The organism is Streptomyces sp. NPDC086080 (genome assembly GCF_044540255.1).
In the GTDB taxonomy this organism is placed as follows: Bacteria; Actinomycetota; Actinomycetes; order Streptomycetales; family Streptomycetaceae; genus Streptomyces.
Window position 1 is genome coordinate 57672 of the sequence record NZ_JBITRU010000022.1, and the last position, 56046, is coordinate 113717.

General features: G+C 70.7%; 54 protein-coding genes and 1 pseudogene (2 of these 55 running past the window's edge). 20 read left to right on the top strand and 35 right to left on the bottom strand.

The genetic code is table 11. From position 1 onward, the window contains the following. Together ACIF9R_RS24305 and ACIF9R_RS24310 are read left to right on the top strand one after the other, a co-directional pair. Window positions 1–203: the end of an AIM24 family protein gene (locus tag ACIF9R_RS24305; RefSeq protein WP_399983725.1), read on the top strand. 598 nt of this gene lie to the left of the window's left edge; the window shows 203 of its 801 coding nt (coding positions 599–801); the start codon falls outside the window, past its left edge; it ends in the stop codon at window positions 201–203. A gap of 95 nt (window positions 204–298) precedes the next feature. Next, complete coding sequence (locus ACIF9R_RS24310) at window positions 299–775, top strand: MarR family winged helix-turn-helix transcriptional regulator (RefSeq protein ID WP_399983727.1); 477 nt, start codon at window positions 299–301, stop codon at window positions 773–775. 43 nt (window positions 776–818) lie between these two features. Here the strand turns inward: ACIF9R_RS24310 and ACIF9R_RS24315 are convergent, their stop codons facing one another. Both ACIF9R_RS24315 and ACIF9R_RS24320 read right to left on the bottom strand, forming a co-directional pair. Further along, the gene (locus ACIF9R_RS24315; RefSeq protein ID WP_399983730.1) at window positions 819–2294 is read right to left on the bottom strand and encodes a sensor histidine kinase; all 1476 of its coding nucleotides are present in this window, start codon (window positions 2292–2294) and stop codon (window positions 819–821) included. After that, entirely contained in the window at window positions 2291–2956 is a 666-nt protein-coding gene (locus ACIF9R_RS24320; RefSeq protein ID WP_399983732.1) for a response regulator transcription factor, read from the bottom strand. Before ACIF9R_RS24320 ends, ACIF9R_RS24315 begins: the two co-directional genes overlap by 4 nt. A gap of 116 nt (window positions 2957–3072) precedes the next feature. Here ACIF9R_RS24320 and ACIF9R_RS24325 point away from each other — a divergent pair, with 116 nt between their 5' ends. Both ACIF9R_RS24325 and ACIF9R_RS24330 read left to right on the top strand, forming a co-directional pair. Further along, a complete protein-coding gene (locus ACIF9R_RS24325; protein ID WP_399983735.1) occupies window positions 3073–3747 on the top strand; it encodes a PepSY domain-containing protein in 675 nt (224 codons plus the stop codon). A gap of 101 nt (window positions 3748–3848) precedes the next feature. Then, entirely contained in the window at window positions 3849–4022 is a 174-nt protein-coding gene (locus ACIF9R_RS24330; protein WP_399983738.1) for a hypothetical protein, read from the top strand. Between the two features lie 167 nt (window positions 4023–4189). Here the strand turns inward: ACIF9R_RS24330 and meaB are convergent, their stop codons facing one another. Together meaB and ACIF9R_RS24340 are read right to left on the bottom strand one after the other, a co-directional pair. Beyond that, complete coding sequence (gene meaB / locus ACIF9R_RS24335) at window positions 4190–5146, bottom strand: methylmalonyl Co-A mutase-associated GTPase MeaB (protein WP_399983741.1); 957 nt, start codon at window positions 5144–5146, stop codon at window positions 4190–4192. A gap of 51 nt (window positions 5147–5197) precedes the next feature. Next, the gene (locus ACIF9R_RS24340) at window positions 5198–6439 is read right to left on the bottom strand and encodes an acetyl-CoA C-acetyltransferase (RefSeq protein ID WP_399983744.1); all 1242 of its coding nucleotides are present in this window, start codon (window positions 6437–6439) and stop codon (window positions 5198–5200) included. A 146-nt stretch (window positions 6440–6585) separates the two neighbouring features. On the opposite strand from ACIF9R_RS24340, the gene mce reads away from it, so the two are divergent. The 7 genes from mce to ACIF9R_RS24375 all read left to right on the top strand — a co-directional run bounded on the left by mce (window position 6586) and on the right by ACIF9R_RS24375 (window position 16351). After that, complete coding sequence (gene mce / locus ACIF9R_RS24345) at window positions 6586–7026, top strand: methylmalonyl-CoA epimerase (RefSeq protein ID WP_399983747.1); 441 nt, start codon at window positions 6586–6588, stop codon at window positions 7024–7026. Window positions 7027–7253: 227 nt separating this feature from the next. Next, on the top strand, window positions 7254–11135 hold the full coding sequence (gene scy, locus ACIF9R_RS24350; protein WP_399983749.1) for a polarized growth protein Scy: 3882 nt from the start codon (window positions 7254–7256) through the stop codon (window positions 11133–11135). 183 nt (window positions 11136–11318) lie between these two features. Further along, window positions 11319–12257, top strand: coding sequence for a cellulose-binding protein (locus ACIF9R_RS24355; protein WP_399983751.1), 939 nt, complete (start codon window positions 11319–11321; stop codon window positions 12255–12257). Between the two features lie 73 nt (window positions 12258–12330). Next, the gene (locus ACIF9R_RS24360; protein WP_399983753.1) at window positions 12331–13284 is read left to right on the top strand and encodes an ABC transporter ATP-binding protein; all 954 of its coding nucleotides are present in this window, start codon (window positions 12331–12333) and stop codon (window positions 13282–13284) included. Window positions 13285–13286: 2 nt separating this feature from the next. Continuing rightward, window positions 13287–14060: an ABC transporter permease gene (locus ACIF9R_RS24365; protein WP_399983755.1), complete on the top strand. Its 774-nt coding sequence runs from the start codon at window positions 13287–13289 to the stop codon at window positions 14058–14060. A 120-nt stretch (window positions 14061–14180) separates the two neighbouring features. Then, window positions 14181–15461: an ABC transporter ATP-binding protein gene (locus ACIF9R_RS24370; protein WP_399983758.1), complete on the top strand. Its 1281-nt coding sequence runs from the start codon at window positions 14181–14183 to the stop codon at window positions 15459–15461. Continuing rightward, the gene (locus ACIF9R_RS24375; RefSeq protein ID WP_399983760.1) at window positions 15458–16351 is read left to right on the top strand and encodes an ABC transporter permease subunit; all 894 of its coding nucleotides are present in this window, start codon (window positions 15458–15460) and stop codon (window positions 16349–16351) included. Before ACIF9R_RS24370 ends, ACIF9R_RS24375 begins: the two co-directional genes overlap by 4 nt. A 15-nt stretch (window positions 16352–16366) precedes the next feature. On the opposite strand, the gene ACIF9R_RS24380 is transcribed toward ACIF9R_RS24375, so the two are convergent. After that, complete coding sequence (locus ACIF9R_RS24380) at window positions 16367–17593, bottom strand: RNA-guided endonuclease InsQ/TnpB family protein (RefSeq protein WP_399983762.1); 1227 nt, start codon at window positions 17591–17593, stop codon at window positions 16367–16369. Window positions 17594–17616: 23 nt separating this feature from the next. On the opposite strand from ACIF9R_RS24380, the gene tnpA reads away from it, so the two are divergent. The 3 genes and pseudogenes from tnpA to ACIF9R_RS24395 all read left to right on the top strand — a co-directional run bounded on the left by tnpA (window position 17617) and on the right by ACIF9R_RS24395 (window position 19712). Further along, on the top strand, window positions 17617–18045 hold the full coding sequence (gene tnpA / locus ACIF9R_RS24385; protein WP_399983764.1) for an IS200/IS605 family transposase: 429 nt from the start codon (window positions 17617–17619) through the stop codon (window positions 18043–18045). Between the two features lie 210 nt (window positions 18046–18255). Beyond that, a pseudogene (locus ACIF9R_RS24390) lies at window positions 18256–18408 on the top strand (transposase); the annotation flags it as partial. An 830-nt stretch (window positions 18409–19238) separates the two neighbouring features. Then, entirely contained in the window at window positions 19239–19712 is a 474-nt protein-coding gene (locus tag ACIF9R_RS24395; protein WP_399983961.1) for a transposase, read from the top strand. Between the two features lie 73 nt (window positions 19713–19785). Here ACIF9R_RS24395 and ACIF9R_RS24400 read toward each other — a convergent pair whose 3' ends face one another. After that, window positions 19786–20124 carry an ATP/GTP-binding protein gene (locus tag ACIF9R_RS24400; protein ID WP_399983766.1) on the bottom strand — a complete coding sequence of 113 codons (339 nt, stop codon included), beginning with the start codon at window positions 20122–20124 and terminating at the stop codon, window positions 19786–19788. A 241-nt stretch (window positions 20125–20365) separates the two neighbouring features. Here ACIF9R_RS24400 and ACIF9R_RS24405 point away from each other — a divergent pair, with 241 nt between their 5' ends. After that, window positions 20366–21400 carry an LLM class flavin-dependent oxidoreductase gene (locus ACIF9R_RS24405; protein WP_399983768.1) on the top strand — a complete coding sequence of 345 codons (1035 nt, stop codon included), beginning with the start codon at window positions 20366–20368 and terminating at the stop codon, window positions 21398–21400. Between the two features lie 82 nt (window positions 21401–21482). Here the strand turns inward: ACIF9R_RS24405 and ACIF9R_RS24410 are convergent, their stop codons facing one another. Further along, complete coding sequence (locus ACIF9R_RS24410) at window positions 21483–21875, bottom strand: SCO5389 family protein (protein WP_399983770.1); 393 nt, start codon at window positions 21873–21875, stop codon at window positions 21483–21485. A gap of 324 nt (window positions 21876–22199) precedes the next feature. Between ACIF9R_RS24410 and nucS the strand changes: the two genes are divergently transcribed. After that, window positions 22200–22871: an endonuclease NucS gene (gene nucS / locus ACIF9R_RS24415; protein ID WP_399983772.1), complete on the top strand. Its 672-nt coding sequence runs from the start codon at window positions 22200–22202 to the stop codon at window positions 22869–22871. Between the two features lie 73 nt (window positions 22872–22944). Here the strand turns inward: nucS and ACIF9R_RS24420 are convergent, their stop codons facing one another. The 3 genes from ACIF9R_RS24420 to ACIF9R_RS24430 form a co-directional block, all read right to left on the bottom strand. Continuing rightward, entirely contained in the window at window positions 22945–25509 is a 2565-nt protein-coding gene (locus ACIF9R_RS24420) for an ATP-binding protein (RefSeq protein WP_399983775.1), read from the bottom strand. Between the two features lie 300 nt (window positions 25510–25809). Further along, complete coding sequence (locus tag ACIF9R_RS24425; RefSeq protein ID WP_399983777.1) at window positions 25810–26133, bottom strand: STAS domain-containing protein; 324 nt, start codon at window positions 26131–26133, stop codon at window positions 25810–25812. Between the two features lie 155 nt (window positions 26134–26288). Continuing rightward, window positions 26289–27137, bottom strand: a complete 849-nt coding sequence (locus ACIF9R_RS24430) for a 3-hydroxyacyl-CoA dehydrogenase family protein (protein ID WP_399983781.1) — start codon at window positions 27135–27137, stop codon at window positions 26289–26291. A gap of 225 nt (window positions 27138–27362) precedes the next feature. Between ACIF9R_RS24430 and ACIF9R_RS24435 the strand changes: the two genes are divergently transcribed. Continuing rightward, on the top strand, window positions 27363–27935 hold the full coding sequence (locus ACIF9R_RS24435) for a cob(I)yrinic acid a,c-diamide adenosyltransferase (RefSeq protein ID WP_399983784.1): 573 nt from the start codon (window positions 27363–27365) through the stop codon (window positions 27933–27935). A gap of 3 nt (window positions 27936–27938) precedes the next feature. Here the strand turns inward: ACIF9R_RS24435 and ACIF9R_RS24440 are convergent, their stop codons facing one another. Genes ACIF9R_RS24440 through ACIF9R_RS24450 form a run of 3 tightly spaced genes read right to left on the bottom strand, consistent with a single transcriptional unit; the run spans window position 27939 to window position 28916 of the window. After that, on the bottom strand, window positions 27939–28097 hold the full coding sequence (locus tag ACIF9R_RS24440) for a hypothetical protein (RefSeq protein ID WP_399983787.1): 159 nt from the start codon (window positions 28095–28097) through the stop codon (window positions 27939–27941). 37 nt (window positions 28098–28134) lie between these two features. Continuing rightward, window positions 28135–28338, bottom strand: coding sequence for a DUF5708 family protein (locus tag ACIF9R_RS24445; RefSeq protein ID WP_399983790.1), 204 nt, complete (start codon window positions 28336–28338; stop codon window positions 28135–28137). Further along, complete coding sequence (locus ACIF9R_RS24450; protein ID WP_399983793.1) at window positions 28335–28916, bottom strand: hypothetical protein; 582 nt, start codon at window positions 28914–28916, stop codon at window positions 28335–28337. Before ACIF9R_RS24450 ends, ACIF9R_RS24445 begins: the two co-directional genes overlap by 4 nt. Before the next feature lie 153 nt (window positions 28917–29069). On the opposite strand from ACIF9R_RS24450, the gene ACIF9R_RS24455 reads away from it, so the two are divergent. The 3 genes from ACIF9R_RS24455 (at window position 29070) to ACIF9R_RS24465 (ending at window position 32848) form a co-directional block, all read left to right on the top strand. Then, window positions 29070–30248, top strand: a complete 1179-nt coding sequence (locus ACIF9R_RS24455) for a sensor histidine kinase (protein WP_399983796.1) — start codon at window positions 29070–29072, stop codon at window positions 30246–30248. Continuing rightward, a complete protein-coding gene (locus ACIF9R_RS24460) occupies window positions 30248–30889 on the top strand; it encodes a response regulator (RefSeq protein WP_399983799.1) in 642 nt (213 codons plus the stop codon). The genes ACIF9R_RS24455 and ACIF9R_RS24460 overlap by 1 nt, the downstream gene beginning before the upstream one ends. 138 nt (window positions 30890–31027) lie before the next feature. Further along, window positions 31028–32848: a glycosyl hydrolase family 18 protein gene (locus tag ACIF9R_RS24465; RefSeq protein WP_399983802.1), complete on the top strand. Its 1821-nt coding sequence runs from the start codon at window positions 31028–31030 to the stop codon at window positions 32846–32848. Window positions 32849–32936: 88 nt separating this feature from the next. On the opposite strand, the gene dacB is transcribed toward ACIF9R_RS24465, so the two are convergent. The 22 genes from dacB to thrC all read right to left on the bottom strand — a co-directional run. Further along, complete coding sequence (gene dacB, locus ACIF9R_RS24470; RefSeq protein ID WP_399983805.1) at window positions 32937–34490, bottom strand: D-alanyl-D-alanine carboxypeptidase/D-alanyl-D-alanine-endopeptidase; 1554 nt, start codon at window positions 34488–34490, stop codon at window positions 32937–32939. A gap of 186 nt (window positions 34491–34676) precedes the next feature. Next, a complete protein-coding gene (locus ACIF9R_RS24475; RefSeq protein ID WP_399983808.1) occupies window positions 34677–35126 on the bottom strand; it encodes a DUF2550 domain-containing protein in 450 nt (149 codons plus the stop codon). Window positions 35127–35254: 128 nt separating this feature from the next. Beyond that, on the bottom strand, window positions 35255–35632 hold the full coding sequence (locus ACIF9R_RS24480) for a F0F1 ATP synthase subunit epsilon (protein WP_399983811.1): 378 nt from the start codon (window positions 35630–35632) through the stop codon (window positions 35255–35257). A gap of 132 nt (window positions 35633–35764) precedes the next feature. Next, window positions 35765–37201, bottom strand: a complete 1437-nt coding sequence (gene atpD / locus ACIF9R_RS24485) for a F0F1 ATP synthase subunit beta (RefSeq protein WP_399983814.1) — start codon at window positions 37199–37201, stop codon at window positions 35765–35767. Then, window positions 37201–38118, bottom strand: a complete 918-nt coding sequence (locus ACIF9R_RS24490; RefSeq protein WP_399983817.1) for a F0F1 ATP synthase subunit gamma — start codon at window positions 38116–38118, stop codon at window positions 37201–37203. The genes atpD and ACIF9R_RS24490 overlap by 1 nt, the downstream gene beginning before the upstream one ends. Before the next feature lie 21 nt (window positions 38119–38139). Continuing rightward, the gene (gene atpA / locus ACIF9R_RS24495; RefSeq protein ID WP_399983819.1) at window positions 38140–39729 is read right to left on the bottom strand and encodes a F0F1 ATP synthase subunit alpha; all 1590 of its coding nucleotides are present in this window, start codon (window positions 39727–39729) and stop codon (window positions 38140–38142) included. Between the two features lie 133 nt (window positions 39730–39862). Further along, a complete protein-coding gene (locus ACIF9R_RS24500) occupies window positions 39863–40678 on the bottom strand; it encodes a F0F1 ATP synthase subunit delta (protein ID WP_399983822.1) in 816 nt (271 codons plus the stop codon). Then, complete coding sequence (locus ACIF9R_RS24505; protein ID WP_399983825.1) at window positions 40675–41223, bottom strand: F0F1 ATP synthase subunit B; 549 nt, start codon at window positions 41221–41223, stop codon at window positions 40675–40677. The genes ACIF9R_RS24500 and ACIF9R_RS24505 overlap by 4 nt, the downstream gene beginning before the upstream one ends. 39 nt (window positions 41224–41262) lie before the next feature. Next, window positions 41263–41499: an ATP synthase F0 subunit C gene (gene atpE, locus ACIF9R_RS24510; RefSeq protein WP_103541639.1), complete on the bottom strand. Its 237-nt coding sequence runs from the start codon at window positions 41497–41499 to the stop codon at window positions 41263–41265. A 76-nt stretch (window positions 41500–41575) separates the two neighbouring features. Then, window positions 41576–42346, bottom strand: coding sequence for a F0F1 ATP synthase subunit A (gene atpB / locus ACIF9R_RS24515; RefSeq protein ID WP_399983964.1), 771 nt, complete (start codon window positions 42344–42346; stop codon window positions 41576–41578). 273 nt (window positions 42347–42619) lie between these two features. Next, a complete protein-coding gene (locus ACIF9R_RS24520) occupies window positions 42620–43057 on the bottom strand; it encodes a hypothetical protein (RefSeq protein ID WP_399983828.1) in 438 nt (145 codons plus the stop codon). A 311-nt stretch (window positions 43058–43368) separates the two neighbouring features. Beyond that, window positions 43369–44703 carry an MraY family glycosyltransferase gene (locus ACIF9R_RS24525; RefSeq protein ID WP_399983831.1) on the bottom strand — a complete coding sequence of 445 codons (1335 nt, stop codon included), beginning with the start codon at window positions 44701–44703 and terminating at the stop codon, window positions 43369–43371. A 138-nt stretch (window positions 44704–44841) separates the two neighbouring features. After that, on the bottom strand, window positions 44842–46080 hold the full coding sequence (gene glyA, locus ACIF9R_RS24530; RefSeq protein WP_399983833.1) for a serine hydroxymethyltransferase: 1239 nt from the start codon (window positions 46078–46080) through the stop codon (window positions 44842–44844). 182 nt (window positions 46081–46262) lie between these two features. Continuing rightward, window positions 46263–46940, bottom strand: a complete 678-nt coding sequence (locus ACIF9R_RS24535; protein ID WP_399983836.1) for a protein-tyrosine-phosphatase — start codon at window positions 46938–46940, stop codon at window positions 46263–46265. Then, window positions 46937–47584, bottom strand: a complete 648-nt coding sequence (locus tag ACIF9R_RS24540) for an L-threonylcarbamoyladenylate synthase (RefSeq protein WP_399983839.1) — start codon at window positions 47582–47584, stop codon at window positions 46937–46939. Before ACIF9R_RS24540 ends, ACIF9R_RS24535 begins: the two co-directional genes overlap by 4 nt. Window positions 47585–47646: 62 nt before the next feature. Further along, window positions 47647–48492 (bottom strand): peptide chain release factor N(5)-glutamine methyltransferase, encoded by an 846-nt coding sequence (gene prmC, locus ACIF9R_RS24545; RefSeq protein WP_399983842.1) that lies wholly within the window; start codon window positions 48490–48492, stop codon window positions 47647–47649. A gap of 34 nt (window positions 48493–48526) precedes the next feature. Continuing rightward, window positions 48527–49594 carry a peptide chain release factor 1 gene (gene prfA / locus ACIF9R_RS24550; RefSeq protein WP_399983845.1) on the bottom strand — a complete coding sequence of 356 codons (1068 nt, stop codon included), beginning with the start codon at window positions 49592–49594 and terminating at the stop codon, window positions 48527–48529. Between the two features lie 105 nt (window positions 49595–49699). Then, entirely contained in the window at window positions 49700–49921 is a 222-nt protein-coding gene (gene rpmE / locus ACIF9R_RS24555) for a 50S ribosomal protein L31 (protein ID WP_399983848.1), read from the bottom strand. A 268-nt stretch (window positions 49922–50189) separates the two neighbouring features. Further along, window positions 50190–50843 (bottom strand): trypsin-like serine protease, encoded by a 654-nt coding sequence (locus ACIF9R_RS24560; RefSeq protein ID WP_399983851.1) that lies wholly within the window; start codon window positions 50841–50843, stop codon window positions 50190–50192. A gap of 367 nt (window positions 50844–51210) precedes the next feature. Beyond that, a complete protein-coding gene (gene rho, locus ACIF9R_RS24565) occupies window positions 51211–53301 on the bottom strand; it encodes a transcription termination factor Rho (RefSeq protein WP_399983854.1) in 2091 nt (696 codons plus the stop codon). 421 nt (window positions 53302–53722) lie between these two features. Then, on the bottom strand, window positions 53723–54640 hold the full coding sequence (gene thrB / locus ACIF9R_RS24570) for a homoserine kinase (RefSeq protein ID WP_399983857.1): 918 nt from the start codon (window positions 54638–54640) through the stop codon (window positions 53723–53725). A 652-nt stretch (window positions 54641–55292) separates the two neighbouring features. After that, window positions 55293–56046 carry the 3' portion of a threonine synthase gene (gene thrC / locus ACIF9R_RS24575; RefSeq protein WP_399983860.1) on the bottom strand. 305 nt of this gene lie beyond the right edge of the window, so the window shows 754 of its 1059 coding nt (coding positions 306–1059); the start codon falls outside the window, past its right edge; it ends in the stop codon at window positions 55293–55295.

Consider the following 56046-nt stretch of genomic DNA (forward strand, 5'->3'; position numbering starts at 1 on the left):
AGGAGCATCAGTTCGAGTTCGTGGGGGCGGGGACGGTGCTGCTCCAGTCGTCCGAGGCGCTCATGGCGGAGCAGGCGACGGGGGCGCCTCCCCATGAGCCGGGGGTGCCCGGAGGCGGGGTTCCGGGTGGCCACGGGCAGGGTGCGGGGGCACCGCGTCTTCCCGGACAGCTGGGAGACCTCCAGCGTCGCTTCGGGCTGTGAGCGGTAATGTGCGGGGTGTGACATCGAACGCGTGAACGCGGTGTCACCCATAAGCCCATTAGTTCGCCTTTCAACTTCTTAGGTAGACTTCATTCATGGAGACCGAGACGGCCACCCGCTGGCTGACCAATGCGGAGCAGTGCGCCTGGCGCACCCACCTGGAGGTCAACAGGCTGTTGACGTACCAGCTCGAGAAGGACCTGCAGCCGTTCGGCCTGACAATGAACGACTACGAGATCCTGGTGAACCTGTCCGAGTCCGAGGACCGGCGCATGCGGATGAGCGACCTCGCCTCGGCCACCATGCAGTCCAAGAGCCGCCTCTCGCACCAGATCACCCGTATGGAGAACGGCGACCTGGTCCGGCGGGAGAACTGTGAGTCCGACCGCCGCGGGCTGTACGCGGTGCTCACCGAGCACGGCATGGAGACCATGCTGAAGGTCGCGCCGCACCACGTGGCATCCGTGCGCCGGCACTTCATCGACCTGGTCTCCCCCGAGGCCCTCACCGAACTCGACAAGGCCCTCAAACCGATCGCCGAGCATCTGCGGGGGCAGCGGGGGCGTCCCTGACACCCGCAGGGAACGTCCCTGACACCCCCTGCCCTCCTCGGCCTCAGCAGGCGAGCGGCAGGCGGAGTTCGAACAGGGCTCCGCCGGCCGGCGCCGCGCCCGCCGTGAGCGTCCCCCCGTGCCGCGCGGCGACGTCCCGCGCGATCGCGAGGCCGAGACCGGCGCCGCCGTCGTCACGACTGCGGGCGTCGTCCAGTCGTACGAACCGCTCGAAGATCCGCTCCCGGTCGGCCTCGGCCACCCCTTCGCCGTCGTCGGCCACCGCGAGCACCGCCCAGGCACCCTCCCGCCGTACGGTCACGGTGACCCGCTCGCGGGCATGCCGCCCGGCGTTGTCCAGCAGGTTGGCGAGCACGCGTCCGAGCTGTCCCCGCGATCCGGTGACCTCGGCCGGCTCCGCGTCCACCGTCACGCCCGTGCGTCCCGCGGACTCCTCGCGGGCCATCGCGGCCAGATCGACCCGGGCGCCGGCGGGCCGCTCCCCCGCGTCCAGCCGGGCGAGCAGCAGCAGATCGGCGGCCAGGTGCTGAAGCCGCACGGTGTCCTCGACGGCGCCGTCCAGGTCGAGGAGTTCGGGGTGGGCGGCGGCCACCTCCAGCTGGGTGCGCAGCGAGGCGATGGGGCTGCGCAGTTCGTGGGAGGCGTCGGCGACGAACCGCCGCTGCCGTTCCACGGACGCCTCCAGCGCGGCGAGGGTCTCGTTGGTCGTCCTGGCGAGGCGGGCGATCTCGTCGTGCGTCGCCGGTTCGGGGACGCGGCGGGTGAGGTCCTCGGAGGCGGTGATCGCGGCCATCTCCCGCCGGATGCCCGCCACCGGGCGCAGCGCCCGGCCGGTGACCAGCCAGGTCACTCCGGCGACGACACCGAGCAGCAGGGGCAGACCGATGAGCATGCCGGTCAGCGTGGTGCTCACCGCACTGTTCTCGGCGGCGAGCGGAGCACCCGCGGTGACGGTCAGGCGGCCCCGGTCGGCGGTCCCCACGTCCACCGCGGCGAAACGGTAGTCCTCGGTGTCGCCGTCGATGGTCGCCGAGCCGTTGCCGAAGGTCGTTCCGCCGATCTCTCCGGGGGCCAGGGACGCGCCGGAGTCGTCGTCGGATCGGTCGTCGGAGTGATCGTCCGTGTCGCCGTCGTCGCCGGAGTCGTCCGAGCCACCGTCGTCATCGTCGTCGTCATCGTCGCCGCCGGATGCCGACGGACGCGGTGTCACCTCGGTCGTCGCCGTGCCGTCGATCCGCTGCAGGTCCTCGGAGGCCGCGACCAGCGTGCCGTCCTCGTCGACGATCTGCACCGGCCTGTCGTCGCCGTCCAGCCCGGAGAGCCGGTCGTACGGCGTCCGGGCGGCGAGTTCGGCGGCGACCGCCCGCGCGGACTGTTCCGCCCGGGTGCCCGCCTCGCCGATCAGGTTGGAACGCAGGGACATCAGCACGGCAGTGCCGGCCACGACGAGGGCCACCGCGACGACCAGGGTGGCGCCGAGCGTCGCCCGTGCGCGGACCGAGCCGAACAGGCGGCTCACGGCGCCGCCTCCAACAGGTAACCGGCGCCGCGCACGGTGCGGATGAGCCCGGTGCGGAGTTTGCGGCGCAGGGCGCTGACGTAGACCTCGACGATGTTCGGGTCGCCCTCGTAGGCGAAGTCCCACACGTGTTCCAGGATGTCGGCCTTGGACACCACCTCGCCGGCCCGCAGCACGAGCTGCTCCAGCACCGAGAACTCCTTGGCGGTCAGCGTCACCTCGTCCTCGCCCAGGAACACCCGGCGGGCGGCGGTGTCGACCTTGAGGTCTCCGTGCACATGGACCGGGGAGGCGCCGGCGGTCGCCCGGCGGCGCAGCAGCGCCCTGATCCTGGCGACGAGGACGACGTACGAGAACGGCTTGGTGAGGTAGTCGTCGGCGCCCGTGTCGAGGCCCTCCGCCTCGTCGTACTCGCCGTCCTTGGCGGTGAGCATCAGGATCGGCACGTCGTGTCCGGCGGCGCGCAGGGCGGCGCAGACGCGGTAGCCGTTGAGGCCGGGCAGCATGATGTCGAGGATCAGCAGGTCGTACGTGCCCTCCGTGGCCCGGTGCAGGCCCTCCCGGCCGTCGTGGACGACGTCGACGGCGTAGCCCTCGGCGGCCAGACCCTTGGCGAGGGAGAGGGCGAGGCGCTTTTCGTCCTCCACGATGAGCAGACGCATGCCGTACAGGGTCGCAAAGCGAACCTGAAGATCACTTCAGGCGGCTTCAGGTTCCCCTCAGCTTCGGTCGGCGACATTGAGGACGTCGAAAAGCGACTGAACGGGGAGGAACCCACATGAAGCGCAACATCGTGATCGCCGTCGTCACGGCAGCGGCTCTGGTCGGCGGGGGTACGGCGACGGCCATCGCGGTCTCGGGGGACGACGACGGGTCGGCGGCGCCGGTGGCGCAGACGGAGCAGCGGGCGGGGGACGACGACGGGCGTGGCGACGACCGGGACGATCGCGGGCGGGACGACGACGAGCACGGTGACGACCGGGACGACCGTGACAACGACGGTCGCGACGACGACCGCGACGACCGTCCCGTCTCCGGTGACGTGACCGCCGCCGACGCCATCGCCGCCGCGCTGAAGCACACCCCGGGTACGGCCGTCTCCGCCGAGCTGGACGACGGGGCCTGGGAGGTCGACGTCCTCCGGAACGGCGACAACTGGCACAGCGTGCGGATCGACCCGGCCACGGGCAAGGTCCTCGGCGCCGAGGAGGACGACGAGGACGACGCCGCCGAGGTGCGTGCCGCGCTGAAGGGGGCCTCGGTGACCGCCGAACAGGCCGCGAAGGCGGCGGCCACCAAGGGAGTCGTGACATCGGTGGAACTGGACGACGACGGCGACCGGCACTGGGAGGCCGAGACCCGCGCCTCCGGCGGGGACGACGACCGGGACTGGCGGGTGAACCTGACCAACGGCAAGGTCACCGCCGACCGGGACGACTCCGACGACGACTGAGTGCGAAGCAGCCGGCCACCGGCTCGGCGCCGTCGCCCGGCGCTCCACGTACCCCGCGTCTTTGGACCGGCCGTGGTGCGGAACGGAGGCATACTCGAGGGATGAGCGACGGCGCCGAGGTCCCGTTCGGGGAGTTCGATCAGCAGAGAGCACGCGTCCTGGACCGCACGACGGCCGACATCCCTGACCTGGGCGGTCCGGTGCTCGACGACAACGAGATCGGGGCGACGCTGCGCGGTATGGGCGACGTGACGGCCGAGGAGAACGACAGCTGACCTCCCGGTCGTGATCGCCGGTACGAATGCCCCGTACCGGCTGTTCGCTCCGAGGGCCCCTCCCACGCCGCTCACCGGGAAGCTTCCGCATGATGCGGCCGCTCACCGGAGAACCCGCCTTCAGGCTGCTGCCCGACGACCTCTGACCGACTGCGGCGAGCCTGGTGTCAGCCCCGCGTCAGCCCCGTCACCAGTTCGTCCGCCGCCCGGTACGGGTCCAGCTCGCCGGCGAGGATGCGCTCCGCGAGCGCGCCCAGGCGGCGGTCGCCGTGGAGGTCGCCGATGCGTTCGCGCAGGGCGGTGACGGCGATGGTCTCGACCTCGCGGGAGGCGCGGGCCAGGCGGCGTTCGGTGAGGACGCCCCGCTCCTCCATCCAGGCGCGGTGCTTCTCCAGCGCCTCGACCACCTCGTCGACCCCCTCCTGACGGGAGGCGACCGTCTTGACGATCGGAGGGCGCCAGTCGCCGGGGGCGCGGGATTCGCCGAGGCCGAGCATGTGGTTCAGCTCGCGGGCGGTGGCGTCGGCTCCGTCGCGGTCGGCCTTGTTGACGACGTAGACGTCGCCGATCTCCAGGATTCCGGCCTTCGCCGCCTGGATGCCGTCCCCCATGCCGGGGGCCAGCAGGACCACCGAGGTGTCGGCCTGGGAGGCGATCTCCACCTCCGACTGGCCGACGCCCACCGTCTCCACCAGGATCACGTCGCAGCCCGCCGCGTCCAGGACGCGGATGGCCTGCGGGGCCGACCACGCGAGGCCGCCCAGATGGCCGCGGGTGGCCATCGAGCGGATGTAGACGCCCGGGTCGGACGCGTGCTCCGACATGCGGACGCGGTCACCGAGCAGGGCTCCGCCGGAGAAGGGGGAGGACGGGTCGACGGCCAGGACGCCGACCCGCTTGCCCTGTTTGCGGTACGCGGTCACCAGGGCCGAGGTCGAGGTGGACTTGCCGACGCCCGGGGAGCCGGTCAGGCCGACCACGTACGCGTTCCCGGTCAGCGGCGCCAGGGCCGCCATGACCTCCCTGAGCTGTGGGGACGCCCCCTCCACCAGGGAGATCAGCCGGGCCACGGCCCGCGGCCGGCCTTCCCTGGCCTGGGCGACCAGCGAGGAGACGTCCTGCATCACAGCTCCGTTCACGAGAGGGAAACCGGCAAACCCGCGGAGAGGCCCGGCTCAGGCCTTCGGTACCCGCACAATCAGCGCGTCGCCCTGACCGCCGCCACCGCACAGCGCCGCCGCGCCGACGCCACCGCCGCGCCGCTTGAGCTCCAGCGCGAGGTGCAGCACGAGCCGGGCGCCGGACATGCCGATCGGGTGACCGAGGGCGATGGCGCCACCGTTGACGTTCACCTTTTCGATGGAAACGCCCAGGTCCTTCATTGACTGGACGGCGACCGCGGCGAAGGCCTCGTTGATCTCGATGAGGTCGAGGTCCGAGACCTCCAGGCCCTCCTTCTTCAGCGCGTGCCGGATCGCGTTGGACGGCTGCGACTGGAGCGAGTTGTCGGGGCCCGCGACGTTGCCGTGGGCGCCGATCTCGGCGATCCACTCCAGGCCCAGTTCCTGCGCCTTGGCCTTGCTCATCACGACCACGGCCGCCGCACCGTCCGAGATCTGCGAGGAGGTGCCGGCGGTGATGGTGCCGTCCTTGGCGAAGGCGGGGCGGAGCTTGCCGAGGGACTCGGCGGTGGTGTCGCCGCGGATGCCCTCGTCCTTGCTGAAGACGACCGGCTCGCCCTTGCGCTGCGGGATCTCGACCGGGGTGATCTCGGCCTCGTAGACGCCGTTCTTCTGCGCGGCGGCGGCCCGCTGGTGGGACAGCGCGGCGATCTCGTCCTGCTCGGGGCGGGCGATGCCGAGGCGGGTGTTGTGCTTCTCGGTGGACTCGCCCATGGCGATGTTCTCGAAGGAGTCGGTCAGACCGTCGTGCGCCATGACGTCGATCATCTGCACCGCGCCGTACTTGAAGCCCTCACGGGACTTCGGGAGCAGGTGCGGGGCGTTGGTCATGGACTCCTGGCCGCCGGCGACGATCACGTCGAACTCGCCCGCGCGGATCAGCTGGTCCGCGAGCGCGATGGCGTCGAGGCCGGAGAGACACACCTTGTTGACCGTGAGCGCCGGGACGTTCATCGGGATGCCGGCCTTGACGGCGGCCTGGCGGGCCGGGATCTGCCCCGCCCCGGCCTGGAGCACCTGGCCCATGATCACGTACTGGACCTGGTCGCCACCGATCCCCGCACGGTCGAGGGCGGCCTTGATCGCGAAGCCGCCGAGGTCGGCTCCGGAGAAGGACTTCAGCGAGCCGAGCAGCCGCCCCATGGGGGTGCGGGCGCCCGCGACGATGACGGACGTCGTGCCGTTCGTTGCGGATGACGCGGATGGTGCGGAAGTTGCGGAAGTTGCGGAAGACATGAGCTGCATCCCCTTCCGGCTGCACAGCCGAGGAGTGAACGAGGGTTTACTTCGAATGTACTGACGTGCGGGGGACCCCGTCATCGTCCTTTCGGTGTGATCGCGCGCACGTTGCGTAACCGCCCCCGGGGCGCTCCACTGAGTTCATGCTGACGCGAATCGACCACATCGGGATCGCCTGCTTCGACCTGGACAGGACCGTGGAGTTCTACCGGGCCACCTACGGCTTCGAGGTGTTCCACTCCGAGGTCAACGAGGAGCAGGGCGTGCGCGAGGCCATGCTGAAGATCAACGAGACCTCCGACGGCGGCGCCTCCTACCTGCAGCTCCTCGAGCCGACCCGGGAGGACTCCACCGTCGCCAAGTGGCTGGCGAAGAACGGCGAGGGAGTCCACCACATCGCTTTCGGTACGGCCGATGTGGACACCGAGGCGGCCGGGATCAAGGAGAAGGGCGTACGCGTTCTGTACGAAGAGCCCCGGCGCGGCTCCATGGGGTCACGGATCACCTTCCTGCATCCCAAGGACTGCCATGGCGTACTGACAGAACTGGTCACTTCGGCGCCTGTTGAGTCGTCCGAGCACTGACCCACGTACATATGGGCCGGTAGGGTTGGGTCCGGTCGCCGCTCGATCCGTGGTGACCGTCCCGTCGTCTTTGGCGACGGGAGCGCCGGGGTCCGGTTTTCGGGGGGCGAGCGCGGGGCAGCAGCCCATGCTCCGCCGTTGATCTGACACCATTCCCCGGGGGCCCCGTTCGGCGGATGAACGGTGCTCGGCCAGACTTGCGACCAGGGGACGGATGGGACCGCGCAGTGCGGGGCTACGAGAGCCAGGAGCGAGAGCCGGCGGCTGACGTCGACCACCTCTCTCGGTTCGAAGCCGAGATGAAGCGGCTGAAGACCGAGCGGGAAAAGGCGATCCAGCACGCCGAGGACCTCGGCTACCAGGTCGAGGTGCTGCGCGCCAAGCTGCACGAGGCGCGGCGCACCATCATGTCCCGGCCCGCCTACGACGGCGGTGACATCGGCTATCAGGCCGAGCAGATGCTGCGCAACGCGCAGATGCAGGCCGACCAGCTCCGCGCGGACGCCGAGCGGGAGCTGAGCCAGGCCCGGTCGCAGACCCAGCGGATCCTCCAGGAGCACGCGGAGCAGGCGGCCCGGCTCCAGGCGGAGCTGCACCAGGAGGCGGTGACCCGGCGCCAGCAGCTCGACCAGGAGCTGGCGGAGCGCCGGCAGACCGTCGAGTCGCACGTCAACGAGAACGTGGCGTGGGCGGAGCAGTTGCGGGCCCGCACCGAGGAGCAGGCCCGCCGGCTGATGGAGGAGACCCGCGCGGAGCGGGAGCAGGCGCTGGCCGCCGCCCGCGCGGAGGCGGAGCGGCTGACCTCCGAGGCCCGCCAGCGGCTGCAGAGCGACGCCGAGTCGGCCCGCGCGGAGGCCGAACAGCTGCTGCGCCGCGCCCGCGCGGACGCCGAGCGGCTGCTGAACGCCGCGTCGACGCAGGCGCAGGAGGCCACCGACCACGCCGAGCGGCTGCGGACGTCCACGGTCACCGAGTCGGAGTCGGCGCGCCGTGAGGCGCAGGAGCTCGCCAGGACCGCCGAGCAGCGGATGACGGAGGCCGAGGCCGCGCTGCGCGAGGCGCGCGCCGAGGCGGAGAAGGTCCTCGCCGAGGCGAAGGAGGCCGCCGCCAAGGCGATCAGCTCCGCCGAGTCCGCGAACGAGACCCGTACGCGGACCGCCAAGGAGCAGGTGGCGCGGCTGGTCAGCGAGGCCACCAAGGAGGCCGAGACCACCAAGGCGGACGCCGAGCAGCTGGTCGCGGACGCCCGCGCGGAGGCCGAGAAGATCGTCGCCGAGGCCGCGGAGAAGGCCCGCACGCTCACCGCCGAGGAGTCCGCCACCCAGCTGTCGAAGGCGGCCAGGACCGCCGAGGACGTGCTGAACAAGGCGTCCGAGGAGGCCAAGCGGACCACCAGGGCGGCGGCCGAGGAGGCCGAGCGGATCCGCCGGGAGGCCGAGGCCGAGGCGGACCGGCTGCGCGCGGAGGCGCACGACATCGCCCAGGAGCTGAAGGGCGCGGCGAAGGACGACACCAAGGAGTACCGCGCCAAGACGGTCGAGCTGCAGGAGGAGGCCCGCCGGCTGCGCGGCGAGGCCGAGCAGCTGCGCGCGGACGCGGTCGCCGAGGGCGAGAAGATCCGCGCGGAGGCCCGCAAGGAGGCCGTGGCGCAGATCGAGGAGGCGGCGAGGTCCGCCGAGGAACTGCTCGCCAAGGCCAAGGCGGACGCCGACGAGCTGCGGTCCACCGCCCAGACGGACAGCGAGAAGGTCCGCACCGAGGCCATCGAGCGCGCCACGACGCTGCGCCGGCAGGCCGAGGAGACGCTGGAGCGCACCCGCAAGGAGGCCGAGCGGCACCGCGCGGAGGCGGTCGAGCAGGCGGACGCCCTCCGGGAGGAGGCCGAGCGGGGCGCGCGCGAACTGCGCGAGGAGACCGAGCGGGCCGTGGAGGCCCGCCGTGCGGAGGCCGCCGACGATCTGACGCGGCTGCACACCGAGGCCGAGGAGCGGCTCGCCGCCGCCGAGCGGGGGCTGAGCGAGGCGCGCGAGGAGGCCGGCCGGATCCGCCGGGAGGCGTCCGAGGAGGGCGAGCGGCTGCGTTCCGAGGCCGCCGAGCGGATCCGTACGCTCCAGCAGCAGGCGCAGGCGGAGGCGGAGCGGCTGCGCGACGAGGCCGCCGCGGACGCGTCGGCGTCCCGCGCGGAGGGCGAGTCCGTCGCCGTGCGGCTGCGGTCGGAGGCCGCGGCGGAGGCGGAGCGGCTGAAGTCGGAGGCGGAGGACAGCGCCGACCGGATGCGCGCGGAGGCGCAGGCCGCCGCCGAGCGGATCGGCACGGAGGCGTCCGAGACGCTGGCCGCCGCGCAGGAGGAGGCGGCCCGGCGCCGCCGCGAGGCCGAGGAACTTCTCGGTGCGGCCCGCCAGGAGGCCGGCCAGGAGCGCGAGCGGGCCCGCGAGCAGAGCGAGGAGCTGCTGGCAGCCGCGCGGACGCGTGTGGAGGAGGCCCAGGCCGAGGCCGTACGTCTGGTCGAGGAGGCGGACCGGCGCGCCACGGAGATGGTGTCGGCGGCCGAGCAGCACGCCCAGCAGGTACGGGACTCCGTGGCGGGGCTGCACGAGCAGGCGCAGGAGGAGATCACCGGGCTGCGCAGCGCCGCCGAGCACGCGGCGGACCGTACCCGTCGTGAGGCGGAGGAGGAGGCGGACCGGGTCCGCGCCGACGCCTACGCGGAGCGGGAGCGGGCGAGCGAGGACGCGGGCCGGCTGCGGCGCGAGGCGCACGAGGAGACGGAGGCCGCCAAGTCGCTGGCCGAGCGCACCGTGTCCGAGGCGATCACGGAGGCCGAGCGGATCCGCTCGGAGGTCTCCGAGCACGCCCAGCGGATGCGCACGGAGGCGTCGGACACCGTCGCCGAGGCCGAGCAGGCCGCCGCGCGCACCCGGGCCGACGCCCGTGAGGACGCCAACCGGATCCGTTCGGACGCGGCGACGCAGGCGGACACGCTCATCAGCGAGGCGAGCGCCGAGGCCGAGCGGCTCACCGAGGACACCCTTGCCGAGACGGACCGGCTGCGCACGGAGACGGTCGCCGAGGCCGAGCGGGTGCGGTCGGAGTCGGTCGCCAAGGCGGAGAAGCTGATCGCGGACGCCACCGGCGACGCGGAGCGGCTGCGGGCCGAGGCAGCGGAGACGGTGGGGTCGGCGCAGCGACACGCGGAGCGGATCCGCCGGGACGCCGAGCAGATGGGGGCGGACGCGGAGGCGGCCGCCGAGCGGATGGTGAGCGGCGCGCGCGAGGAGGCCCAGCGGACGCTGGACGAGGCCCGCGGGGAGGCCAACAAGCGGCGCTCCGAGGCGGCCGAGCAGGTCGACACGCTCATCACGGAGACCGCGGCCGAGGCGGACAAGCTGCTCGCCGAGGCGCAGCAGCAGGCGCAGAAGACGACGGCGGAGGCCGAGTCGCAGGCCGACTCGATGGTCGGCGCGGCCCGCAGCGAGGCCGAGCGGCTGGTGTCCGAGGCGACCGTCGAGGGCAATGCGCGGGTGGAGAAGGCCCGTAAGGACGCGGACGAGCTGCTGGTCGGCGCGCGCCGGGACGCGACGCAGATCAGGGAGCGGGCCGAGGAGCTGCGCGACCGCCTCACCCGTGAGATCGAGGAGCTGCACGCACGGGCCCGCCGTGAGGCCGCGGAGACGATGAAGTCCACGGGCGACCGCTGTGACGCGCTCATCAAGGCCGCCGAGGAGCAGCTCGCCAAGGCGGAGGCCAAGGCCAAGGAGATCGTCTCCGAGGCCAACTCCGAGGCCGGCAAGGTGCGCATCGCCGCCGTGAAGAAGGCCGAGGGTCTGCTGAAGGAGGCGGAGCAGAAGAAGGCCACGCTCGCGAGGGAGGCCGAGGAGCTGAAGGCCGAGGCGATCCGCGAGGCGCGGGCCACGGTCGAGGAGGGCAAGCGCGAGCTGGAGGTGCTGGTGCGGCGCCGCGAGGACATCAACGCGGAGATCTCCCGCGTGCAGGACGTCCTGGAGGCGCTGGGGTCCCTGGAGGCACCGGCGGGCGGCAAGGACGCCGGGGTCAAGGCGGGGGCGACGGCAGGTGCTACCCGTACGGGTGGCAAGTCGTCCGATAGCTAGCGAAGCGGGCGAAATCCCTCGTACGGTGGGACCTTTGATCATGGCCTTGGCAAGCCTTCCGGCGGCGCGCCACTCAAAAGGGGTGTCATTCTCCGTATCAAAAGTGCATCGGCGCGATGACACAGCGCTTCGGCCCCTAGGATTCCCCCTATCACCTCACCGGTCTCATTCGACAGGACTCCCATGAGCGACACTTCCCCCTACGGCTTCGAGCACGTGCGGCGTGGGTACGACCGCGCTCAGGTGGACGAGTACATCTCCAAGATCACCTCTGATCGCGACAGCGCCTTCTCCCGCATCGCCGCCCTGGAAAAGCGCATCGAAGAACTCCACCTCGAGACCCAGAACGCCCAGGCACAGGTCACCGACGCCGAGCCGTCGTACGCGGGTCTCGGCGCGCGCGTGGAGAAGATCCTCCGCCTCGCCGAGGAAGAGGCGAAGGACCTGCGCGACGAGGCGCGGCGCGCGGCGGAGCAGCACCGCGAACTCGCCGAGTCGGCCGCCCAGCAAGTGCGCAACGACGCCGAGTCGTACGCCGCCGAGCGCAAGTCCAAGGCGGAGGACGAGGGCGTCCGGATCGTCGAGAAGGCCCAGGGCGAGGCGTCCCAGCTCCGCTCCGAGGCGCAGAAGGACGCGCAGGCCAAGCGGGAGGAGGCGGACGCCCTCTTCGAGGAGACCCGCGCCAAGGCCGCGCAGGCCGCCGCCGACTTCGAGACGAACCTCGCCAAGCGGCGTGAGCAGTCCGAGCGCGACCTGGCCTCGCGTCAGGCCAAGGCGGAGAAGCGTCTGGCGGAGATCGAGCACCGCGCGGAGCAGCTGCGCCTGGAGGCCGAGAAGCTGCGTACCGACGCCGAGCGCCGTGCCCGCCAGACGGTGGAGACCGCGCAGCGCCAGGCCGAGGACATCGTGGCCGACGCCAACGCCAAGGCCGACCGGATCCGTTCGGAATCCGAGCGTGAGCTCGCGGCGCTGACCAACCGCCGTGACTCCATCAACGCCCAGCTGACGAACGTGCGCGAGATGCTGGCGACGCTCACGGGCGCGGCGGTGGCCGCGACCGGCGCGCCGGCCGCCGACGAGGAGCCGGTCTCCCGCGGGGTGCCGGCCCAGCAGTCGCGGTAACGGCGACAGGACATCGGTGAAGCCCTCTGCCACTGCGGTGGCAGGGGGCTTTGTCCCGTTCTAGCGTGGCCGCATGATCGAGCTCGAGGGGCTGACCAAGCGGTACGGCGAGAAGCTGGCGGTCGACGATCTGACCTTCACCGTCAGGCCGGGCATCGTCACCGGCTTCCTCGGCCCGAACGGCGCGGGCAAGTCGACCACCATGCGGATGATCCTGGGCCTGGACCACCCGACCTCGGGGGACGTGCGGATCGACGGCACGCACTACGACCGGCTCAGGAACCCGCTGACGTACATCGGCGCCCTGCTGGAGGCGAAGGGCGCGCACCCGGGCCGCAGCGCCTACAACCACCTGCTGTGCCTCGCGCAGAGCAACGGCATCCCGCCGCGCCGGGTGCACGAGGTGCTGGACGCGGTCGGTCTGACAGCGGTGGCACGGAAGAAGGCCAAGGGGTTCTCGCTCGGCATGGGACAGCGGCTCGGCATCGCGGCCGCGCTGCTCGGCGATCCGCGGATCCTGATGTTCGACGAGCCGGTCAACGGGCTCGACCCGGAGGGCATCCACTGGATCCGCACGCTGATGCAGTCGCTCGCCGCCCAGGGCCGTACGGTCTTCGTGTCCTCCCATCTGATGAGCGAGATGGCGCTGACCGCCGACCATCTGGTGGTCATCGGGCAGGGCCGGCTGCTCGCGGACACCTCGATGGCCGAGTTCATCGAGCGCAACTCCCGCTCCTACGTCCGGGTGCGCAGCCCGCAGCGCGAGCGCCTGCTGGACGTACTGCACGAGGCGGGGATCACCGCTGAGGAGAGTGGGGACGGAGCGCTGCAGGTGGACGGCTCCAAGGCCGAGCAGATCGGGGAGCTGGCGGCCTCCCACCGACTCGTGCTGCACGAGCTGAGCCCGCAGCAGGCCTCCCTGGAGGAGGCGTTCATGCGGTTGACCGCGGAGTCGGTGGAGTACCACGCGCACTCCACCACGCCCGTTCCCCGGCAGCCGTGGGGCGAGAGCTGGAAGAAGGGCTGAGCATGGCGGTGACGCAGGTCGTACGGTCGGAGTGGACCAAGATCCGGTCGGTGGCGTCCACGGTGTGGACGCTCTCCCTCGCGGTGGTCGTCACCATCGCGCTCGGCATGCTGATCTCGGCCCTGTCGCGGAGCGAGTTCGACTCGTTGAGCGAGCGGGACCGGCTCTCCTTCGACCCGACCTTCATCAGCTTCGCCGGGATGAGCCTCGGGCAGCTCGCGATGATCGTGTTCGGGGTGCTGGTGGTGTCGAACGAGTACAGCACCGGCATGATCCGGGCCTCTCTGGCGGCCGTACCGCAGCGCGGCACCTTCCTGTTCAGCAAGCTCGCGGTGGCCACGGCGCTCGCCCTCGTCGTCGGCATGGCCACCAGCTTCGCCGCCTTCTTCCTGGGCCAGGCGATGCTCGGCGAGCACAAGGCGTCCATCGGCGACGACGGGGTGCTGCGGGCGGTGATCGGGGGCGGCCTCTACATGACGCTGATCGCGCTGTTCTCGATGGGTGTCGCGGTGATGCTGCGCTCCCCCATGCTGTCGCTGGGCATCCTGATGCCGTTCTTCTTCCTGATCTCCAACATCCTCGGCAACGTCGACGCCACGAAGAAGGTCGGCCGGTTCCTGCCCGACCAGGCCGGCAGCAAGATCATGCAGGTGGTCACGCCCGTCGACGACGACACCCCGTACGGCCCCTGGGGCGGCCTGGGCATCATGGCGCTGTGGGTGGTCGCCGCCCTGGCCGGCGGTTACGTGCTGCTGAAGAGGCGCGACGCCCAGTGAGTGAGCGTCCAGGGCCGGTTTTTACCCGGCCTTGGGCGGAACCGTCAGCGCCCCGATATCCTCCTAACCCTTACGGGGGCGTGTGCCCCGCTGTCCTGAACCTTTCGATGGGTGCGGAGCATGATCGAGGCAGTCGGCCTGACCAAGCGGTACGGCGACAAGACCGCTGTGTACAACCTTTCCTTCCAGGTGCGACCGGGTGCCGTCACCGGCTTCCTGGGTCCGAACGGCTCGGGCAAGTCGACGACGATGCGGATGATCCTCGGCCTGGACAACCCCACCGCGGGTCAGGTCACCATCGGCGGCTACCCGTACCGCAGGCTGCCCAACGCCCCCCGTCAGGTCGGCGCGCTGCTGGACGCCAAGGCGGTGCACGGCGGCCGGAGCGCCCGCAACCACCTGCTCAGCCTGGCCCAGCTGTCGGGCATCCCGGCCCGGCGGGTGGACGAGGTCCTGGGCGTGGTGGGTCTGCACGACGTGGCGGGCAGACGGTCGAAGGGCTTCTCCCTGGGCATGGGCCAGCGGCTCGGCATCGCCGCCGCGCTGCTCGGCGACCCGCAGGTGCTGCTGTTCGACGAACCCGTCAACGGTCTCGACCCCGAGGGCATCCTCTGGGTCCGCAACCTGATGAAGTCGCTCGCCTCGGAGGGACGTACGGTCTTCGTCTCCTCGCACTTGATGAGCGAGATGGCGCTGACCGCCGACCACCTCATCGTGATCGGCCGCGGACAGCTGATGGCCGACATGAGCGTGAAGGACTTCATCTCCGCCAACTCCGCCGACTTCGCGCGGGTGCGCACGCCGGACTCCGAACCGCAGGCGCGCGAGAAGCTGTCCGCCGCGATCACCGAGGCCGGCGGCCATGTGCTGCCCGAGCAGGACGGCGGACTGCGGGTGACGGGACTGCCGCTGCCGCGCATCAGTGACATCGCCCACGACAGCGACGTACGGCTGTGGGAACTGTCGCCGCACCAGGCCTCGCTGGAGGAGGCGTACATGCGGATGACGCAGGGCGCCGTCGACTACCGCTCGACCACCGACCAGAGGGAAGGGCTCCAGCAGCCGCTGCCTCCCGGCGCGCAGCCTCCCCCATTCTCGGCTGCGCTCGAAGGGGAGGGACCCCCACCGCCGGTCCCGGGGCAGGGCCAGCCCGGCTGGTACGCGCCTCCGCCGCCGCAGCAGGGCGGGCAGCCCTTCGGGGCTCCGGCGCCGCAGGGCGCACCGGGCCAGGCCCCCGCGGGCCCCTACGGCGCTCCGGGCGCCCCCGGAGCGGCCCCGGGCGCCCCGGTGCCCAATCCGTACGCGCAGCCCGCCCCGCAGGCGCCCCAGGGTCCGGCTCCGGCCGCCGCACCCTCCTCCGCCCCCGCCCCCGACCTGACCAAGCCCGAGGACGCCCGATGAGCACGCCCCCGCCCCCGATGCCGCAGAGCGCCGCACCCGAATGGCAGGCGGCACCCGGTTCCCCGTATCCCGCCCCCGGCCCGCACCAGCCCGGCTACACCTCGCCGATCCCGGTGGTGCGCACCCACCTCGGGCACGCGCTCGCCTCCGAGTGGACGAAGATCAAGTCCGTGCGCTCCACGATGTGGACCCTGGGCGTGTTCATCGCGCTGGTGGTCGGCATCGGTCTGCTGACCGGTTTCGTGGTCGCCGGTTCCGAGCCGGACCTGGGCGAGGAGAGCCCGCTCGCCCTCGGCTTCTTCGGTCTGCTGCTCGGCGGCATGTGCATCATCACGCTGGGCGTGCTGACCACGGCCTCCGAGTACGGCACCGGCATGATCCGCACCACGATGGTCGCCTGTCCGTCGCGCGGACGGGTGCTCCTGGCGAAGGCCCTGGTGTTCTTCCTGCTCGCCTTCGCGGTGACCCTGGTGTGCGCCACGGCCATCGGCTTCCTGCACGTGTCGCTGCTGGAGGAGTACAACGCCAAGGACCCCTCCGGCGAGGAGTGGCTCAAGGGCACGGTCGGCATCTCGCTCTACGTGGCGCTGCTCGGCACCCTGTCGCTGGCGATCGGTTCGGTCATCCGGCACTCGGCGGGCGCCATCACCATCATGATCGGCGCGGTGCTCGCCCCGCTGGTGATCGCCCTGTTCATGTTCTCGGAATCGCTCCGGGACGTGCAGGAGGCGCTGTTCGAGTATTCCATCCCGAGCCAGATGAGCGTGTTCTACGCCAACTCCCTGACCGATTCGGGACCGTCCGGCTGGGACCCGCTGTGGATCATGCTGGTCGCCACCGGGGTCGCGCTCGGCGGCGCCTTCACGCTGCTGGAGAAGCGGGACGTTTGACATCCTCCCGGGCCTTCAGGCCCGGGATTCCCGCCTGCTCCCACACGGGCTGTGTGGGTCGCTTCGGGTGGGTCCTGCTTCGCTGCGCGGTGCCGGGACGAGTCCCGGTCTTACCTGCGCTCCACAGGCTGACACCGCCAGTCCGGCGGCCTTGGCGACGTTGACCGCCGCGTTGATGTCCCGGTCCAGGACGGTCCCGCACGCCTTGCACGTCCACACGCGGACGCTCAGCGGCTTCGGGCCGTCCTTGACGCCGCACTGCGAGCACACCTGACTGGTGGGCTCGAAGCGGCCGATCCGGATGAAGGTGCGCCCGTACCGGGCGGCCTTGTACTCCAGCATGCTCACGAACGCCGACCAGCTGGCGTCGTGGACGGACTTGGCCAGGCGTGTACGCGCGAGTCCCTTCACCGCCAGGTCCTCCACGGCGACCGCTTGGTTCTCGCGGATCAGCCGGGTGGAGAGCTGGTGGTGGAACTCGCGGCGCGCGTCGGCCACCTTCGCGTGAGCGCGGGCGACCTTGATCCGGGCCTTGTTCCGGTTGCTGGAGCCTTTCTCCTTGCGGGAGAGGGCGCGCTGCGCCTTCTTCAGGCGCTTTTCGGCCCGGCGCAGGAAGCGCGGGGAGTCGATCTTCGTCCCGTCGGAGAGGACGGCGAAGTGCCCGAGACCGAGGTCGATGCCGATCTCGGGCGTCGTCTGCGGCAGCACCTCTTGCGGGCCACTCTCCACGACGAACGACGCGAAGTACCGGCCGGCCGCGTCCTTGACCACGGTCACGGTGGTCGGGTTAGACGGCAGGGAGCGGGACCACTTCACCTTCAGGTCGCCGATCTTCGGCAGGCGCAGCTTCCCGCCCGGCGTGATCCGCCAGGCCGCGTTGGCGGTGAAGCGGATCGACTGCCGGTTGTCCCGCTTCGACTTGAAGCGCGGCGCGCCCATGCGCGGTCGCTTGCCCTTCAGGCCGTCGAAAAAGTTGCGGTACGCGGCATCCAGGTCCCGCAGGGACTGCTGAAGGATCACCGCCGACACCTCGCCGAGCCAGGCGCGTTCCGGTGTCTGCTTCGCGGCTGTGAGGCGCTTGGACAGCTCCGCCGACGTGACGAACGGCAGCCCCGCCACGCGGGCCTCCTCGCGGACGCGCAACGCGTGGTTGAAGACGATCCGCGCGCATCCGAACGCCTTCGCCAACGCACTGCGCTGACCGGCGCTCGGGTACACGCGGAAGCTGTACCGAAGCTGCACAACGATCACTCTACCATTGGCCTATGTCACCACGATGGGAACCAAACCCCGATATCCGCCGAGGCCGAACAGTCGTCTACAACCTGCAAGCACACTTGGTGTTCGTCACAAAGTACCGGCGCGGAGTCATGAACGACGAGATGCTGACGCGCTGCGAAGAGGTCATGCGCAAGGTCTGCGAGGACTTCGATGCGGAGCTGAAGGAGTTCAACGGCGAGGACGCCCACGTCCATCTGCTCGTGCACTACCCGCCGAAGGTCGCGCTCGCCAGCCTGGTGAACAGCCTCAAGGGCGTCTCGTCCCGCCGTCTGCGCGCGGAGTTCACCGGCCGGGTCAACCCAGCGGTCATGCACGGCCGCTTCTGGTCGCCCTCGTACTTCGCGGGATCGTGCGGCGGTGCGCCACTCCAGGTGGTCAAGGAATACATCGCGCAGCAGAACCGGCCGGACTGAGCGCGGCCGACTGTGGGCCCGGGTGGACAGTGCAGACCCATGCCCACAGCTGGGGTCAGAGCAGTCTTGAGATGCGATTCACCCCCGGCCCGAAGGACTCTGCTGAGGAATGCGTGATTCGGACAGGGCTGGGTCGTTGGTCCCCGTTCGCAGGGGCGTTCGCTGCTCGGGGGCGTCCGGCTGTTCCGCCGGGGGCGTACTTTGGTGTCGGTGTTGCAGTACGCGGAGGGGCTGACCGATCGGCAGGCCGCTGACCAGGTACGGGCCCGGATTGACTGGAAGTTTATGCTCGGCCTTGAGGTGGACGACCCCGGGTTCGAAGCCTCCGTGCTGAGCCTGTTCCGTTCCCGTCTGATCGAGCACGGACTGGAACAGGCGACGCTGGAGCTGGTGTTGGAACGCCTGCGCGGGCTGGGCCTGCTGAAGGCTGGCGGCTGGCAGCGGACCGATTCCACGCATGTGCCGGCGGCGGTGCGGACAATGAACAGGATGGAGTCTGTCGGCGAGACGCTGCGGGCCGCACTGGAAGCGCTGGCGGTCGCGGCCCCGGCATGGCTGTCCGGCCTGGTCACGGCCGAGTGGGCCGAGCGCTACGGGCCGCGCGTGGACGACTACCGCTTCCCCAAAGGCGAAGAGGTTCGTGAACAGTGGTCTGAGCAGGTCGGAGGGGACGGGTTCTTCCTGCTGGAGGCGGTATACGCTCCCGCGGCTCCCGACTGGCTGCGCGAGATCGAGGCGGTGCAGGTCCTGCGGGTCTCCTGGATCCAGCAGTACCACCACGACGAGAGGCCGGTGCGCCCGCGGGAGAGCAAGGATCTCCCGCCGGTTCATCACCGGTTGTGCTCGCCCTATGACACCGATGCCCTTGACGGGATCAAACGCGGCTCGGGCTGGACCGGTTACAGGGCGCACCTGACCGAGACCTGTGACCCGAATGCACGGCACGTGATCACGCAGGTGGCCACCACCGATGCCGTGGTGGCTGACACGGAGATGACCGAACCGGTCCACCAGGCACTCACGGAACGGGGGTTGCTGCCGGACGTGCATGTCGTGGATGCCGGCTGCACCACTGCCGCCCTGTTCCTGGCCGCGACCAAGCAGGGTATGGAACTGCTCGGCCCGGCCCCGCACGACAGCAGCCGCCAGTCCCGAGAGGATCAGGGCTTCTCCCGCGCCGACTTCACCATCGAATGGGACAACGAAAGCGCCATCTGTCCAGGCGGACACCGAAGTTTCGAGTGGTGGAAACAGAAACACCACCGCAACGGCACTCCGGTCCTCAAGGTGTTCTTCCCCGCCGAGTACTGCCGCCCCTGCCCGAAACAGACATCGTGCACCAAGCCCCCTCCGGCCGCCGGGGCAGGGGCATCACCTTCCTGCCGCGTGAGCGATACGAGGCCCTCGAAACCGTCCGCCAGGCCCAGGAGACCGACGAGTGGAAGGACCGTTACGCGATCCGGGCCGGAGTCGAAGGCACGATCTCCCAGGCCGTCCGTGTCACCGGCCTGCGCCGCACCCGCTACCGCGATCTACCCACCACCCGCCTCGGCCACGTCTTCGCCGCCACCGCACTCAACCTCATCCGCATCGACCGATGGCTGACCGGCACCCCACTCGGCGGCACCCGCACCTCCCGCCTCGAAACCCTGACGCTCACGGCCTGACCACCCGAATCACGCATTCCTCAGCAGAGTCCCGAAGGCCGGGGCACTCTCGCAAGACGAGAGGTGGGAGCGTTCAGAACCGCGGCGCGTTACGGGACCGCCGCACCCGCGTGGTGCGGCGGTCCTTCGCGTTCCAGCACGCCTTGTGCCAGTGCCGACGGTCGTCGACGCCGGAGTGTTCCGGCCAGGCCACCACGTGCGGCACCCCGTCCGGGATCAACTGGTCGCAGCCCGGGCAGCGGTAGGCCTTGCCGTGGGCGCTGGCCCCCGCCACGTGCCGTACGCTCCACTCCTCGCCCTGCCAGTTCTCCGTGGACTGCCAGCCGCCGTAGCGTCCGGAGCGGTCGTCCTCGGCGCTCCGGCCGGACGACGCACCGGCTGCTCCCTTGGGTCGGTTGCGACGCGGGGACACAGGACACCTCACGGGGCTGTACGGGAAGCTGGGGCCGCGTCCAGCCTACGCGGCACGGGCAGGGGTACGCGTACGGAACCAATCGTCACAAGCCCCCTCCGTGGCGACGCGGCGACCCCGGCAGCGCCTCATTCTGCAGACAATCCGCAAAGTTGCTCGCCCGGCCGTGTCCTCGGCACGTGTCGGCCGGTTATGCCCTGCGGGGGAGCTCCGCGTCGGAGCCAAGGAAGCAGGAAAAGCAATGCGCGTTGGAAGTTTCGTGTTGGCCGCCCAGTTCCCCGGGCAGGGCGAGGGGGAGGCGCTGCACCGCGCGGTCCGCTCGGCCGAGGTGGCCGAGGAGGCGGGGCTCGACACGGTCTGGCTGGCCGAGCACCACTTCGTGCCCTACGGCACCTGCCCGTCGGCGGTCACCCTGGCCGCTCTGCTGCTCGGCCGCACCCGCCGGCTGCGGGTCGGTACGGCGGTCAGTGTGCTGCCCACCGTCCACCCCGTCGCCCTCGGCGAACAGGCCGCGCTGCTGCACATCGCCAGCGGCGGCCGGTTCTCGCTGGGCCTCGGGCGCGGCGGGCCGTGGGTCGACCTGGAGGTGTTCGGGGCCGGCCTCGGCGCGTACGAGAAGGGGTTCCCGGAATCACTCGATCTGCTCATGCGCTGGCTGCGCGAACCCTCCGTCGGGGCGGACGGCGAGCGGTACCGCTTCCGCGAGGTGCCCGTCGTGCCGCGCCCGTCGGAGTCCCTGACCGAGACCGAGGGCCCGGAGGTGGTGCTCGCGTGCACGTCCCCGGCGAGCGTACGGCTGGCCGCCGAGCGCGGACTGCCGATGCTGCTCGGCATGCACATCGGGGACGAGGAGAAGGCCGAGATGGTCGCACTGTGGCGGCGCCACGCGCGCGCGAGCGGCCGGACGCCCGGGGAGATCCACCGCGCGGCCCATGTCTCGGCCGGCGTCTGCCAGATCGCGGACCGGCGCACCGACGCGGCGGAGACGCTGCTGAAGGCGATGCCGGGCTGGCTGCGGCAGGGACTTCAGGCCCATGTCACGGTGGACGGAAGGCCCCGGCAGATGCGCGACCCGCTCGCCTACACCGAACTGCTCTGCGGGCTGCACCCGGTGGGCACCCCGCGACTGTGCGCCGACCGGCTCGCCGCGACCAGCGAGCGCACCGGCATCTCCCGCTTCGCCCTGCTCGTCGAGGGTTCCGGCGATCTGGCGGCGACGGAGGAGAACGTACGGCGGCTCGGGGCCGAGGTACTCCCGCAACTCGCCCGGCCCTGACGGGCCGTCGTCCCATGGAGGCTTGCCGCCCCGGTACGAACCGCACCTCCCGCGTACGGAGCGGCAAGCAATCGATGGCGCGTCAGCAGTCGCGCAATTCCGGCGACTGGTTCAGCAACTGGTTGCGCACCGAGGTGAAGCGGGCCAGCGTCTCGTCGACCGAGGAGTCAAGCGGGAACACCGCCACCCGGTGGCAGTTCTGGAAGGCCAGCCGCACACCGAAGTGCCGTTGCAGCGCGCCGCGTATCGCGTCACTCGCGAGCACGCGCAGCAACTGACCGCGTGCCTGCTCGTCCGGCGGGGGCGTCTGGTTGTCGGCGAAGGGTCCGCCGTTCACCTTCAGCTGGGCCACCAGGGAGCTGATCATCTCCCACGCATAGGGCAGGGAGGTCCGGACGCAGTCGACGAAATCTGCTTCGTCGACCTCGCCTCGCTCGGCCTGTTCGAGTAGGGCCGGTGAGACGTCGAGCGACATGGGTTCTCCTCTCGCACCCCCAACCAGCAGGGGTTGCCTGACAGATAAGGGAACGCGCGAAATCGGGCACGCTGCGTACACGGATCGCGACCTCCCGTTCAATACCGTAAGCAACGGACCGTGACCGCACCAGGAGAATGCGGGGATGCGGGACTTCCTGTGGGCCGGTAATCGGCCATCGCCGAACACGCGTTTTCCAGGAGATTCAGGACGTGCCCCATGGGTCGCGCGGGGCGGCCGTGAGGGCCGCCGCGAAGGTCTCCGCGAGGGCCGCCGCCAGGGCGAATCGCGTCGACCCCGGCCGGTCGAGTAGCGTTGCCGACCATGCGTCTCGTCATTGCCCGCTGCTCCGTGGACTACGCCGGACGGCTCACCGCGCACCTGCCCTCGGCTCCCCGTCTGATCCTGGTCAAGGCGGACGGCAGCGTCTCGATCCACGCCGACGACCGGGCCTACAAGCCCCTGAACTGGATGTCGCCGCCCTGTGCGCTGAAGGAGGGCGCCGGCGAGGAAGAGGGCGTCTGGACCGTCGTCAACAAGGCGGGCGAGAAGCTCATCATCACGATGGAGGAGATACTCCACGACTCCTCCCACGAACTGGGTGTCGATCCCGGCCTGATCAAGGACGGCGTGGAAGCACACCTCCAGGAGCTGCTCGCCGACCGCATCGAGATCCTCGGCGAGGGCTACACGCTCATCCGCCGCGAGTACATGACCGCGATCGGCCCGGTCGACATCCTGTGCCGGGACTCCGAAGGGCGGACGGTCGCGGTGGAGATCAAACGGCGCGGCGAGATCGACGGCGTGGAACAGCTCACGCGCTACCTGGAACTGCTGAACCGCGATCCCCATCTCGCCCCCGTGCGCGGTGTCTTCGCCGCCCAGGAGATCAAGCCGCAGGCCCGGGTCCTCGCCACCGACCGGGGCATCGGCTGCCAGGTCCTCGACTACGACGCGATGCGGGGCATCGAGGACGACAAGCTGCGCCTGTTCTGAGCGGTACGCCGCGACACGCACGAGGGCCGGGTTCCGTCACGGAACCCGGCCCTCGTGCGTACCCGATACGGGGTCAGATCACCGTTTCCCCGCTGCTGGGGGTACCCGCGTCGGTGCTCTGGGGGGCGCCGGCGGAGGTGTCCGTCTCCACGGGGACGGAGGGGGCTGTGCCGCTGGCGGTGTCGGTGGTGGTGGGCGGGGTCTCCGGTTCCGTCGAACCGGTCCCGGTATCCGTGGGCGTCCCCGTCGGAGTCTCCGTCTCCGTTTCGTCAGGATCCGGGGACGAGGGCGACCCGGACGTCGAAGGCTTCGGCGACGAGGGCTTCGTGGGCTTCCTCGTCGGCGACGTCGTCGGATCGTCCGGCTCCGTCGTCCCGCTCGCCTCGTCCGACGGCTCGTCCGGTTCCTGTGCCGTGGGCGCCGGGTCGTCCGACGTCCCCGGCGTGCCGTCGGGGCCCGGGTCGCTCGGCCGGCTGGTGGCGTCACCGGTGTCGCCGTCGCCCCCGGCCGCCGGGTCGGCGCCGAGGCTGCCGTCGTCGATGCCCTGGCTCGCGGACGGGTTGACGCCGACGTTCTCCGACGGCGTACCGGCGTCGTTCTCGGACGTGGCGCCGAGGGTGACCACCGTGCCCAGCACGGCGACGAGCAGGGCGCCCGCGCCGGCCGCGACCAGGTTGCGCCGGGCCAGGCTCTTCAGACCGCCGCCCGGCCTGCCCGGCGACGTGGCCGGTGTCGGCACCGTGCGGTTGATCACCAGGGCGGTGTCGGCGGGCGGCTTGAGTGCGGGGAACGCCGTGGGCACCCCGCGCGGCGGTGTGGCCGACGTCTCGAACTGGGCGTCCGGCACCTCCTCCCCCGCCGTCGGCGCGAACAGCGACGGAATGCCGGAGCGGTCGGCGACCAGGGCCAGGGCACGGCGTCCGGCGACGGCGCCCCGCTTGTCGGAGAGGGCGCCGCGCAGCCCGATGGACGCCTCCAGCTCGGCGCGCGCCCGGTCGAGCTCTGAGGCGCACAGCGCGTGGATGCCGAGCTCGTGCTGGAAGTAGGCCTGTTCGCCGACGTCACCCGCGAGCTTGGCGGCCTCCGCGCCGGCCCGGAGCGACCGTTCCCAGGCGCTCCAGTGCAGCCCCGAGGCGAACGCGGGCGCGGCGGTGCGGGCGAGCTGTACGGCCGTGCTGGGCTCGCCCTCGGTGGTGGCCGAGGTGAGCGGTGACAGCACGGCGAGCGCGGCGAGCACCGCGTCGGCCTCGGCGCACACCCGCTCGGGGGTGACCGAGGGGTGCCCGGTCCACCAGGCGTAGTGCTGGGCGGCGGCGCGGACCTGGGCCTCGGCGTCGTCGGCGTACCCGGCGGCCTCCAGCTGGGCCGGCACGCCGGCGGCGAGCCGGTAGCGCGAGCCCACCGGGGTGACCAGTCCGCAGGCGGCCAGTTCACCGAGGGCGGCGTCGGCGTGGGTGTCGCCCACCAGGGCGGGCAGATGCGCCTGATGGGGCACCTCGCCGCCGAGCGCGACGGCGAACCGCAGGGTGGCGCGGGCGGAGGCGCTGAGCCGGGAGGCGAGCAGCGGGGCGGGCGCGGCGGCCTCACCCAGCGAGGGCAGCGGTACCTCGTCGCTGTCGACGTCGGCGGGCTCGTAGGGCATCTCGTCGGGCCGTACGTCCTCGAAGACGCCGAACTCGTCGACGGCGCCGGCGCCGGCCCGCAGCCGGTCCCGCTGCCGCAGCAGGGCGCCGGCCTGGACGAAGCGCAGCGGCAGGCCCTCGGACTCGAACCAGAGGTCGCCGGCCCAGTTCGACTCGTCCTCGGTGAGGCTCCGGCCGACGGCGTGTTCGAGCAGGTCGAGGCCGGCCGCGCGGTCGAGTCCGGGGAGGGCGACCTCCGCGACTCCGGCGTCGGCGGACGGCTCGGGGACGTCCGGGGCGGTGCCGAACAGGAAGGCGCACTCGGGGGTGGCGTCCAGCAGCCCGTCGAGGGCGGCGCCGCCGAACTCGAGGTCGTCCAGGACGACGACGGCGCCGATCTCACGGACGCACTCGGCGAGTTCGTCCGGCTCGGGCCGGTACAGGGGGGCGTCGTGGACGGCGTGGAAGAGGTCGTACAGCAGCTCGTCGGCGGAGCGGCCCAGGCCGTTCAGCCGGACGACGCCGTCGGGCGCGAGGTCCGCGCAGTCCTCGGCGACGACGTCGAGGAGCCGGGTGCGGCCGGAGCCGGCCGGGCCGGTGAGGCGTACGGAGCGGCCGCGGGCGAGCAGCCGGACCAGCTCCTCGCGCTGCTCCTGACGGGCCAGCAGCGGCAGCGTGGGCGGTGTGGGGCCCGGCGGGACCGGCGGCCGGGCGGCGCGCTCGACCTCGGCCCGCTCGGCCTCGGTGAGCTTGGCGGGGCGGGCCGGCCGCTCGGCGGGCGGGCAGTGCTCGATCTCGCTGCCGTCGACGGGGTTGACGGTCAGCAGGTAGTTCCCGGAGACCAGCTGCACCGTGCGGGCCGGCGCGGGCGCGTGCTGTCCGAAGTCGGCGGCGAGGGAGTCCCGGGGAGGACGCTGACGCGGCGCACCACTTGCCTCGGTCTCGAACGAACCCGACCGGGGGGTGCCCCCATCGTCGTGGCCGTACTCCTCGGGTCCCGGGTTGTTCGGGTCCATAGGTCCTAGCCCCCCAAAAGCGTCGTGGCTGAAGCCCTCCCCGGCCTCGCTGCACACCGCGCTGTCGCTTCTGGTCCGGGCCCGCTCGAGGGTTGCAAGGCAGCGGGCAGCCGAACCCTAAACCTTCGCTCAGTATCTACGACAGTCCGGGGTGCCGCGCGGTCCGGGACATCACAGTCTCGTGAGGATTGTGCGGGGGTCCCACGGTTCTCCGAGGTCGCCCCCGGTCCGCGAAGTGTCCGGTCAGTCCGGCACGTCCGGGCACGCCCCGGCACGTCCGGGCACGTCCCGCGTACGGCCTCACACGCGGGGCAGCGTGTCCACCCCGATGCCCCCTTCGATCGCCAGGATCCGGTGCAGTCGGGTGGCCACCAGCAGGCGCTGCATCTGCGCCGGTACGTCGCGCAGCACCAGGCGCCGGCCGCACCGGCCGGCCCGTCGGTGGGCTCCCATGATCACACCGAGTCCGGTGGCGTCCCAGGAGTCCAGATCGGACAGGTCCAGCACCAGGTCGCCGACTCCGTCGTCGACGGCCGAGTGCAGGACCGTACGGGCGTCCGCCGCGCTGCGGACGTCGAGGCGGCCCCCGACGACCAGCTCGGCGTGGTCGCCCCTGATGTACATATGCGCTCCCCGTGCTCCGTCTCGTGCTCCGTGTTGTCTTCAAGGCCGGTGATGCATCCTCTGACGGCATGGCGGGCGCAGAGGTTGCTGCCGGTAAGCGAACCGATACCGAATTCACCCCGGCGTGTGATGCGCGCCGGGGCGGGTGCGCGGTGTCAGTGCTCGTAGAAGCCCTGCCCGCTCTTGCGCCCGATGTCACCGGCATCAACCATCCGGCGCATCAGCTCGGGAGCGGCGAACTTCTCGTCCTGGGACTCGGTGTAGATGTTGTCGGTGGCGTGCAACAGGATGTCGACACCGGTCAGGTCGGCGGTGGCCAGCGGTCCCATGGCGTGGCCGAATCCCAGCTTGCAGGCCAGGTCGATGTCCTCGGCGCTCGCCACGCCCGACTCGTACAGCTTGGCCGCCTCGACGACGAGGGCGGCGATGAGGCGGGTGGTGACGAAGCCGGCGACGTCACGGTTGACGACGATGCAGGTCTTGCCGACCGACTCGGCGAACTCCCGCGTCCTGGCGAGGGTTTCGTCGCTGGTCTTGTAGCCGCGGACCAGCTCGCACAGCTTCATCATCGGCACCGGCGAGAAGAAGTGGGCGCCGACGACCCGCTCCGGGTACTCCGTCGCTGCCGCGATCTTGGTGATCGGGATGGCGGAGGTGTTGGAGGCGAGCACGGCGTCCTCGCGCACGATCTTGTCGAGCGCCCGGAAGATCTCGTGCTTGACCTCGAGCTTCTCGAACACGGCCTCGACGACGACGTCCGCGTCGGCGCAGGCGTCCAGGTCGGTGGTCGTGGTGATCCGGGCGAGGGCGGCCTCGGCGTCCCGCGCCTGAAGCTTCCCCTTGCTCACGAACCTGTCGTACGACGCCTTGATCCCGTCGGTACCCCGCGTGAGCGCCTCGTCGGTGACGTCGCGCAGGACGACCTCCCAGCCCGCCTGAGCGGAGACCTGGGCGATCCCGGATCCCATGAGACCGGCCCCGATGACGGCGAGCTTGCGTGCCACTGTGCGACTCCCCTGATACGCGCTGTCTTGTTCTCCAGGAGCGGACATTAGCGTTCGCGAGGCGCTGTGTGACCGGTAAGTAACGCGCGTCACGTCTCACATGACGGACATCACACCGGCGAGGCCGGAAAGCGCTTCGTACGGCGCGCTGGAGCCCCGCCCGCCCCATCGTGTCCCTGGCCACACGCGGGCTCCGGACCCCGGTGACGTCACTAGGCTGGCTCCATGGTCAATCTGACGCGTATCTACACCCGAACGGGCGACAAGGGCACCACCAACCTCGGTGACATGAGCCGGGTGCCCAAGACCGATCTGCGGATCTCCGCCTACGCCGACGCCAACGAGGCGAACGCGGTGATCGGTACGGCGATCGCCCTGGGCGGTCTCCACGAGGAGGTCGTCGAGGTCCTCACCCGGGTGCAGAACGACCTGTTCGACGTGGGGGCGGACCTGTCGACACCGGTGACGGAGAACCCGAAGTACCCGCCGCTGCGGGTCGAGCAGTTCTACGTCGACCGGCTGGAGGCGGACTGCGACCGGTTCAACGAGCGGGTGGGCAAGCTGCGCTCCTTCATCCTGCCCGGCGGCACGGCGGGCGCCGCCCTGCTCCACCAGGCCTGCACCGTCGTACGCCGGGCCGAGCGTTCCACCTGGACGGCGCTCGAGGCGCACGGCGAGACCATGAACCCCCTCACCGCCACCTACCTCAACCGCCTCTCCGACCTGCTGTTCATCCTGGCCCGCATCGCCAACAAGGAGACCGGCGACGTGCTGTGGGTACCGGGCGGGGAGCGCTGAGACCTACCGGGGCTCCGCCGGGCCGCGCACGATGGCGTCCCGCCGGGTGGTGTAGCCGATCAACGGACCGGACTCGCAGGTCACGCCGGGTACGTCGACCGGCTGGGGCACTCTCGGCGCCTGACCGGGCCGCTTCGCGCGCCGCGCCGACGTGGAGATCACCGCGAGCCGGGTACCGGAGGGCGAAGCGCGTGATCGGCTACACCACCTCGCGGGACGCGACCCCGCGCACGGCCCGGTAGAGGCCCAGCAGGGCCTCGGCGCCGCCGACGCACATCATCACCACGCCCACCTTGGCGGGCGTGACCACCGGCAGGTCCACTCCCCCGGCGAACAGCCACAGCCCCAGGCCGGCCACCAGCGTGACGGCCCCCGCGAGGACGTCCCCGGCCGCCCGCGTCATCGGCCCACCCGCTCCCGGTCCGCGCCGTCGGCCTCCGGCGCGTCCGCCGGGGCCCGCTTCGGCCAGATCCAGTAGGCCAGGGCCACCAGGCCGTGGATGCCGGTGATCCGCCAGGCCGTGAAGCGCCAGTCCTCCAGCGACGTGACACGGCCCGGGTCGCCGACGTACCAGATGGCGAGCTGGAGCAGCGCGGTCGCGACGGCGGCGCCCGCCAGCGTGCCCAGCCAGAGCCTGGTCTCGTACCGGGCGCGGTCCGTGCCGTGACGCGGCGGTCCGGGCGGCCTGGGGGCGCCGCCCAGGCGGTGGGCGGCGTGGCCGTCGAGCCACTTCACGGTGCGGTGGCCGTGGCCGACCGTGTAGCCGATGTAGAGCGCGGCCAGCCCGTGCGTCCAGTTGGGCTCCGCGCCGTTCTTCAGGTCCAGCGCGGTGACGGCCAGCAGGACGACCTCCAGCACCGGCTCGCACAGCAGCAGCGCCAGGCCGGTTCGCGGCATCTTCAGCAGGTACCGGAACGCCAGGCCGGCGGCCAGCAGCACCCAGAATCCGATCTCGCAGGCAACGATCAAGGCGACGATCACGGTTCGCTCCTCTCGGTCACCCTTCCAGGCTCCCGTCCGGACCGGCCGGACACGTCGTCGCCGCCGATGAACTCGCGGTACATCGAAGGATGCAGTCCAGGACCGTCCCCGCGGATCAGGCACCGGGCGCGCGCACCGTGTTGGATGGGTGCCATGGCCCCGCGACCGTTCCGCCCTCCCCGCTTCGACGCGGGGGTCGCGCTCGCCGGACTCGCCGGCGGGCTGCTCCTGTGGGGTTTCGGTCTTGGTGTGCGGAAGGCCGACGACCCGCTCGTGCTCTTCGACGGCCGCTGGCCGCTCCTGCTGCCGCTCGCCGTGATCGCCGGCTGTGAGTTGCTGCGCCGTACCACCCCGCGCACCGCCCTGGCGGTCGGCACCCTGGCGCTGGCCGCGGACACCCTGACCCGGGGCAGCATCGCCACGATCGTGATGTACACCGATCTCATGTACGCCGCCGTGGTGTACGGCAGGCCCGCCACGGCCCGCCGCCTGCCGTGGATCACCGGCCTGGCGACGATCGCGGCGACCCTGGTGCCCTATGCGGTGTGGCGGATCCCGGAGGCTCTGCTGGTCGGTGTCGTCGTCGGCGCCGTGGCCTTCACCCCGGCGTCGACCGGCCTCATCGTGCGCAACCACCGCGACGCCGCCGACGCCGCCCGGCTGCGCGCCGAACAGACCGCGCTGCTCGCGGAGATGGACCGCACCCAGGCGGTGACCGCGGAACGCGCCCGCATGGCCCGGGAGTTGCACGACATGGTCGCCAACCACCTGTCCGCGATCGCCATCCACTCCACGGCCGCCCTCTCCCTGGACGACCCCGGGACCTCCAAAGAGGCGCTCGGTGTCATCCGGGAGAACAGTGTGCAGGGACTGTCCGAGATGCGCCGTCTCATCGGCATCCTGCGCGACGGTCAGGACGACGGCCGACCGGCGGCGACCCCCACCCTCGACAGTCTCGGCACCCTGGTCGACCACGCCCGCGCCAACGGCCTGGACGTCACCCTCGACGCCACCTACGGCGAGGTTCCGGCGCCGGTCGAACTCGCCGCGTACCGGATCGTCCAGGAGTCACTGACGAACGCGCTCAAGCATGCCGCGCCGGGGACGGTCACCGTGTGCCTGCGCCGGCCGGCCGATGCCCTGGACATCCGGGTGAGCAGTCCCCACTCCGCCCGGGACACCCCGCGCGCGCCGGGCTCGGGGGCCGGTCTCGTCGGCATGCGGGAGCGGGCCGCCCTGCTGGACGGCACGTTCGAGGCCGGTCCGGAGGGCACGCTGTGGGTGGTGCGCGCCACCCTTCCGGTCACCGATGTCGTGCGAGGAGAGACCTGATGATCCGCGTCCTGGTCGCCGAGGACCAGTCCGCCGTCCGCGCGGGGCTCGTCCTGATCCTGCGCAGCGCGCCCGACATCGAGGTGGTCGGCGAGGCGGGCGACGGCGAGCAGGCGGTGGCGCTCGCCCGTGAGCTGCGCCCCGACCTGGTCCTGATGGACGTACAGATGCCGCGGCTCGACGGGGTGTCGGCGACCCGGCAGGTGGTCGGCGAGAGGCTCGCCGATGTGCTCGTGCTGACCACGTTCGACCTCGACGAGTATGTGTTCGGGGCGCTCCGGGCCGGTGCGGCCGGGTTCCTGCTGAAGAACACGGAGGCGAAGGACCTCATCGCGGCGGTGCGCACGGTGGCGGCCGGCGAGGGCATCATCGCCCCGGCCGTGACCCGCCGGCTGATCGCCGAGTTCGGGGCGAAGCCCACTCGCCCGGTGACGGCCGATCCGGCGGTGCTGGACTCCCTCACGCGACGCGAGCGCGAGGTGCTGTCGTGTCTCGGTGAGGGGCTGTCCAACGCCGACATCGCGGTGCGGCTCCAGATGGCCGAGGCCACGGTGAAGACGCACGTCAGCCGGCTCCTGGGGAAGCTGGAGCTGCGCAGCCGGGTGCAAGCGGCCGTTCTCGCTCAGGAGTTGGGGATCTAACGGGCGTCAGGGGCGAACCGTGAGGGACGGTGGTCCAGACCTATTGACCCGTGGTCCAGACCTTTCTATTCTCGCGGCACTGCGGATGTGATGGCTCAGTCACATCCCCAACGGCTTCTCCCCATAAGGAGGCGCAGCATGCGCTTCAGACACAGAGCCGCCGCGGGGTTCGCGACCCTGCTGCTCCCCGTCGCCGGCCTCGTCGGCCTCGCGAGCCCCGCCGAGGCCGCCACCTCGGCGACCGCCACCTACGCCAAGACCCAGGACTGGGGCTCGGGCTTCGAGGGCAAGTGGACGGTGAAGAACACCGGCACCACGACCATCAACTCCTGGACCATCGACTGGGACTTCCCCTCCGGCACCAAGGTCACCTCCGCCTGGGACGCCACGGTCACCGGCTCCGGTGACCACTGGACCGCCAAGAACGTCGGCTGGAACGGCACCCTCGCCCCCGGCGCGTCGGTCAGCTTCGGCTTCAACGGCAGCGGCTCCGGCTCCCCCTCCGGCTGCAAGCTCAACGGCGGCAGCTGCGACGGCACGTCCGTCCCCGGCGACGAAGCCCCGTCCGCCCCCGGCACCCCGACCGCCTCGGACATCACCGACACCTCGGTGCGGCTGTCCTGGCCGGCCGCCACCGACGACAAGGGCGTCAAGAACTACGACGTCCTGCGCGACGGCGCCAGGGTCGCCACCGTGACCGGCACCTCGCACACGGACACCGGCCTGTCCAAGGGCACCGACTACTCCTACACCGTGCGGGCCCGGGACACCGCCGACCAGACCGGACCGGCCAGCAGCGCGGTGCGGGTCCGCACCACCGGCACCACCGAGGAACCGCCGCCCGGCGAGAAGGTCAACCTCGGCTACTTCACCGAGTGGGGTGTCTACGGCCGCAACTACCACGTCAAGAACCTGGTGACGTCCGGCTCGGCCGCCAAGATCACCCACATCAACTACGCCTTCGGCAACGTCGTGGGCGGCCAGTGCAAGCTCGACGACGCCTACGCCGCCACCGACCGGGCCTACACCGCCGACCAGTCCGTCAGCGGCCAGGCCGACAGCTGGGACCAGCCGCTGCGCGGCAACTTCAACCAGCTGCGCCAGCTGAAGGCGAAGTACCCGCACATCAAGGTGCTGTACTCCTTCGGCGGCTGGACCTACTCCGGCGGCTTCGGCCAGGCCGCGCAGAACCCGGCGGCGTTCGCCAAGTCCTGCAAGGCCGTGGTGGAGGACCCGCGCTGGGCCGATGTCTTCGACGGCATCGACATCGACTGGGAGTACCCCAACGCCTGCGGTCTGACCTGTGACACCAGCGGTCCGGCGGCCTTCAGGAACCTCTCCCAGGCCCTGCGCGCCGAGTTCGGCGACGACTACCTGGTCACCGCCGCCATCACCGCGGACGGCTCGAACGGCGGCAAGATCGACGCGGCCGACTACGGCGGCGCCGCCCAGTACCTCGACTGGTACAACGTGATGACGTACGACTACTTCGGCGCCTTCGACAAGGACGGCCCCACGGCTCCCCACTCGCCGCTGACGTCGTACGACGGCATCCCGCAGGAAGGCTTCAACTCGGCCGCCGCGATCGCCAAGCTGAAGGCGAAGGGCGTCCCGGCGAGCAAGCTGCTGCTCGGCATCGGCTTCTACGGCCGCGGCTGGACCGGTGTCACCCAGTCCGCCCCCGGCGGCTCGGCCACCGGAGCGGCCCCCGGCACCTATGAGGCGGGCATCGAGGACTACAAGATCCTCAAGAACAGCTGCCCGGCCACCGGCACCGTCGCGGGCACGGCGTACGCCCACTGCGGCAACAACTGGTGGTCCTACGACACCCCGGCCACCATCGGCTCCAAGATGGCCTGGGCCAAGAGCCAGGGCCTCGGCGGCGCCTTCTTCTGGGAGTTCAGCGGAGACACCACGAACGGTGAGCTCGTGACCGCCATGGACAACGGACTGAGGTAGACGGCACGGCCGTCGGGCCACCGCCACCGGGCCGCCCCCGGACGACACCGTCGTCCGGGGGCGGCCTCGCACGGGCGTGGATCCGCGGTCAGGTGTTGCAGCCGTTGACCGACGCGGCGAGACCGTCCAGGGCGTCCTTGATGTCGTTGCCCGGCGCGGTGGAGCCGTTCTCGACGAAGGAGAAGACCTTCCAGCGCCCGTCCTCGCCCAGCGTCATGCCGCTGAGGGCGATCGCCCCGGTGAGGGTGCCGGTCTTGCCCCTGACCTCCCCGACCGCGCACTGCGAGTCCTCGGTGTCGAACCGCCCCCACTCGGGACCGAGCGTGGCTCCCGCCTCACCGGCGACGGGCAGACCGTCCGCGACGTGCTTCAGCACACCGCTGTAGCGGGGGTCGGTGCTCAGGTCGAGGATGTCGGCGAGGGTCCGCGCCGGGATGCGGGTGGCACGGGAGAGGCCGCTGCCGTCGTACATCTCGAAGTTCTCCAGGGACACGCCGTACGTGCCGCTCAGCACGTCCCGCACGACCGCCGTGCCGTCCTCGAAGGTGGCCGCGCGGTCGGCGCCGAGCGCGGTCATCCGCAGCAGCGACTCGGCGATGTTGTTGTCGCTCACCTTGAGCATGTGCTTGACGATCGTGGACAGTGCGTCGGACCGGTGCTCCGCCACGAGGGCGTCGCCCTCCCCGGCCACCCCGCGGGTGACCTCGCCGCTGACCGTGACACCGCGGTCGGCGAGCAGTCCGGCGAAGACCTCGCCCGCGTCCAGCGCGGTGTCCTCGACGGCGTGTCCGTCCACCACCAGGGCCCGCACCGGCGCGATCTCGTTCGGGTAGTAGCCGGCGTTCCAGCCGGTGGCGAGGGTGGGCTCCGGGAAGAGGCTGTCGTCGACCCGGACCTCGACCGAGGTGAGACCGGCGTTGGCCAGCCCCGCGACCGCGGCCTCGGCCAGCGCGGCCAGGTCCTCGGTGGTCAGCGTGCGGTCTCCCCCGCCGACGAGGGTGAGCGTGCCGTCGGCGTAGACGACCTCGGTGGTGAACCGGTGGTCGGGGCCGAGGACGGTCAACGCGGCGGTGGCGGTGGCGAGTTTGGTGTTGGAGGCGGGCATCAGCGCGGTGGCCGCGTTGTGGTCCCAGATCACCTCGTCCGACGCGGCGTCGATGACGAATCCGCTGAGCTGTGTGCCCAGCCGCGGATCACCGGCCCGCGCGTCGAGGGCGTCCGCGATGCTCTGGTCCACGGAGACGGGGTCGGTGGTGGCGGTGGTGTCGCCCGCACCGGGCCGGACGGACTTCACGAACGTCCGTGTGTCGTCGGCCGTGGCGGCCGTCTCCTCCGTGCCGGAGACCACGGCAGGACGCTCGACGACGTCTTCGGTTCCGGCGGCGGCGTTCTCCGCCAGAGCCTCGCTCTCCGCGGTCTCGTCCGTGTCCTCCGTGAGCACGCGTTGGTGAGCGTGCTCCTGGGGAGGGCTGAATCCCCCGCCGTCGGACCCTCCGGCGGCGAAGGCGGAGGGCGCGGACAGGATCGTCGCGGCGACGGGCGCGGTCGCCGCGACCACGATGGCCCGGCGGACCGACGGATTCATCTGTTTGGGCTTGCGGTGGCGGCCGCTGCGGGCGGCCGCACGCGAAATGCTGTGCATGGAGGGGGCCTCACTCGGGATGGATCGGAACCAGACGTCCGAACGACGTCCCCAGTAGAAACGCGAGCCCATGCAAATGGTTCAAAGTTACGGTGAAGTAGGCGCGGGGGAACCCGATTTCAGGCCACGTTCGCCCTGTCCCGACGGCCCCGCCGCCCGACGGAGGAAGCTCCCCCGAACGTCGCGTTACGCGACGTTCACCCGCTGGCCGGGCGGTGCCGCCTCCAGCCACGCGAGGAAACCGGTCAGCGCGTCCTCGCTCATCGCGAGCTCCAGACGCGTGCCCCGGTGCAGACAGGCGAGGATCACCGCGTCCGACAGCAGCGCCAGCTCCTCCTCGCCCTCGGGTACGCGACGGCCGGCCACCTCGATCGCGGAGCGCTCCAGGACGCGGCGCGGGCGGGGCGCGTACGAGAAGACGCGGTACCACTCGACCCGGTCGCCGTTGTAGCGGGCCACCCCGTACGCCCAGCCCTTGCCGCCGGAGTCACCCGGGGTCTCGGGGGCGTCCCAGCGCAGGCTGCAGTCGAAGGTGCCGCCGGAACGCTGGATGAGCCGGCGGCGCAGACCGAAGACGAAGAGCCCGGCCACCACGAGCACCACGACAATTCCGCACACAGTCAGAGCGAGGACCATCGGCACCGACCTCCTCGTCTCCTAGGTAACGGAACGGAAAAATCATCCAGATCTGCCTCAGCCGCGGTCGGCTCCGGATCACTCCGGTGCCGGCCGCGGCTGAGGGACGTCAACTCATCGCGCTGGTATCAGCGCCCCGCCGTCGCCGCCCGCAGGCGGACATCCGCGCGGCGCTCGGCGTCGGCGTCGTCCTCCGCCTTCGCGCGGGCGAGTTCCTCTTCCGCGCGCTTGACGTCGATCTCGTCCGCCAGCTCGGCGGTCTCGGCCAGCAGCGACAGCTTGTCGTCCGCGAACGAGATGAAACCGCCGTGCACCGCGGCGATGACCGTCCCGCCCTCGCGCGTACGGATGGTCACCGGGCCCGACTCCAGCACACCGAGCAGCGGCTGGTGACCGGGCATGACGCCGATGTCGCCGGACGTGGTGCGCGCGACGACCAGGGTGGCCTCGCCGGACCAGACCTCTCGGTCGGCCGCGACCAGCGCGACGTGCAGCTCAGCAGCCAAGGTGGCTCCTCGGGTCACCACCCGGCGGTTGTGCCGGGTGTTGGTTACAAGTCTAGTAGGCAGGAGAGAGGGGGCGGGACGCAGCCCGCCCCCTCAGGAGTGAGCCGTGCGGCTCAGCTCGGAATCCGGGGGTCAGGAGACGCCCAGCTTCTTCGCGTTGTTCTTCAGGTCCTCGATGCCACCGCACATGAAGAACGCCTGCTCCGGGAAGTGGTCGTACTCACCGTCGCAGATCGAGTTGAACGCGGTGATCGACTCGTCCAGCGGCACGTCCGAACCGTCCACGCCGGTGAACTGCTTGGCGACGTGGGTGTTCTGGGACAGGAAGCGCTCCACGCGACGGGCACGGTGGACGACGAGCTTGTCCTCCTCGCCGAGCTCGTCGATACCGAGGATCGCGATGATGTCCTGCAGGTCCTTGTACTTCTGCAGGATGTTCTTCACCCGCATGGCCGCGTCGTAGTGGTCCTGCGCGATGTAGCGCGGGTCCAGGATGCGGGACGTGGAGTCCAGCGGGTCCACGGCCGGGTAGATGCCCTTCTCCGAGATCGGACGGGAGAGCACCGTCGTCGCGTCGAGGTGGGCGAAGGTGGTGGCCGGGGCCGGGTCGGTCAGGTCGTCCGCGGGGACGTAGATCGCCTGCATCGAGGTGATCGAGTGACCACGGGTCGAGGTGATGCGCTCCTGGAGGAGACCCATCTCGTCGGCCAGGTTCGGCTGGTAGCCCACCGCGGAGGGCATACGGCCGAGCAGGGTCGACACCTCGGAACCGGCCTGGGTGAAGCGGAAGATGTTGTCGATGAAGAACAGCACGTCCTGCTTCTGGACGTCACGGAAGTACTCGGCCATGGTGAGGCCGGCCAGCGCGACGCGCAGACGGGTGCCCGGGGGCTCGTCCATCTGACCGAAGACGAGCGCGGTCTTGTCGATGACGCCCGACTCGCTCATCTCCTCGATGAGGTCGTTGCCCTCACGGGTGCGCTCGCCGACACCGGCGAACACCGACACACCTTCGTGGTTATTGGCGACGCGGTAGATCATCTCCTGGATGAGCACCGTCTTGCCGACGCCGGCACCGCCGAACAGACCGATCTTTCCACCCTTGACGTACGGGGTGAGAAGGTCGATGACCTTGACGCCGGTCTCGAACATCTCGGTCTTCGACTCGAGCTCGTCGAAGTTGGGCGCCTTGCGGTGGATCGGCCAGCGCTCACCGGTGTACTGCTCGTCGACGTTCAGCACCTCACCAAGGGTGTTGAACACCTTGCCCTTGGTGAAGTCGCCGACCGGCACCGAGATGGCGGAGCCCGTGTCGGTCACCGCGGACTGGCGGACCAGACCGTCGGTGGGCTGCATGGAGATGGTGCGGACCAGACCCTCGCCCAGGTGCTGGGCGACCTCGAGGGTCAGCGTCTTGAGCTGGCCCTCGTTGGCCGGGTCGGCCACCTCGACGTGGAGGGCGTTGTAGATCTCCGGCATCGCGTCGACGGGGAACTCCACGTCGACGACCGGGCCGATGACCCGGGCGACGCGGCCCGTGGCCGTCGCGGTCTCAACAGTGGTGGTCATTACTTGTCACTCCCCGCGGTCGCGTCGGCCAGTGCACTGGCGCCACCGACGATCTCGCTGATTTCCTGGGTGATTTCGGCCTGGCGGGCCGCGTTGGCAAGACGGGAGAGCGCGTTGATCAGCTCGCCCGCGTTGTCGGTGGCCGACTTCATCGCGCGCCGCGTGGCGGCGTGCTTGGAGGCGGCCGACTGGAGCAGCGCGTTGTAGATCCGGCTCTCCACATAGCGCGGCAGCAGGGCGTCGAGGACGTCCTCCGCCGACGGCTCGAAGTCGTACAGCGGGAGGATCTCGCCCTTGGCGGACGCCTCCCCGGCGACCTCGTCGAGGCGCAGCGGAAGCAGTCGGGAGTCGACTGCCGTCTGCGTCATCATCGAGACGAACTCGGTGTAGACGATGTGGAGCTCGTCCACGCCGCCTTCCGCCGTCTCCTTCTCGATGGCCTCGATCAGCGGGGCCGCGACCTTCTTGGCGTCCGCGTACGAGGGCTCGTCGGTGAAGCCGCTGAACGACTCCGTGACCTTGCGCTCACGGAAGTTGTAGTGCGCGAGGCCGCGGCGGCCGACGATGTACGTGTCGACCTGCCTGCCCTCGCGCTCCAGGCGCGCGGTCAGCTGCTCCGCCGCCTTGATGGCGTTGGCGTTGAAGGCGCCGGCCAGGCCGCGGTCGCTCGTGAGGAGCAGGACCGCGGCGCGGGTCGGGTTCTCCGCCTCGGTGGTCAGCGGGTGCTTGGTGTTGGAGCCGGTGCCGACCGCCGTGACCGCGCGGGTGAGCTCCCGCTCGTAGGGCGAGGAGGCCCGCACCTTGCGCTGCGCCTTGACGACACGCGAGGCGGCGATCATCTCCATCGCCTTGGTGATCTTCTTGGTCGCGGTGACGGATCGGATGCGACGCTTGTAGACCCGGAGCTGAGCTCCCATGAGTCAGGTCCCTTCCTTACGTCACTTGGCGGCGGACGGGGCGTCCTCGCCGAGCAGCTTGCCGTCGCTCGTCTCGAACTGCTTCTTGAACTCCGCCACGGCGTCGCCGATCGCCTGGATCGTGTCGTCCGACATCTTGGCGCCCTCCTTGATGGAGGTCATGAGGCCCTGCTCCTTGCGGTGCAGGTACTCCAGCAGCTCCTTCTCGAAGCGGCGGACGTCGGCGACCGGCACCTCGTCCATCCGGCCGGTGGTGCCGGCCCAGATGGAGACGACCTGGTCCTCGGTGGCCATCGGCTCGTACTGGTTCTGCTTCAGCAGCTCGACCATGCGCTGACCGCGCTCCAGCTGCGCCTTCGACGCGGCGTCCAGGTCGGAACCGAAGGCGGCGAACGCCTCCAGCTCACGGAACTGGGCGAGGTCCACGCGCAGACGGCCGGAGACCTGGCGCATCGCCTTGTGCTGGGCGGAACCACCGACTCGGGAGACGGAGATACCGACGTTCAGCGCGGGGCGCTGACCGGCGTTGAACAGGTCCGACTCCAGGAAGCACTGGCCGTCGGTGATGGAGATGACGTTGGTCGGGATGAACGCCGAGACGTCGTTGGCCTTGGTCTCGACGATCGGCAGACCGGTCATCGAGCCGGCGCCCTCCGCGTCGGAGAGCTTGGCGCAGCGCTCCAGCAGGCGGGAGTGCAGGTAGAAGACGTCACCCGGGTAGGCCTCGCGGCCCGGCGGGCGGCGCAGCAGCAGCGACACGGCGCGGTAGGCGTCGGCCTGCTTCGACAGGTCGTCGAAGATGATCAGGACGTGCTTGCCCTCGTACATCCACTGCTGGCCGATGGCCGAGCCGGTGTACGGCGCGAGGTACTTGAAGCCGGCCGGGTCGGACGCCGGGGCGGCGACGATGGTCGTGTACTCCAGCGCGCCGTTCTCCTCCAGCGCGCGGCGGACCGACGCGATGGTGGAGCCCTTCTGGCCGATGGCGACGTAGATGCAGCGGACCTGCTTCTTCGGGTCGCCCGTGCGCCAGTTGTCACGCTGGTTGATGATCGTGTCCACGGCGAGGGCGGTCTTGCCGGTGCCGCGGTCGCCGATGAGGAGCTGGCGCTGGCCACGACCGATCGGGGTCATGGCGTCGACGGCCTTGTAGCCCGTCTCCATCGGCTCGTGCACCGACTTGCGCTGCATGACCGTGGGGGCCTGCAGTTCGAGGGCGCGGCGGCCCTGGGTCTCGATCTCGCCGAGGCCGTCGATCGCGTTGCCGAGGGGGTCGACCACACGGCCGAGGTAGCCCTCGCCCACGGCGACGGACAGGACCTCACCGGTACGGGTGACCGGCTGCCCCTCCTCGATGCCGCTGAACTCACCGAGGACGATGGCACCGATCTCGCGCTCCTCAAGGTTGAGGGCGAGGCCGAGGGTGCCGTCCTCGAACTTCAGCAGTTCGTTGGCCATGGCCGAGGGGAGACCCTCGATCTTGGCGATGCCGTCGCCGGCAAGGGTGACCGTACCGACCTCCTCGCGCGAGGCCGCGTCCGGCTTGTACGACTGGACAAAGTTCTCCAGCGCGTCCCGGATCTCCTCCGGCCGGATCGTGAGCTCCGCCATCTGAGTTCCCTGCTCTCCTTGTTGGGCCCGAAGTTTCACTTGGGGGGATGGGGACTCCCCCCTGAAAGAGGTGAATCCTCTGCACGGCCCAACCAGGGCCGCAAGTACGTACTACTTATGAAGTATGCGCTGCTCAGCCCGCGAGCCGACGGCTCGCGTCCTCGAGCCGGTCCGCCAGGGAGCCGTTGATGACCTCGTCACCGACCTGCACCCGCATCCCGCCGACGACCTCGGGGTCGACGTCGAGGTTGAGGTGCATCCGGCGGCCGTAGAGCTTCGCGAGGACATCGCCCAGGCGCTGCTTCTGCTGGTCGCTCAGCGGCACCGCGGAGGTGACGACGGCCACCATGCGGTCCCGGCGGTCGGCGGCGAGCTTGGACAGGGATTCGATTCCCGTCTCCAGGCTACGTCCCCGGGGCGCGGTCACCAGACGCGTCACCAGACGCTCGGTGACCTGGTTCGCCCTGCCCCCGAGCAGAGTGCGCAGCAGCTCACTCTTGGAGGAGGCGGGCGCGCTCCGGTTGGTCAGCGCGGAGCGCAGCTCGGTGCTGGAGGAGACGATCCGGCCGAACCGGAACAGCTCGTCCTCGACGCTGTCGAGCGCGCCGGCCTGCTGGGCGGCGGTGAGGTCGGCGACGGTGGCCAGCTCCTCCAGCGCGTCCACCAGGTCGCGGGACTGCGACCAGCGGGAGCGCACCATGCCGGCCACCAGGTCCGCGGCCGGGCCGCTGACCTGCGATCCGAGCAGGCGCAGGGCCAGTTCGGCCTTGGCCTCACCGGCCTGCGCCGGGTCGGTGAGGACCCGACGCAGCGACACCTCGCGGTGGAGCAGGGCGGTGACGGCGGCCAGCTCACCGGCGAGCGAGCCGGCGTCCACGGACGTGGAGTCCGTCAGCGCGTCGAGACGCTCGCGTGCGGCTGCCAGGGCGTCGCGGCTCGCTCCGTTCATCGTGCGGCCTCGGCCTTCTGGTCGAGATCGTCGAGGAAGCGGTCGATCACGCGGCTCTGCCGGGCGTGGTCCTCGAGGGACTCGCCGACGAGCTTGCCGGCCAGGTCGGTGGCGAGCTTGCCGACGTCCTGGCGCAGCGCGGTCGAGGCGGCCTTGCGGTCGGCCTCGATCTGCGCGTGACCGGCGGCGACGATCTCCTCGCGCTGCCGCTGGCCCTCGGCCCGCATCTCGGCGATGAGCGCGGCACCCTGCTCCTGCGCCTCCTGGCGCAGACGCGCGGCCTCGTGCCGGGCTTCGGCGAGCTGAGCCTTGTACTGCTCAAGGACGCTCTGGGCCTCGACCTTCATGGTCTCGGCCTCTTCGATACCGCCTTCGATCGCCGTGCGGCGCTCCTCCAGAACCTTGTTGATGTTCGGGAGCAGCTTCTTCCAGAAGAAGAAGAACACGATGGCGAAGGCGATGGTGCCGACGAGCAGCTCGGGGCCCGGAGGAAGAAGCGGGTTCTGCTCCTCCTCGGCCGCCAGCTGCACCAGGTTGGCGATCACATCAGTGCCTTTCGTCGAAACGTGTCGGAGTAAGGGTTCTTACTGGCCGAACACGAACGGCATAACGATGCCGATGAGGGCGAGCGCCTCACAGAACGCGAAGCCGAGGATCTGGTTGGCACGGATCAGGCCGGCCGCCTCGGGCTGGCGGGCGAGGGCCTGGGTGCCCTGGCCGAAGATGATGCCGATACCGATACCAGGGCCGATGGCGGCGAGGCCGTAACCGATGGAGCCGATCGAGCCGGAGACAGCGGCGAGGGTCTCAGTGGCAGCCATGCTGGATCTTCCTTCTCTTTACATGGGCCGGTGGGGGTTGGCCACCGGACGACTTGAGGTGCGGGGTGTGGAGGGCTCAGTGGTGCTCGGCGAGAGCGCCCTGAACGTAGGAGCAGGCCAGCAGGACGAAGACGTACGCCTGGACGGCCTGGACGAAGAGCTCGAACAGGATCATGATCACGGTCATGACGAACGAGACGCCGGCGGCGGGGATCATCCAGCTGTTCAGCAGGTACCAGCTGGCGACGGTGAACATCACGAGCAGCAGGTGGCCGGCGAACATGTTGGCGAAGAGCCGGACGGCGTGGGTGAAGGGCCGGACGAGGACGTTCGAGAAGAACTCGATGATCACGACGAGCGGCAGCACGGCGCCGAGCGACTTGTCGTAACCGGTGAGGTTCTTGAACCCGCCCGTGAAGCCGTGCTTCTTGAACGTGATGGCGAGCCAGGTCACGTAGACGACCACGGCCAGCACCATGGGGAAGGCGATGATCGACGACACCGGGAACTGGGCCAGCGGGATCACCGACCAGATGTTCATGATCCAGATGAAGAAGAACAGCGAGACCATGAGGGGCACGTACTTCTCGCCCTGCTTCTTGCCCAGGGTCTCGTAGACGATGCCGCGGCGGACGAAGTCGTAGCCGGCCTCACCGACCATCTGCAGCTTGCCCGGCACCACCTTCGCCTTGCCGAAGGCCGCGTAGAAGAAGCCAATGACGAGGACGGTGGTGATGAGCGCGAGCAGCATCACCTTGTTGAACTCGAACCCGCCGACAGTCGCGATCGGCTGGAAGAGGAACGAGTGCAGGCCCGGAGCCGGAAAACCACACCCGTTGTCGGACATGATCCGACAGCTCCAGTCAAAGGCGAGCTGGGTCTGGTCAGCACTCACCGCGGGCTCCTTCGGCGTGACGCATAGGTACGGCAACCTCGTTGTGTCGGCGCGGCACGCGGCCGCGGGTCGGCACCGGACAGGTGTTACGGATGTGGGGGCGGCTGTGGGGCATCGAGCCTCGCGATCGCTCAGGCGTCAGCTCGGATGCCCGCGCCCGCGATGCCGCAGTTGGCACCGGACGATAGCAGGAGTTCTCTTCGGCCTTTATCGCGCCCCTACCCGTCACGACGACGGCCCCGTCTTCTCGGACTTGTCACTCTTCGCGGAATCCGGATCGACGTAGAAGAGCTTGGCCTTCATGTGCGCACGGGCCTGTGCGGCCATCCACACGAGGGTCGCCACGACGAGCGAGATCGCGAACGTCTTCGGGTTGAAGAGTGAGGTGTCCTTGAAGAGCGCGACGAAGATCATGAGCAGCAGGAGCTGTGCGACGTAGAGCATCAGGCCCATGGCCTGGAACAGCTGGGGGAGCGATTTCGCCGTCCACTGCAGGACGTACAGGCCGATCCCCATGAACAGGATGGCCAGCACGGTTCCGACGACCGCGCCGAGGGCGCCCTTGCCTCCGGCCACCGCGGCACTGACGGCAACGGCGACCGCACCGGCAGCAGCTGTGGGCACAGCGCACTGCAGAAGGTTCCGGACGTCATGGGACGGCATGGCGGCAACTCCGCATTTCACAGGGGGCAGGGTGTCGTCATGGACGAGCGTAGACCCCCGGGCCGAGTGGAATTTCCTCGCGCCGATGAACCGTCGCACTGCGGTTCTTCGGCTCTGTCCGGGGTTCTCGTGAACGGTATCACAAACTATTTGATGCAGTCTTTACCTGCCGGGTGTGCCCGGCATCACACATGAGAGCGAAGCCGCGCGTCTGAGCGGACATCCGGCCGCTATGTCTGATATTGGGCGCTTCGCGCCCCCAATGGGACCCCATCGGGGTCCCACGACTTGGCAATGCTCTAGCCGGATTCTTACCTTGACCGTGACCGGTCGGCCAGGCGTGCGCGGGAGCCGACCGCGGTCGCCCCGTTGACGCCGGAGACGCCCGCGGCCACCGGTGTGCGGTCGTCGGGGGCCTCGTCGGGAACCCCGGCGGCCGCCTCGGCCGCCGACGCCTCCTCGGCGGGCACCTCGTGCCGCCGGCGACGGTAGCGCGGCGGCACGACGGCCTCCGCCCAGCGCGGGGCCCGCGGGGTGAAGCGGGGCAGCAGGAGCAGGATGAGGCCGAGCGTCGAGAGGATCACCACACTCAGCACGATCCACATCGACGCCGAGTTCACGGAGTACGTGAGCGCGCCGAAGCCGATCAGCGCCGACCAGAAGTACATGATCAGCACGGCCCGGCTGTGCGAGTGGCCGATCTCCAGCAGCCGGTGGTGCAGATGCCCCCGGTCCGCCGCGAACGGCGACTGGCCGCGCCAGGTGCGCCGCACGATCGCCAGGATCAGGTCGGCGGCCGGCACCGCGATGATGGTGAGCGGCAGCAGCAGCGGGATGTAGACCGGCACCGTCTGGTGCACGGCCTCCTTCTCCGAACCGGCGAACAGCTTCAGCGCGTCCGGGTCGACCTGCCCGGTGATGGAGATGGCCCCGGCGGCCAGCACCAGGCCGATGAGCATCGAGCCCGAGTCACCCATGAAGATGCGCGCGGGATGCATGTTGTGCGGCAGGAAGCCCAGGCACATGCCCATCAGGATGGCCGAGAACAGCGTCGCCGGAGCGGCCGCCTCGATGCCGTACGAGTACCAGATGCGGTAGGCGTACAGGAAGAACGCCGCCGCCGCGATGCACACCATGCCGGCCGCGAGACCGTCCAGGCCGTCCACGAAGTTGACCGCGTTGATGGTGATGACGACCAGCGCCACCGTGAGCAGCGTGCCCTGCCACTGGGTCAGCGCCACCGACCCGACGCCCGGGATCGGCAGCCACAGGATCGTCAGACCCTGCATGACCATCACACCGGCGGCGATCATCTGGCCGCCCAGCTTGATCAGGGCGTCGATCTCGAACTTGTCGTCCAGGACACCGATGAGCCAGATCAGCGCGGCCCCGGAGAGCAGCGCCCGCGGCTCGTTGGAGTTCTCGAAGAGCTGGTTGAGGTTGGTGAGATGGTCGGCGACCAGCAGGCCCGCGCACAGGCCGAAGAACATCGCGATACCACCGAGCCGCGGAGTGGGTTCCCGGTGCACGTCACGTGCCCGGATCTCCGGCATCGCCCCCGCCACGATCGCGAACTTCCGCACCGGCCCGGTCAGCAGGTACGTCACCGCGGCCGTGACGCAGAGCGTCAGCAGGTATTCACGCACAGGCTTCCCCACAGGTCTCGCTGGCCATCACAGCCCCACACCCTAGCGAGGCGCGCATATGAGTGGGGACTTCCGGGTAGCGACGATGGTTGCACGTGTGGCTGTGCATCAGGTGCGGCTACCCCGGGAGCGGCCCTCTCAGCGCGGGTACGGCGGGAACGCGGCCACCAGTTCCCGGACGTCCTCCCGGGCCCGTGCCGGGTCCGTCCCGCCCCGCAGAACGCTAGCCAGCAGGCCCGCCACGAACGTCATCTCCCGGGCGCCCAGGCCCTGGGTGGTCACGGCGGCCGTGCCCAGCCGCAGCCCACGGTCGTCGTCGTGGGGAAGCGCACAGCAGTCGAGGACGATGCCCGCCGCCGCGAGCCGGCCGCGCGCGGTGCGTCCGTCGACGCCGAGCGGCGCGGGGTCGGCGGTGATCAGGTGGGTGTCCGTGCCGCCGGTGGTGACGGCCAGTCCCTCGGCGGCCAGCGCGGCGGCCAGGGTCCGCGCGTTGGCGACCACCTGCCGCGCGTACGCGGCGAACGCCGGGGCCGCCGCCTCCCCGAACCCCACCGCCTTGGCGGCGATGGTGTTCATCTGGGCACCGCCCTGGGTGAACGGGAACACCGCCCGGTCCACTCGCTCGGCCAGCTCTCCGCCGCACAGGATCATCCCGCCGCGCGGGCCCCGCAGCACCTTGTCCGTCGTCGCGCACACGATGTCGGCGTACGGCACCGGACTGGGCGCCACTCCCCCGGCGACCAGGCCCATGGGGTGCGCGGCGTCCGCGATGAGGTAGGCGCCGGCCTCGTCGGCGACCTCGCGGAAGAACGCGTAGTCGATGTGGCGGGGGTAGGCGATGGAGCCGCAGACGATCGCCTTGGGGCGGTGCGCACGGGCCAGGGCGCGGACCTGCTCGTAATCGATCAGTCCGCTCTCCGCGTCCACGCCGTAGCCGACGAAGTCGAACCAGCGGCCCGAGAAGTTGGCGGGCGAGCCGTGGGTGAGATGGCCGCCGTAGGGCAGGCCGAGCGCGAGCACGGTGTCGCCGGGGCGCAGCAGGACGGCGTACGCGGCGAGCACGGCGGAGGAGCCGGAATGCGCCTGCACGTTGGCGTGCTCGGCGCCGAACAGCGCCTTGGCCCGCTCCACGGCGAGGCCCTCGGCGACGTCGACGATCTCGCAGCCGCCGTGGTAGCGGTGGCCCGGGTATCCCTCGGCGTACTTGTTGGCCAGGGGTGAGCCGAGGGCGGCCAGCACGGCCGGCGACATGAAGTTCTCGGCGGCGATCAGCTGGAGCGTGGTCGCCTGCCGCTCACGCTCGCCGAGCAGCACATCGGCCAGCTCGGGATCCTGCCGCCGCAGCACATCGGCCTCAAGGACATGGCTGACCACCATCACGGACTCCCGGGCGTCGACACTGACCTATGCCCAATGTAGGCCGCCCACACCCCCACCGCCCCCGCTGCGGTCCCGCCCCGCCCCCGCCCCGCTGTGGGCAATCGTTCCGCAGGGCGGAACGGGTGGGCACAGCGGAACAACGCCGGAGGCCCTGCAAACCCACCCCCGCACCCGGACGCCTACGCCCGAGCGGGAACCCCGGTCAACGCCGTGACAACAGGGTCCAGCGCCTCGTATATCTCCACCCCGATGGACTGGAAGAACGGCAACGGCGCCCCGTACGGGTCGTACACCTCGTCCGCCTCAGCAGTGGGCGCCAACAACCACCCCCGCAGCGCCGCAGCCGCCCGCACCAACGCCCGCGCCCTCATGACCAGCCCCTCCTCAAGGGGCGGCAACGTAGCCGGGTCGATGGCATTGACGAGCCGCGTGAACTCCTTCAACGTGAACGTCCGCAACCCCGCCGAATGCCCCATGGAGATGACCTGCGCCCGATGATCCCGCGTAGCGGTCAGCACCAGATCCGCCCGGATCACATGATCGTCCAGCAGCTCCCGCCCCACGAAGCCGGACGCGTCCGCGCCGAACTCCTCCAGCACGGTCTCCGCGTGCGCCTCCATCACCGCACCCTCGTGCCCCCACGTCCCCGCGCTCTCCACGATGAGCCCGCCGCCCAGGATGCCCAGCCGCTGGCTCACGAAATGCCGGGTCAGCCGCTCGGTGATGGGCGAGCGGCACACGTTTCCGGTACTGACGTGGAGGATGCGGAAGGTGTCGCGCGGAAACCCGAAGGTCGTCGTCATCTCCGCGCTGGATTCTTCACCGCCTGTGCCACGCCCCGCCCCAGGGGCCGTCAATTCGCCACCTCGAGGTCGGGTACCACCTTGCGCAGCTCGTCCGGCGAGATCGCGCCCTCGCGCAGCAGCACGGGCACGGGGCGCGTGACGTCGACGATGGAGGAGGGCACGTTGCCCGGGGTGGGCCCGCCGTCCAGGTACACGGAGACGGAGTCGCCGAGCATCTCCTGCGCGGCGTCGCAGTTCTCCGGCGCCGGGTGGCCGCTGAGATTGGCGGACGAGACGGCCATGGGCCCGACCTCGGTGAGCAGCTCGATGGCCACCGGGTGCAGCGGCATCCGCACGGCGACGGTCCCCCGGGTGTCCCCGAGGTCCCACTGCAGGGAGGGCTGGTGCCGGGCGACCAGCGTCAGCGCGCCCGGCCAGAAGGCGTCGACCAGTTCCCAGGCCATCTCGGAGAAGTCGGTCACCAGGCCGTGCAGCGTGTTCGGGGAGCCGATCAGGACGGGCGTGGGCATGCTGCGGCCCCGGCCCTTGGCCTCCAGCAGATCGGCGACGGCCTCCGAGGTGAACGCGTCGGCGCCGATGCCGTACACCGTGTCCGTCGGCAGCACCACGAGTTCGCCCCGGCGGACGGCGGACGCGGCTTCACGCAGACCGGTCGCGCGGTCGGTCGCGTCGTTGGTGTCGTATCGCCGAGCCATCTAGCGGGCCTCCTCGTACGGGTGCTGCTGGGGGGATGAAGTATGCGGGACACTCACGGCGTTCACGGCAGCGCCTTGCGCGCGGTGGCGAACCGCGGACGGTTGTTCAGATCGGGGTGGTCGGCCGCGTCGGTCCAGCCGCGGTCCTCGGCGAAGATCCACGGGACCTGTCCGCCCTGGGTGTCGGCGTGCTCGACGACGACCACCCCGCCGGGGCGCAGCAGCCGGTGCGCGGTGCGCTCCAGGCCGCGGATCAGGTCGAGCCCGTCCTCGCCGGAGAACAACGCCAGATCGGGGTCGTAGTCACGGGCCTCCGGGGCGACGTACTCCCACTCGGTGAGCGGGATGTACGGCGGGTTGGAGACGACCAGGTCGACCTGCCCGTCGAGGTCCGGGAAGGCCGCCAGGGCGTTTCCCTGGCGCAGTTCGACCCTGGACCCCTCCATGTTCTTGCGCGTCCACGTCAGGGCGTCCTCGGACAGCTCGACGGCGTACACGCGCGAGCGCGGCACCTCCTGGGCCAGCGCCAGCGCGATGGCGCCCGAGCCGGTGCACAGGTCGACGATGCAGGGCTCGACGACGTCCATCGCGCGGACCGCGTCTATCGCCCAGCCGACGACCGATTCCGTCTCGGGCCGCGGCACGAACACCCCGGGACCGACCTGGAGCTCCAGGTAGCGGAAGTACGCGCGTCCGGTGATGTGCTGGAGCGGCTCGCGGGCCTCACGGCGGGCGATGACCTCCCAGTACCGGGCGTCGAAGTCGGAGTCCTTGACGCCGTGCAGCTCGCCGCGCTTGACGCCGTGCACGAACGCGGCGAGCTCCTCCGCGTCGGTGCGCGGCGAGGGCACGCCGGCGTCGGCGAGCCGCTGGGTGGCCTGGGCCACCTCGGCGAGCAGCAGGTTCACTGGTCCTCCGGACTGTCTTCGAGAGTTGCGCGGCTTACGCGGCGGCGAGCTTGGCGGCCGAGTCCGCGTCGACACAGGCCTGGATCATCGCGCCGAGGTCGCCGTCCAGGACCTGGTCCAGGTTGTACGCCTTGAAGCCGACGCGGTGGTCCGAGATGCGGTTCTCCGGGAAGTTGTACGTACGGATCTTCTCGGAGCGGTCGACGGTGCGGACCTGGCTGCGACGGGCGTCCGCGGCCTCCCGTTCCGCCTCCTCCTGCGCCGCGGCGAGCAGCCTGGAGCGCAGGATACGCAGGGCCTGCTCCTTGTTCTGCAGCTGGCTCTTCTCGTTCTGGCAGGAGGCGACGACTCCGGTCGGCAGGTGCGTGATGCGCACGGCGGAGTCGGTGGTGTTGACGGACTGCCCGCCAGGACCGGACGACCGGTAGACGTCGATCCGCAGATCGTTCGGGTTGATCTCGACATCGACCTCCTCCGCCTCGGGCGTCACCAGGACACCCGCCGCGGAGGTGTGGATACGGCCCTGCGACTCGGTCGCCGGCACCCGCTGCACGCGGTGCACGCCGCCCTCGTACTTCAGCCGCGCCCACACACCCTGGCCGGGCTCGATCTGCCCGCGGGCCTTCACCGCCACCTGGACGTCCTTGTAGCCGCCCAGCTCGGACTCGGTGGCGTCGATGATCTCGGTCTTCCAGCCGACGCGCTCGGCGTAGCGCAGGTACATCCGCAGCAGGTCGCCTGCGAACAGGGCGGACTCGTCGCCGCCCGCGCCCGCCTTGATCTCGAGGATGACGTCCTTGTCGTCGTTGGGGTCGCGCGGGACGAGGAGCAGGCGCAGCTTCTCGGTGAGCGTCTCGCGCTGCTCCTCCAGCTCCTTGACCTCGGCGGCGAAGTCGGGGTCGTCGACGGCGAATTCACGCGCGGTCTCGATGTCCTCGCCCGTCTGCTTCCAGGAGCGGTACGTGGCGACGATCGGCGTGAGCTCGGCGTAGCGCTTGTTCAGCTTGCGCGCGTTGGCCTGGTCGGAGTGGACCGACGGGTCGGCGAGCTTCGTCTCCAGGTCGGCGTGCTCGGCGACGAGTTCCTCGACGGCCTCGAACATCTTGGGCTCCTGCTGGTACGTGGGTGAAGGGCGGGCGACCAAAAACGCCGGTCCCGGCCTGCCCCCGGGCGGGGGCGCGGCCGTGGACCGGCGATCGGTGACTCGCTACTTCTTGGAGCCGGCGGCCTTGCCGAAGCGGGCCTCGAAGCGGGCCACACGGCCACCGGTGTCGAGGATCTTCTGCTTGCCCGTGTAGAACGGGTGGCACTCGGAGCAGACCTCGGCACGGATGGTGCCGCTGTTGATCGTGCTGCGAGTGATGAACGACGCGCCACAGGTGCAGCTGACCTGCGTCTCGACGTACTCGGGGTGAATGTCGCGCTTCAAGGTGTCTCCTAGGTTCGGGAGGGCGCCGGGTCGCCACCGCTCGGTGCGGGAGCGTGAACCGGGGCCGACGTACCAGTCTGCCAGGACTGGCGCCATCCCCCAAAACGAGGGGTGGGGCCGCTCTATTCCCACCGGCTTCCGGCGCCCGGCCCGACCGGCTCCACGGCCCGCCCGGCACACCGAAGGCCCGGCGGGTGGGCGGCGTGCACCGCTCACCCGCCGGGCCTGCCGACGATCAGCCGAAGATCATCCTGAGATCAGACGTCGATCAGCCGAAGATGTCGTAGTGCTGGAAGCCGGTACCGACGGAGATCCGCGCGGAGAAGAACGGGGCGGTGCTCCTCCCGGAGCCACGGTACTGGTACATCGTGCCGCCGGGGGTGCGGACCAGGAGGTCGGCCTTGCCGTCGCCGCTGACGTCACCAACCGTGACCAGGGCGTTGTACGTGGTGTTCTTCCAGTTGTAGCCCTTGACGCAGTGCGCGGCGGTGAGGATCTTCGTCGGCGCGACGACGGCGCCGCCGCAGAAGAAGCCGATGTCGTCGGCCAGGCTGTCGGTACCCCGGTCGTCGTAGTAGTGCAGCTGCGCCATCCAGGGCGCCGAGGTGATGCTGGTGGTGCTGCCGCCGATCTTCGCGTCGATGCCGGAGTCCGGGTTCACGCTCTTGCTCAGCGGCGTCTTGTTCGTCTGCCCCGCGATGTCGTCACCCGCCATGGCGCCCACGACGCGCCGCGTCAGCTCGGCGAGCGACGGCGACTCCTGCGCGGGGTCGACGGTCGGCTGCGGCAGCGCGGGCGCTGCGCCGGCCGGCGAGGTCATCAGCGCGGCACCGACGGCCGCCGCGAGACCGGCCGCGGCGACGGGCAGGGCGAGGCCGAACCGGCGTCTGTGCCGCCCGCCTCCGGACAGGGATGTACCCATGCAATTCCCCCCTCGGGATGGTGAGTTCGGGCCCGAATCAGGATCTGGAAAAGGCCCGAAGCCACGTGACGTACACCTGTCCGAGGACATCACGGCACGAAAATAGACCGCCCCACGAAACGGGACGGCCACCTGTGCGCCCCCAGAGGGGCACGGGAATGTATCCGGCTGTTCACGCGCGCGGCGGGACCACCCGGGGCACGACACGGCCGCCCGGGCATGGGGCACGGCTCAACCGCCCAGACCGGGCACCGGCACGACCACCCGGGCCCGGGCACGGGCACGGGCACCGGCATGGAGCGGGCACGAGCACGGGCGCGAGTGGCCGGAAGCCACCCGCGCCCGGGAGACGCGGTCCCGACGAGCGTCAGTCGCCGTTGCCCGGTGTCGGCGTCGTCTTCTGGATCTGCATCAGGAACTCGGCGTTCGACTTCGTCTGCTTCATCTTGTCGAGCAGCAGCTCGACCGCCTGCTGCTGGTCGAGGGCGTGCAGCACCCGGCGCAGCTTCCAGACGATGGCGAGCTCGTCGGGCGCGAGCAGGATCTCTTCCTTACGGGTGCCGGACGCGTCGACGTCCACCGCCGGGAAGATGCGCTTGTCGGCGAGCTTCCGGTCGAGCTTGAGCTCCGCGTTGCCGGTGCCCTTGAACTCCTCGAAGATGACCTCGTCCATGCGGGACCCGGTGTCCACCAGGGCGGTGGCGAGGATGGTCAGCGAGCCGCCGTCCTCGATGTTGCGGGCCGCACCGAAGAAGCGCTTCGGCGGGTACAGGGCGGTCGAGTCGACACCACCGGACAGGATGCGGCCGGAGGCCGGGGCGGCGAGGTTGTACGCACGGCCCAGACGCGTGATCGAGTCGAGCAGCACCACGACGTCGTGACCCAGCTCCACCAGGCGCTTGGCACGCTCGATGGCGAGCTCCGCGACCGTGGTGTGGTCCTCGGCCGGGCGGTCGAAGGTCGAGGAGATGACCTCGCCCTTGACCGACCGCTGCATGTCGGTGACCTCTTCCGGACGCTCGTCGACCAGGACGACCATCAGGTGGCACTCGGGGTTGTTGTGGGTGATCGCGTTGGCGATCGCCTGCATGATCATGGTCTTGCCGGTCTTCGGCGGGGCCACGATCAGACCGCGCTGGCCCTTGCCGATCGGCGACACGAGGTCGATGATCCGCGTGGTCAGCACGCCCGGGTCGGTCTCCAGACGGAGGCGGTCCTGCGGGTACAGCGGGGTGAGCTTGTTGAACTCCGGGCGGCCTCGGCCGTGTTCGGGCGCCATGCCGTTGACGGAGTCCAGGCGGACCAGCGCGTTGAACTTCTCGCGCCGCTCGCCTTCCTTGGGCTGGCGGACCGCGCCGGTGATGTGGTCGCCCTTGCGCAGGCCGTTCTTGCGGACCTGGGCGAGGGAGACGTACACGTCGTTCGGACCGGGCAGGTAGCCGGAGGTGCGGATGAAGGCGTAGTTGTCGAGGATGTCCAGGATGCCCGCGACGGGGATCAGGACGTCGTCCTCGTTGATCTGCGGCTCCTGCACCTCGTCGCGGCCACGACGGCCACGGCGGTCGCGGTAGCGGCCACGACGGCCACGACGGCCGCCCTCGAAGTCGTCGTCGTCGTGCTGACGGTCCTGCCGGTCCTGCCGGCCGCCGCCGCCCTGCTGGTTCTGCTGACGGCCGCCGCCCTGCTGGCTCTGCTGCTGGTCGTCGCCCTTGCCGCGGCGGTCCCCGCGCTCGCCACGATCTCCGCGGTCGCCCCGCTCACCACGGTCACCGCGCTCGCCACGCTCACCGCGGCCGCGGTCACGTCGGTCGCGACGGCGGCCCTCGCCGCCGTCCTGGTCGGACTTGCCCTCGCCCTGCTGCGCCTGCTGCTGGGCCGGGGCCTCGGCCTTGGATTCCGTCTTCGCCTCGGCGGTGACCGTCTCGGTCGCGGCTGCCGCGGCGGCCGGGGCACCGGCGTCGGCGGTGGCACGACGGCGGCGGCGCTCGGCGGGAGCGGCGGCCTCCTCGGCCGGCTCGGCCGAGGCCTTCGGAGAGGGCTGGCCGGGGATGTCGATCTGCTGCTGGGCCGCGGCCTGCTCGGCGGGGGCCTGCTCGCCCTTGGCGTCGGCCTTCTTCTCGGCGGAGTCACCCGTACGGGTCCGCGAGGTGGCACGGCGCTTCGGCTTGGTCTCGGTGGCGGACTCGGCCTTGGCCGGCGCCGATCCGGCGGGGGCGGCCCCACCGGCGGCCTGCGCCTCCTTGATGACCTCGATCAGCTGGCTCTTGCGCATCCGCGCGGTGCCCCTGATTCCGAGGCCGCTCGCGACCTGTTGCAGCTCGGCCAGCACCATGCCGTCAAGGCCGGTACCCCGGCGCCGCCGGGAGCCGGCACCGGAAGCAGGCGCGGAAGCGTCCGTGGCGGGCGCGGCAGCGGTCTCCTCGACACGTGCGCCCATCAGATCGGTGGTGTCGCTCACGAAGGGTCCTTCCCTGGAGCGGACGTCGGCCTGTCTGGCTCGGCGACCGGTTGTGCTGTCCGGCATCGGTCCTTGCTGTGCGGACCGTGCCGGGGCGGTTGTCCGCCTGAGCGGCGGAAGGGATATCTGGTGATGGCGCTTCCCCGGGTCGCGACACCCTGTGTCACGTGGCGTGGTCGCACCGGTTCCGGAGCTCCCCCAGAGGGGCTAGCCCCACCGTCGGGCCGTTCAGCGTCCGCGTACGACGTACTGCCCGCATACGTAGCAGTGAACACAGTGCGGCTTGGGGGGCTCCCGGAAGAATGTCTGTCCCGGACGGGGACACGAGGCACCTCGCCATGGTGGAGGTCGGGTGCAGACTTGAGGTTAACACTACCGGATCCAACAAACATTCCCCCTCTCCAAATCCGGCAACCGTGTGTCAGGTCGCGAGCGGAAGCACGCTCGCTCCGTGGACATCCAGGCCGAGCCGGTTCGCGGCCCACTCGCTGCCGGCCAGTGCTTCGACCTTGTCGGCCGTCTCCGCGTCGGCCAGCGCCATCACCGTGGGTCCGGCCCCGGAGATCACCGCGGGGATGCCGTCCCCGCGCAGCCGCTCCACCAGGGCGGCGCTCTCCGGCATGGCCGGGGCGCGGTACTCCTGGTGCAGACGGTCCTCGGTGGCGGGCAGCAGCAGCTCGGGGCGCCTGGTCAGAGCCTCGACGAGCAGGGCGGCACGGCCCGCGTTGGTGGCGGCGTCGACGTGCGGCACGGTGCGCGGGAGCAGTCCCCGCGCCATCTCGGTGAGAACCGGCTTCCCGGGCACGAAGACCACCGGAACGATGGAATCGGCGGGCTCCATCCTGATCGCACGGGCCGCGCCGCGCTCCATCCAGGACAGGGTGAATCCGCCCAGCAGACACGCGGCGACGTTGTCGGGGTGACCCTCGATCTCGGTGGCCAGCTCGAGCAGCGCGGTGTCGTCGAGCTTGGCGTCGGCGCCTATCGTCACGGCGCGAGCGGCGACGATCCCGGCGCAGATGGCGGCGGAGGAGGAACCCAGGCCCCGGCCGTGCGGGATGCGGTTGGCGCAGACGATCTCGAGGCCGCGCGGCTGCCCGCCGAGCAGGTCGAAGGCGGTGCGCAGGGAGCGTACGAGGAGATGGCGCTCGTCCCGCGGAAGGGTCTCTTCGCCCTCACCGGCGATGTCGATGTGCAGCCCGGAGTCGGCCACCCGGACGACCACGTCGTCGTACAGCCCCAGCGCGAGGCCGAAGGCATCGAAGCCCGGGCCGAGGTTGGCGCTGGTGGCGGGGACGCGCACCCGGACGGCGGCGGCGCGGAAGGCTGGACCGGCCATCGCTCGAAAACTCTCCTTGAGCTGCGTGACTGTCGGACTGTCGAATGACATTCGATGGACACGGGGGACACGATCGACATTCGATGACGTACGAAAACCCCTGGGACCGCCGTCGACCGGGGTGGCCGACCGCTTTCCGGGTCGCTTCCCGGCCATTTTCCGGACCGTGGAGACGACGCACGACCGCCGCGTATGCGGCGGGCGGGTTCAGTACAGCTTATCGAAGGAAGGTTCAGTGGCGACATAGGGCGCACGGGAGGCGCACGATGCGTGTCGAGAGCCCCCCATGCAACCCTCGTCGGTAACTTCCCCAGGTGAGCGCGCCCTTACGCCCGTACTGCCGGTTCGGGGGCACTGTGGTGCTTTGCGGTGCCCTGTGGTGCTGTGCCATGCGCCGTGCCCCTCTGGTGGACGCGCCCCCGGGGAGGGGCGAGGCGCGGACGCCTGACCCTGGCGGGATACGGGAGCCGGCGGAGTACGGACGCCCGCCCCCTCTCGGACGACGGGCACCCGCCCTGTGCGAGGCCCTGTCCGGGGCACGACGCCTGCCCCGGACGAGGCCCGGAACCAGCCCCACGGCACGGAACCGGCCCCGGACATCGCTCAGACGCTCAGTCCCGCAGGCCCCTCAGGCCTCAAGCCCTTCAGTCCCTCAGACGAGACCGAGCCGCTCCGCGGCCGTCGCCGCGTCGACGGGGACGGTGACCGGCTGCGGCGCACCCGCGACGGCCCAGTCCGGGTCCTTCAGACCGTTGCCGGTGACCGTGCACACGATCGTCTGCCCCGGGTCGACCTTGCCCTGCTCGGCGGCCTTCAGCAGACCGGCCACCGAAGCAGCGGACGCGGGCTCGACGAAGACACCCTCCTGAGCGGCCAACAGCCGGTAGGCGCGCAGGATCTCACGGTCCGTCACCTCGTCGATGGCGCCGCCGGACTCGTCCCGCGCGGCGAGCGCGAAGTCCCAGGAGGCGGGGTTGCCGATCCGGATGGCGGTGGCGATGGTCGACGGGTCCTTGACGACCTCGCCGCGCACCAGCGGCGCGCTGCCGGAGGCCTGGAAGCCCCACATGCGCGGCGTCTTGGTGCTGACACCGTCGGCGGCGTACTCCTTGTACCCCCTCCAGTACGCGGTGATGTTGCCCGCGTTGCCCACCGGCAGCACATGGATGTCGGGCGCGTCGCCGAGCATGTCGACGATCTCGAAGGCGGCGGTCTTCTGCCCCTCGATACGCACCGGGTTGACGGAATTGACCAGCGCGACGGGGTAGTTGTCGCTCAGCGCGCGGGCCAGCGTGAGGCAGTCGTCGAAGTTGCCGTCGACCTGGAGGATCTTCGCGCCGTGGACCAGCGCCTGACCCATCTTGCCGAGCGCGATCTTGCCCTCCGGCACGAGCACGGCGCAGACC

What these genes read in the sequence shown, in the direction of transcription:
- ACIF9R_RS24310 (WP_399983727.1), top strand. Translation starts at nt 299, where the DNA reads ATGGAGACCGAGACGGCCACCCGCTGGCTGACCAATGCGGAGCAGTGC.
- atpE (WP_103541639.1), bottom strand. Translation starts at nt 41,499, where the DNA reads ATGGCTGCCACTGAGACCCTCGCCGCTGTCTCCGGCTCGATCGGCTCC.
- ACIF9R_RS24435 (WP_399983784.1), top strand. Translation starts at nt 27,363, where the DNA reads ATGGTCAATCTGACGCGTATCTACACCCGAACGGGCGACAAGGGCACC.
- atpB (WP_399983964.1), bottom strand. Translation starts at nt 42,346, where the DNA reads ATGTCCGACAACGGGTGTGGTTTTCCGGCTCCGGGCCTGCACTCGTTC.
- ACIF9R_RS24340 (WP_399983744.1), bottom strand. Translation starts at nt 6,439, where the DNA reads ATGTCTTCCGCAACTTCCGCAACTTCCGCACCATCCGCGTCATCCGCA.
- ACIF9R_RS24320 (WP_399983732.1), bottom strand. Translation starts at nt 2,956, where the DNA reads ATGCGTCTGCTCATCGTGGAGGACGAAAAGCGCCTCGCCCTCTCCCTC.
- prfA (WP_399983845.1), bottom strand. Translation starts at nt 49,594, where the DNA reads ATGTTCGAGGCCGTCGAGGAACTCGTCGCCGAGCACGCCGACCTGGAG.
- ACIF9R_RS24455 (WP_399983796.1), top strand. Translation starts at nt 29,070, where the DNA reads ATGGCCCCGCGACCGTTCCGCCCTCCCCGCTTCGACGCGGGGGTCGCG.
- mce (WP_399983747.1), top strand. Translation starts at nt 6,586, where the DNA reads ATGCTGACGCGAATCGACCACATCGGGATCGCCTGCTTCGACCTGGAC.
- ACIF9R_RS24425 (WP_399983777.1), bottom strand. Translation starts at nt 26,133, where the DNA reads ATGTACATCAGGGGCGACCACGCCGAGCTGGTCGTCGGGGGCCGCCTC.
- ACIF9R_RS24490 (WP_399983817.1), bottom strand. Translation starts at nt 38,118, where the DNA reads ATGGGAGCTCAGCTCCGGGTCTACAAGCGTCGCATCCGATCCGTCACC.
- ACIF9R_RS24395 (WP_399983961.1), top strand. Translation starts at nt 19,239, where the DNA reads ATGGGACAACGAAAGCGCCATCTGTCCAGGCGGACACCGAAGTTTCGA.
- ACIF9R_RS24560 (WP_399983851.1), bottom strand. Translation starts at nt 50,843, where the DNA reads ATGGGTACATCCCTGTCCGGAGGCGGGCGGCACAGACGCCGGTTCGGC.
- atpA (WP_399983819.1), bottom strand. Translation starts at nt 39,729, where the DNA reads ATGGCGGAGCTCACGATCCGGCCGGAGGAGATCCGGGACGCGCTGGAG.
- atpD (WP_399983814.1), bottom strand. Translation starts at nt 37,201, where the DNA reads ATGACCACCACTGTTGAGACCGCGACGGCCACGGGCCGCGTCGCCCGG.
- ACIF9R_RS24325 (WP_399983735.1), top strand. Translation starts at nt 3,073, where the DNA reads ATGAAGCGCAACATCGTGATCGCCGTCGTCACGGCAGCGGCTCTGGTC.
- ACIF9R_RS24520 (WP_399983828.1), bottom strand. Translation starts at nt 43,057, where the DNA reads ATGCCGTCCCATGACGTCCGGAACCTTCTGCAGTGCGCTGTGCCCACA.
- tnpA (WP_399983764.1), top strand. Translation starts at nt 17,617, where the DNA reads ATGTCACCACGATGGGAACCAAACCCCGATATCCGCCGAGGCCGAACA.
- meaB (WP_399983741.1), bottom strand. Translation starts at nt 5,146, where the DNA reads ATGCAGGACGTCTCCTCGCTGGTCGCCCAGGCCAGGGAAGGCCGGCCG.
- ACIF9R_RS24410 (WP_399983770.1), bottom strand. Translation starts at nt 21,875, where the DNA reads ATGTCGCTCGACGTCTCACCGGCCCTACTCGAACAGGCCGAGCGAGGC.
- ACIF9R_RS24360 (WP_399983753.1), top strand. Translation starts at nt 12,331, where the DNA reads ATGATCGAGCTCGAGGGGCTGACCAAGCGGTACGGCGAGAAGCTGGCG.
- ACIF9R_RS24540 (WP_399983839.1), bottom strand. Translation starts at nt 47,584, where the DNA reads ATGGCTCGGCGATACGACACCAACGACGCGACCGACCGCGCGACCGGT.
- thrB (WP_399983857.1), bottom strand. Translation starts at nt 54,640, where the DNA reads ATGGCCGGTCCAGCCTTCCGCGCCGCCGCCGTCCGGGTGCGCGTCCCC.
- ACIF9R_RS24465 (WP_399983802.1), top strand. Translation starts at nt 31,028, where the DNA reads ATGCGCTTCAGACACAGAGCCGCCGCGGGGTTCGCGACCCTGCTGCTC.
- ACIF9R_RS24475 (WP_399983808.1), bottom strand. Translation starts at nt 35,126, where the DNA reads ATGGTCCTCGCTCTGACTGTGTGCGGAATTGTCGTGGTGCTCGTGGTG.
- ACIF9R_RS24500 (WP_399983822.1), bottom strand. Translation starts at nt 40,678, where the DNA reads ATGAACGGAGCGAGCCGCGACGCCCTGGCAGCCGCACGCGAGCGTCTC.
- ACIF9R_RS24330 (WP_399983738.1), top strand. Translation starts at nt 3,849, where the DNA reads ATGAGCGACGGCGCCGAGGTCCCGTTCGGGGAGTTCGATCAGCAGAGA.
- ACIF9R_RS24445 (WP_399983790.1), bottom strand. Translation starts at nt 28,338, where the DNA reads ATGACGCGGGCGGCCGGGGACGTCCTCGCGGGGGCCGTCACGCTGGTG.
- ACIF9R_RS24460 (WP_399983799.1), top strand. Translation starts at nt 30,248, where the DNA reads ATGATCCGCGTCCTGGTCGCCGAGGACCAGTCCGCCGTCCGCGCGGGG.
- ACIF9R_RS24405 (WP_399983768.1), top strand. Translation starts at nt 20,366, where the DNA reads ATGCGCGTTGGAAGTTTCGTGTTGGCCGCCCAGTTCCCCGGGCAGGGC.
- nucS (WP_399983772.1), top strand. Translation starts at nt 22,200, where the DNA reads ATGCGTCTCGTCATTGCCCGCTGCTCCGTGGACTACGCCGGACGGCTC.
- ACIF9R_RS24420 (WP_399983775.1), bottom strand. Translation starts at nt 25,509, where the DNA reads ATGGACCCGAACAACCCGGGACCCGAGGAGTACGGCCACGACGATGGG.
- dacB (WP_399983805.1), bottom strand. Translation starts at nt 34,490, where the DNA reads ATGCACAGCATTTCGCGTGCGGCCGCCCGCAGCGGCCGCCACCGCAAG.
- ACIF9R_RS24370 (WP_399983758.1), top strand. Translation starts at nt 14,181, where the DNA reads ATGATCGAGGCAGTCGGCCTGACCAAGCGGTACGGCGACAAGACCGCT.
- ACIF9R_RS24365 (WP_399983755.1), top strand. Translation starts at nt 13,287, where the DNA reads ATGGCGGTGACGCAGGTCGTACGGTCGGAGTGGACCAAGATCCGGTCG.
- ACIF9R_RS24375 (WP_399983760.1), top strand. Translation starts at nt 15,458, where the DNA reads ATGAGCACGCCCCCGCCCCCGATGCCGCAGAGCGCCGCACCCGAATGG.
- ACIF9R_RS24355 (WP_399983751.1), top strand. Translation starts at nt 11,319, where the DNA reads ATGAGCGACACTTCCCCCTACGGCTTCGAGCACGTGCGGCGTGGGTAC.
- glyA (WP_399983833.1), bottom strand. Translation starts at nt 46,080, where the DNA reads ATGGTGGTCAGCCATGTCCTTGAGGCCGATGTGCTGCGGCGGCAGGAT.